59 protein-coding genes, 1 pseudogene and 2 other annotated features (2 of these 62 cut by a window edge) are annotated in these 57,671 nt (G+C 37.2%); of the genes and pseudogenes, 9 read left to right on the top strand and 51 right to left on the bottom strand.

Annotated features, from left to right (window positions below; all coding sequences use genetic code 11):
* A protein-coding gene (locus RTP99_RS11275) for a 4a-hydroxytetrahydrobiopterin dehydratase (protein WP_000979541.1) crosses the window boundary here: on the top strand, nucleotides 1–264 show its 3' portion. Its footprint begins 51 nt before the window's first position; only the last 264 of its 315 coding nucleotides appear in the window; the start codon falls outside the window, past its left edge; its stop codon occupies nucleotides 262–264.
* A gap of 16 nt (nucleotides 265–280) precedes the next feature.
* Here the strand turns inward: RTP99_RS11275 and RTP99_RS11280 are convergent, their stop codons facing one another.
* Both RTP99_RS11280 and RTP99_RS11285 read right to left on the bottom strand, forming a co-directional pair.
* Nucleotides 281–1,138: a VOC family protein gene (locus tag RTP99_RS11280; protein WP_000009825.1), complete on the bottom strand. Its 858-nt coding sequence runs from the start codon at nucleotides 1,136–1,138 to the stop codon at nucleotides 281–283.
* Nucleotides 1,139–1,159: 21 nt separating this feature from the next.
* Nucleotides 1,160–1,564 (bottom strand): DoxX family protein, encoded by a 405-nt coding sequence (locus RTP99_RS11285; RefSeq protein ID WP_001071559.1) that lies wholly within the window; start codon nucleotides 1,562–1,564, stop codon nucleotides 1,160–1,162.
* Between the two features lie 156 nt (nucleotides 1,565–1,720).
* On the opposite strand from RTP99_RS11285, the gene RTP99_RS11290 reads away from it, so the two are divergent.
* On the top strand, nucleotides 1,721–2,266 hold the full coding sequence (locus tag RTP99_RS11290; RefSeq protein WP_001020700.1) for a helix-turn-helix domain-containing protein: 546 nt from the start codon (nucleotides 1,721–1,723) through the stop codon (nucleotides 2,264–2,266).
* Nucleotides 2,267–2,298: 32 nt separating this feature from the next.
* Here the strand turns inward: RTP99_RS11290 and RTP99_RS11295 are convergent, their stop codons facing one another.
* The 13 genes from RTP99_RS11295 to RTP99_RS11355 all read right to left on the bottom strand — a co-directional run bounded on the left by RTP99_RS11295 (nucleotide 2,299) and on the right by RTP99_RS11355 (nucleotide 14,148).
* Complete coding sequence (locus tag RTP99_RS11295; protein ID WP_000025009.1) at nucleotides 2,299–2,676, bottom strand: hotdog family protein; 378 nt, start codon at nucleotides 2,674–2,676, stop codon at nucleotides 2,299–2,301.
* A gap of 126 nt (nucleotides 2,677–2,802) precedes the next feature.
* On the bottom strand, nucleotides 2,803–3,261 hold the full coding sequence (locus tag RTP99_RS11300; protein ID WP_000276115.1) for a GNAT family N-acetyltransferase: 459 nt from the start codon (nucleotides 3,259–3,261) through the stop codon (nucleotides 2,803–2,805).
* A 56-nt stretch (nucleotides 3,262–3,317) separates the two neighbouring features.
* Entirely contained in the window at nucleotides 3,318–3,824 is a 507-nt protein-coding gene (locus tag RTP99_RS11305) for a GNAT family N-acetyltransferase (protein WP_000469130.1), read from the bottom strand.
* Between the two features lie 309 nt (nucleotides 3,825–4,133).
* On the bottom strand, nucleotides 4,134–4,529 hold the full coding sequence (locus RTP99_RS11310; protein ID WP_001258459.1) for an ankyrin repeat domain-containing protein: 396 nt from the start codon (nucleotides 4,527–4,529) through the stop codon (nucleotides 4,134–4,136).
* Nucleotides 4,496–5,314, bottom strand: a complete 819-nt coding sequence (locus RTP99_RS11315) for an ABC transporter ATP-binding protein (RefSeq protein WP_000626536.1) — start codon at nucleotides 5,312–5,314, stop codon at nucleotides 4,496–4,498. Before RTP99_RS11315 ends, RTP99_RS11310 begins: the two co-directional genes overlap by 34 nt.
* Nucleotides 5,301–6,329, bottom strand: a complete 1,029-nt coding sequence (locus tag RTP99_RS11320) for a FecCD family ABC transporter permease (protein ID WP_000445965.1) — start codon at nucleotides 6,327–6,329, stop codon at nucleotides 5,301–5,303. Before RTP99_RS11320 ends, RTP99_RS11315 begins: the two co-directional genes overlap by 14 nt.
* Nucleotides 6,330–6,334: 5 nt before the next feature.
* Nucleotides 6,335–7,282, bottom strand: coding sequence for a helical backbone metal receptor (locus RTP99_RS11325; RefSeq protein ID WP_000748489.1), 948 nt, complete (start codon nucleotides 7,280–7,282; stop codon nucleotides 6,335–6,337).
* A gap of 158 nt (nucleotides 7,283–7,440) precedes the next feature.
* Entirely contained in the window at nucleotides 7,441–7,668 is a 228-nt protein-coding gene (locus RTP99_RS11330; protein ID WP_000661447.1) for a YrhC family protein, read from the bottom strand.
* 126 nt (nucleotides 7,669–7,794) lie between these two features.
* Complete coding sequence (gene adhE / locus RTP99_RS11335; RefSeq protein WP_000260442.1) at nucleotides 7,795–10,398, bottom strand: bifunctional acetaldehyde-CoA/alcohol dehydrogenase; 2,604 nt, start codon at nucleotides 10,396–10,398, stop codon at nucleotides 7,795–7,797.
* A gap of 258 nt (nucleotides 10,399–10,656) precedes the next feature.
* Nucleotides 10,657–11,790, bottom strand: coding sequence for a bifunctional cystathionine gamma-lyase/homocysteine desulfhydrase (locus RTP99_RS11340; protein ID WP_001201910.1), 1,134 nt, complete (start codon nucleotides 11,788–11,790; stop codon nucleotides 10,657–10,659).
* A 3-nt stretch (nucleotides 11,791–11,793) separates the two neighbouring features.
* On the bottom strand, nucleotides 11,794–12,717 hold the full coding sequence (locus RTP99_RS11345; RefSeq protein ID WP_001103854.1) for an O-acetylserine dependent cystathionine beta-synthase: 924 nt from the start codon (nucleotides 12,715–12,717) through the stop codon (nucleotides 11,794–11,796).
* An 82-nt stretch (nucleotides 12,718–12,799) separates the two neighbouring features.
* Entirely contained in the window at nucleotides 12,800–13,495 is a 696-nt protein-coding gene (mtnN, locus tag RTP99_RS11350) for a 5'-methylthioadenosine/S-adenosylhomocysteine nucleosidase (protein WP_001217039.1), read from the bottom strand.
* A gap of 14 nt (nucleotides 13,496–13,509) precedes the next feature.
* On the bottom strand, nucleotides 13,510–14,148 hold the full coding sequence (locus tag RTP99_RS11355; protein WP_000536318.1) for a class I SAM-dependent methyltransferase: 639 nt from the start codon (nucleotides 14,146–14,148) through the stop codon (nucleotides 13,510–13,512).
* Between the two features lie 136 nt (nucleotides 14,149–14,284).
* Here RTP99_RS11355 and RTP99_RS11360 point away from each other — a divergent pair, with 136 nt between their 5' ends.
* The gene (locus tag RTP99_RS11360; protein ID WP_000010984.1) at nucleotides 14,285–14,500 is read left to right on the top strand and encodes a YrzA family protein; all 216 of its coding nucleotides are present in this window, start codon (nucleotides 14,285–14,287) and stop codon (nucleotides 14,498–14,500) included.
* Nucleotides 14,501–14,535: 35 nt separating this feature from the next.
* Here the strand turns inward: RTP99_RS11360 and RTP99_RS11365 are convergent, their stop codons facing one another.
* From RTP99_RS11365 to alaS, 12 genes are all read right to left on the bottom strand, one after another.
* Entirely contained in the window at nucleotides 14,536–15,186 is a 651-nt protein-coding gene (locus RTP99_RS11365; protein WP_000897107.1) for a YrrS family protein, read from the bottom strand.
* A 116-nt stretch (nucleotides 15,187–15,302) separates the two neighbouring features.
* Nucleotides 15,303–17,057, bottom strand: coding sequence for a peptidoglycan D,D-transpeptidase FtsI family protein (locus tag RTP99_RS11370; RefSeq protein ID WP_000695079.1), 1,755 nt, complete (start codon nucleotides 17,055–17,057; stop codon nucleotides 15,303–15,305).
* Between the two features lie 212 nt (nucleotides 17,058–17,269).
* Nucleotides 17,270–17,746: a transcription elongation factor GreA gene (greA, locus tag RTP99_RS11375; RefSeq protein ID WP_000179963.1), complete on the bottom strand. Its 477-nt coding sequence runs from the start codon at nucleotides 17,744–17,746 to the stop codon at nucleotides 17,270–17,272.
* A gap of 278 nt (nucleotides 17,747–18,024) precedes the next feature.
* Entirely contained in the window at nucleotides 18,025–18,663 is a 639-nt protein-coding gene (udk, locus tag RTP99_RS11380; protein ID WP_000537087.1) for a uridine kinase, read from the bottom strand.
* A 17-nt stretch (nucleotides 18,664–18,680) separates the two neighbouring features.
* Nucleotides 18,681–19,961: a peptidase U32 family protein gene (locus RTP99_RS11385; protein WP_000217969.1), complete on the bottom strand. Its 1,281-nt coding sequence runs from the start codon at nucleotides 19,959–19,961 to the stop codon at nucleotides 18,681–18,683.
* 18 nt (nucleotides 19,962–19,979) lie between these two features.
* Nucleotides 19,980–20,909: a peptidase U32 family protein gene (locus RTP99_RS11390; RefSeq protein WP_000742781.1), complete on the bottom strand. Its 930-nt coding sequence runs from the start codon at nucleotides 20,907–20,909 to the stop codon at nucleotides 19,980–19,982.
* 7 nt (nucleotides 20,910–20,916) lie between these two features.
* On the bottom strand, nucleotides 20,917–21,558 hold the full coding sequence (locus tag RTP99_RS11395) for an O-methyltransferase (RefSeq protein WP_000389089.1): 642 nt from the start codon (nucleotides 21,556–21,558) through the stop codon (nucleotides 20,917–20,919).
* Nucleotides 21,559–21,760: 202 nt separating this feature from the next.
* Nucleotides 21,761–22,831 carry an endolytic transglycosylase MltG gene (mltG, locus tag RTP99_RS11400; RefSeq protein WP_000230089.1) on the bottom strand — a complete coding sequence of 357 codons (1,071 nt, stop codon included), beginning with the start codon at nucleotides 22,829–22,831 and terminating at the stop codon, nucleotides 21,761–21,763.
* Nucleotides 22,832–23,046: 215 nt separating this feature from the next.
* The gene (locus RTP99_RS11405) at nucleotides 23,047–23,325 is read right to left on the bottom strand and encodes a DUF1292 domain-containing protein (protein WP_000392247.1); all 279 of its coding nucleotides are present in this window, start codon (nucleotides 23,323–23,325) and stop codon (nucleotides 23,047–23,049) included.
* 12 nt (nucleotides 23,326–23,337) lie between these two features.
* Nucleotides 23,338–23,751, bottom strand: coding sequence for a Holliday junction resolvase RuvX (gene ruvX / locus RTP99_RS11410; protein WP_001221197.1), 414 nt, complete (start codon nucleotides 23,749–23,751; stop codon nucleotides 23,338–23,340).
* Between the two features lie 3 nt (nucleotides 23,752–23,754).
* Nucleotides 23,755–24,021: an IreB family regulatory phosphoprotein gene (locus RTP99_RS11415; RefSeq protein WP_000348590.1), complete on the bottom strand. Its 267-nt coding sequence runs from the start codon at nucleotides 24,019–24,021 to the stop codon at nucleotides 23,755–23,757.
* Nucleotides 24,022–24,097: 76 nt separating this feature from the next.
* Nucleotides 24,098–26,740: an alanine--tRNA ligase gene (alaS, locus tag RTP99_RS11420; protein ID WP_000811832.1), complete on the bottom strand. Its 2,643-nt coding sequence runs from the start codon at nucleotides 26,738–26,740 to the stop codon at nucleotides 24,098–24,100.
* 40 nt (nucleotides 26,741–26,780) lie between these two features.
* Nucleotides 26,781–27,000: a binding site (T-box leader), on the bottom strand.
* Nucleotides 27,001–27,222: 222 nt separating this feature from the next.
* Here alaS and RTP99_RS11425 point away from each other — a divergent pair.
* Complete coding sequence (locus RTP99_RS11425; RefSeq protein ID WP_000209593.1) at nucleotides 27,223–27,567, top strand: PH domain-containing protein; 345 nt, start codon at nucleotides 27,223–27,225, stop codon at nucleotides 27,565–27,567.
* 35 nt (nucleotides 27,568–27,602) lie between these two features.
* Here RTP99_RS11425 and RTP99_RS11430 read toward each other — a convergent pair whose 3' ends face one another.
* Nucleotides 27,603–28,673, bottom strand: a complete 1,071-nt coding sequence (locus RTP99_RS11430; RefSeq protein WP_000793116.1) for an AI-2E family transporter — start codon at nucleotides 28,671–28,673, stop codon at nucleotides 27,603–27,605.
* Nucleotides 28,674–28,848: 175 nt separating this feature from the next.
* On the opposite strand from RTP99_RS11430, the gene RTP99_RS11435 reads away from it, so the two are divergent.
* Nucleotides 28,849–29,061 carry a hypothetical protein gene (locus RTP99_RS11435; RefSeq protein ID WP_000242550.1) on the top strand — a complete coding sequence of 71 codons (213 nt, stop codon included), beginning with the start codon at nucleotides 28,849–28,851 and terminating at the stop codon, nucleotides 29,059–29,061.
* 36 nt (nucleotides 29,062–29,097) lie between these two features.
* Here the strand turns inward: RTP99_RS11435 and RTP99_RS11440 are convergent, their stop codons facing one another.
* From RTP99_RS11440 to cymR, 7 genes are all read right to left on the bottom strand, one after another.
* Nucleotides 29,098–29,226 carry a YrzQ family protein gene (locus RTP99_RS11440; protein ID WP_001053553.1) on the bottom strand — a complete coding sequence of 43 codons (129 nt, stop codon included), beginning with the start codon at nucleotides 29,224–29,226 and terminating at the stop codon, nucleotides 29,098–29,100.
* Between the two features lie 18 nt (nucleotides 29,227–29,244).
* Complete coding sequence (locus RTP99_RS11445; RefSeq protein ID WP_000469281.1) at nucleotides 29,245–29,433, bottom strand: hypothetical protein; 189 nt, start codon at nucleotides 29,431–29,433, stop codon at nucleotides 29,245–29,247.
* A gap of 127 nt (nucleotides 29,434–29,560) precedes the next feature.
* Complete coding sequence (recD2, locus tag RTP99_RS11450; protein WP_000528074.1) at nucleotides 29,561–31,897, bottom strand: SF1B family DNA helicase RecD2; 2,337 nt, start codon at nucleotides 31,895–31,897, stop codon at nucleotides 29,561–29,563.
* 95 nt (nucleotides 31,898–31,992) lie between these two features.
* Nucleotides 31,993–32,652 (bottom strand): tetratricopeptide repeat protein, encoded by a 660-nt coding sequence (locus RTP99_RS11455; protein WP_000066391.1) that lies wholly within the window; start codon nucleotides 32,650–32,652, stop codon nucleotides 31,993–31,995.
* 110 nt (nucleotides 32,653–32,762) lie between these two features.
* Entirely contained in the window at nucleotides 32,763–33,878 is a 1,116-nt protein-coding gene (gene mnmA / locus RTP99_RS11460) for a tRNA 2-thiouridine(34) synthase MnmA (RefSeq protein ID WP_001038008.1), read from the bottom strand.
* Nucleotides 33,879–33,894: 16 nt separating this feature from the next.
* On the bottom strand, nucleotides 33,895–35,040 hold the full coding sequence (locus tag RTP99_RS11465; RefSeq protein ID WP_000439905.1) for a cysteine desulfurase family protein: 1,146 nt from the start codon (nucleotides 35,038–35,040) through the stop codon (nucleotides 33,895–33,897).
* A gap of 35 nt (nucleotides 35,041–35,075) precedes the next feature.
* Nucleotides 35,076–35,492: a cysteine metabolism transcriptional regulator CymR gene (gene cymR, locus RTP99_RS11470; RefSeq protein WP_000704116.1), complete on the bottom strand. Its 417-nt coding sequence runs from the start codon at nucleotides 35,490–35,492 to the stop codon at nucleotides 35,076–35,078.
* Nucleotides 35,493–35,784: 292 nt separating this feature from the next.
* On the opposite strand from cymR, the gene RTP99_RS11475 reads away from it, so the two are divergent.
* Both RTP99_RS11475 and RTP99_RS11480 read left to right on the top strand, forming a co-directional pair.
* A complete protein-coding gene (locus RTP99_RS11475) occupies nucleotides 35,785–37,071 on the top strand; it encodes a replication-associated recombination protein A (RefSeq protein ID WP_000812932.1) in 1,287 nt (428 codons plus the stop codon).
* A gap of 37 nt (nucleotides 37,072–37,108) precedes the next feature.
* Complete coding sequence (locus RTP99_RS11480) at nucleotides 37,109–37,750, top strand: RsfA family transcriptional regulator (protein WP_000857707.1); 642 nt, start codon at nucleotides 37,109–37,111, stop codon at nucleotides 37,748–37,750.
* Nucleotides 37,751–38,202: 452 nt separating this feature from the next.
* On the opposite strand, the gene RTP99_RS11485 is transcribed toward RTP99_RS11480, so the two are convergent.
* From RTP99_RS11485 to RTP99_RS11545, 13 genes and pseudogenes are all read right to left on the bottom strand, one after another.
* On the bottom strand, nucleotides 38,203–38,970 hold the full coding sequence (locus tag RTP99_RS11485) for a tRNA threonylcarbamoyladenosine dehydratase (protein ID WP_000903177.1): 768 nt from the start codon (nucleotides 38,968–38,970) through the stop codon (nucleotides 38,203–38,205).
* A gap of 347 nt (nucleotides 38,971–39,317) precedes the next feature.
* Entirely contained in the window at nucleotides 39,318–41,093 is a 1,776-nt protein-coding gene (gene aspS, locus RTP99_RS11490; RefSeq protein WP_000840911.1) for an aspartate--tRNA ligase, read from the bottom strand.
* 12 nt (nucleotides 41,094–41,105) lie between these two features.
* The gene (gene hisS / locus RTP99_RS11495; protein ID WP_000027087.1) at nucleotides 41,106–42,377 is read right to left on the bottom strand and encodes a histidine--tRNA ligase; all 1,272 of its coding nucleotides are present in this window, start codon (nucleotides 42,375–42,377) and stop codon (nucleotides 41,106–41,108) included.
* 69 nt (nucleotides 42,378–42,446) lie between these two features.
* Nucleotides 42,447–42,677: a binding site (T-box leader), on the bottom strand.
* 54 nt (nucleotides 42,678–42,731) lie between these two features.
* Nucleotides 42,732–42,908, bottom strand: coding sequence for a hypothetical protein (locus RTP99_RS11500; protein WP_001242605.1), 177 nt, complete (start codon nucleotides 42,906–42,908; stop codon nucleotides 42,732–42,734).
* Between the two features lie 82 nt (nucleotides 42,909–42,990).
* Nucleotides 42,991–43,160: pseudogene (locus tag RTP99_RS11505) on the bottom strand (YrdB family protein); the annotation flags it as partial.
* Between the two features lie 14 nt (nucleotides 43,161–43,174).
* Nucleotides 43,175–43,870 carry an alpha/beta fold hydrolase gene (locus RTP99_RS11510; RefSeq protein ID WP_000447393.1) on the bottom strand — a complete coding sequence of 232 codons (696 nt, stop codon included), beginning with the start codon at nucleotides 43,868–43,870 and terminating at the stop codon, nucleotides 43,175–43,177.
* A 130-nt stretch (nucleotides 43,871–44,000) separates the two neighbouring features.
* Entirely contained in the window at nucleotides 44,001–44,441 is a 441-nt protein-coding gene (locus RTP99_RS11515) for a D-tyrosyl-tRNA(Tyr) deacylase (protein ID WP_001266956.1), read from the bottom strand.
* 17 nt (nucleotides 44,442–44,458) lie between these two features.
* Nucleotides 44,459–46,642 (bottom strand): GTP diphosphokinase, encoded by a 2,184-nt coding sequence (relA, locus tag RTP99_RS11520; protein ID WP_001262814.1) that lies wholly within the window; start codon nucleotides 46,640–46,642, stop codon nucleotides 44,459–44,461.
* Nucleotides 46,643–46,852: 210 nt separating this feature from the next.
* Nucleotides 46,853–47,365 (bottom strand): adenine phosphoribosyltransferase, encoded by a 513-nt coding sequence (locus tag RTP99_RS11525; RefSeq protein WP_000346214.1) that lies wholly within the window; start codon nucleotides 47,363–47,365, stop codon nucleotides 46,853–46,855.
* A gap of 47 nt (nucleotides 47,366–47,412) precedes the next feature.
* Nucleotides 47,413–49,752, bottom strand: coding sequence for a single-stranded-DNA-specific exonuclease RecJ (gene recJ, locus RTP99_RS11530; RefSeq protein WP_000941279.1), 2,340 nt, complete (start codon nucleotides 49,750–49,752; stop codon nucleotides 47,413–47,415).
* Nucleotides 49,753–49,853: 101 nt separating this feature from the next.
* Entirely contained in the window at nucleotides 49,854–50,747 is an 894-nt protein-coding gene (locus RTP99_RS11535) for a cation diffusion facilitator family transporter (RefSeq protein ID WP_041184786.1), read from the bottom strand.
* Nucleotides 50,748–51,052: 305 nt separating this feature from the next.
* Nucleotides 51,053–53,317, bottom strand: coding sequence for a protein translocase subunit SecDF (gene secDF / locus RTP99_RS11540; protein WP_001119087.1), 2,265 nt, complete (start codon nucleotides 53,315–53,317; stop codon nucleotides 51,053–51,055).
* Nucleotides 53,318–53,587: 270 nt separating this feature from the next.
* A complete protein-coding gene (locus tag RTP99_RS11545) occupies nucleotides 53,588–53,872 on the bottom strand; it encodes a post-transcriptional regulator (protein ID WP_000886980.1) in 285 nt (94 codons plus the stop codon).
* 172 nt (nucleotides 53,873–54,044) lie between these two features.
* Between RTP99_RS11545 and spoVB the strand changes: the two genes are divergently transcribed.
* On the top strand, nucleotides 54,045–55,604 hold the full coding sequence (gene spoVB / locus RTP99_RS11550; RefSeq protein ID WP_000198281.1) for a stage V sporulation protein B: 1,560 nt from the start codon (nucleotides 54,045–54,047) through the stop codon (nucleotides 55,602–55,604).
* Between the two features lie 29 nt (nucleotides 55,605–55,633).
* Here spoVB and RTP99_RS11555 read toward each other — a convergent pair whose 3' ends face one another.
* Nucleotides 55,634–56,281, bottom strand: a complete 648-nt coding sequence (locus RTP99_RS11555; RefSeq protein WP_000455381.1) for a DUF421 domain-containing protein — start codon at nucleotides 56,279–56,281, stop codon at nucleotides 55,634–55,636.
* 102 nt (nucleotides 56,282–56,383) lie between these two features.
* On the opposite strand from RTP99_RS11555, the gene RTP99_RS11560 reads away from it, so the two are divergent.
* Nucleotides 56,384–56,767, top strand: a complete 384-nt coding sequence (locus tag RTP99_RS11560; protein ID WP_000349146.1) for a TIGR04086 family membrane protein — start codon at nucleotides 56,384–56,386, stop codon at nucleotides 56,765–56,767.
* A 36-nt stretch (nucleotides 56,768–56,803) separates the two neighbouring features.
* Here RTP99_RS11560 and yajC read toward each other — a convergent pair whose 3' ends face one another.
* Together yajC and tgt are read right to left on the bottom strand one after the other, a co-directional pair.
* Nucleotides 56,804–57,064: a preprotein translocase subunit YajC gene (yajC, locus tag RTP99_RS11565; protein ID WP_001068066.1), complete on the bottom strand. Its 261-nt coding sequence runs from the start codon at nucleotides 57,062–57,064 to the stop codon at nucleotides 56,804–56,806.
* Nucleotides 57,065–57,091: 27 nt separating this feature from the next.
* On the bottom strand, nucleotides 57,092–57,671 hold the 3' portion of the coding sequence (gene tgt, locus RTP99_RS11570; RefSeq protein WP_000125362.1) for a tRNA guanosine(34) transglycosylase Tgt. 560 nt of this gene lie beyond the right edge of the window; 580 of the gene's 1,140 nt are visible here — the last part of the coding sequence; its start codon lies off the right edge, out of view; the stop codon is at nucleotides 57,092–57,094.

A 57,671-nucleotide genomic window follows, 5' to 3' on the forward strand; every position in this document is an offset into this window, starting at 1 on the left:
GATAAATGGGTAGTAAAAGATGAAAAATGGATTGAAAGAAAATATATGTTTTCCGACTACTTAAAGGGAGTCGAATTTGTCTCTGAAGCCGCCAAACTATCAGAAGAACATAATCACCACCCATTTATCCTTATCCAGTATAAAGCAGTCATTATTACTTTGTCATCTTGGAATGCAAAAGGTTTAACGAAACTCGATTTTGAGCTTGCGAAGCAATTTGATGAACTATTTGTCCAAAATGAAAAAGCCATTATAAGAAAGTAAAAAGGAGAAGCCTTTATTAGGCTTCTCCTTTTATTTTGAAATGGATACAATGTCCAAATGGATCCTCTACTTGTAATATTCCATCTTTGTACGTAGCAATCTTGCCAATATTTTTTAAGCTTTCACATACTTGCTCTTTTTGTTTTTCATTTGCTAATACAATTGTGAAATATTTCAAGCCAACGGAATTTGGCATTTGCGGTAGTATTCCTTCACCTTGCCACGTATTTAAACCGATATGGTGATGGTAGCCACCTGCCGATACAAAGAGCGCCCCATTACGAGCTGGGATCGTTACTTCAAAACCAAGACCATCCACATAGAAACGTTTCGCTTCTTCCAAATCAGCTACATGGAAATGAATATGTCCCATCACAGTACCAGCTGGAAATCCGTTCCATGTACTTCCTTGCTGCAATAATTCTTCACCAGCTAACGGGTTACTAACAAATGGTAGCTCTCCATTCTCATCACGCCAAACTTCTTTTTGACGATCATGATAAATTTCAATCCCGTTTCCATCTGGATCAGCTAAATAAAGGGCCTCACTAAAGTAATGGTCAGCTCCGCCGTGCAGTGGATATACCATTTCTACAAGATGACGAAGGATATTCGCTAAATCCTGTCTGCTCGGTAATAAAATTGCGTAATGATATAAACCCGTTCTCCCTCTTTGCTTTGGTAAGGCTTCTTTCTTTTCTTCAATGATCAGGAGTGGTTCGTTATTTTCATTCCCAAATGTAACGACCATTTCATCTTCTTTTAGTACTTTCATACTTAGTACTTCTGTATAAAACTCTAGTGATTTCTTTATATTTGATACATATAAATGAACAACATCAAGTGTTGTATCGGGATGAAGTTGAAAACTCATCTTGTTAGCCTCCCATTTAAATTAGTTCTTCTTTGACATTTTCTCTTTTAAGAAATTATCTACAAAACCATCCACTTTCGCAACAAATAAGTAAGCACCCATTGCTAACAATGCAAGCTCTAATTCGAAGCCAGGATTTTTTCCATCTCCTAATAAACCAGCTGACCATTTTACTTTTACAATTGCTCCAACCATAACTAGTGCAAATAATAATCCAATATATCTTACACCTAAACCTAGAATTAATAATAGACCGCCAACTAATTCAACTGTTGCTACACCGTATGCAAGTCCTCCTGGTAAACCAATGCTTGTGAACCACCCTGCAATATTGTCAATCCCTGATTGGAATTTTGTTAAACCGTGCATAAAGAACGTTACCCCTAACACGATACGAATAATTAAGTTACCAATATGTTGATTCATTTCTTTCTCTCCTTTATAGTTTTCTTATACAAAACTTTTATTTACATTACAAAACATACACTAATTTTTTTTATTCGTCAATTCATTTTCACTGGGAAAATATATATTTTTTTTGCTATGATACAAATAGTTGTTTATAAAAAGGAGCTTGATTTTATGAATATTGGTTCTGCAATACGTGAAATTCGTCAGCGTAGAGGCATAACAATCGCGCAAATTTGTGAAGGAACAGGTCTTTCTAAAGGATTTATGAGTCAGGTTGAAAATAATAAAACATCACCATCTATCTCAACTTTAGAAACGATCTCCAATTTTTTAAACGTTCCTCTTCCCTATTTATTGTTAGAACAAAAAGATCGATTGAAAGTTGTCAAAAAGGTAGAACGTAAATATAGTGTATACGGAAAAGATGAACAAAGAATTGAACATGTTGCAGAGCAAGGTGGCCTTCGCCTAAATCTCGTAGAAATTCCTGCTGGGTTTCCGAAAGAAAACACACCAAATGCCCATGAAGGGGAAGAATGTCACCTTGTATTACGTGGAAAACTAGAAGTTCAACATGGAGAAGATATTGCAATTGTAGAAGAAGGAGATTCTTTCTCCTGGAATGCATGTGTTCCTCATATCGTTCGTAATATAGGAGAAGAAACTGCATTATTACTCATCTCTAGTCATGCAGAAAATCGAAAACGTGTTTATTAAACAAAAAAGAAGCCTGTAAATCAGGCTTCTTTTTATCCTCTTATAACTCCATAGCTTGTCCCAACTAGTACAGTCTTTTCGTGTTGATTGCGATAAACTGACTCGATTGAAACCTTTTTGTATCCTTCCATTTGTTCAATATTTGTTAAAGTTAATTCACAAGTGATCGTATCTCCTGTAAAAACTGGTCTAATAAACTCACTTACTAATTCTCTTGCTATGTAATGTAATTCTTCGCCTACTTTCGTTCCAATACTAGCAGTCAATAAACCATGAACCATTAAACGTCCATTTTCATCATATTCCATATGATGCCTGCCTTTATCCCCTGTAATATTTGCAAATTCAAAAACCTCTTCCTCAGTAAATCTTCTTTCATATTTAAATACATCCCCAACTTTTATACTCATTTTTATCCCCCTAATAATAAACAGAATTTTCTTTCATTTTATCATGAAATGAGTCTCAATTCATTTTCTATTATAAAAAGAACGAAAAATACTTATAGCTGTACTATTTCCTTACTTTTCGCTCCTTTACCGATGCCCATCTCTTTTTGCAGCTTGGTATCCATAGTACGCACATGTTCCATTTCTCGATAATTCTCTCACCTCAAAACCACAACTTCTATAAAAATCAAAATTACTCGCAGAAGTATGCGCAAACCAGTCACCATGTGGCAATTTTTGCAAACAAAGAGCAACAAGTTTCTTACCTAATCCCTTCCCTCTATATTCACATTTCACAACTAAATTTACTATGTTGGCGACCATGATTCCATCAGAAATGACTCTAACCATCGCAATCATCTCTTCTTCATCCCAAATTGTGAATGCCCATGTTGAATTTTCAAATGCTATCGTGAATTTTTCAATTTGCCAAGAAGGGATATTATCATTGCTCCAACCGGCATCTTCGAATAAAGTTTTAATTGCATATGCAGGTACACCATTCGTTCCCTCACGAATAATAAGTCCATTATGATAAATGTACATGTAATCCCCCCTTTATTTTTATATACCATTCTTCAAAAGATGCAATTAACCTTTTTTCATCCAATGCGCCTAATGGAATAAACGAGAACATCCATGCCATGAAATGAAGTTGTTTTCTCATAACTAAGCCCCGTTTTTCTAGCAACAAAGATTGAGGCGGGGTGATCCGGATTAATAAGAGAAATTAATTTATTCATTCGTAACGCTTGGAAGCCATAATCTCGAAATGCTGCCGCTGCTTCTTTCGCATACCCTTTTCCCCAATACCGAGGTAATAACCAATAACCAATTTCAATTTCCTCTTTTCCATCTATTTGCTGCTTTACTAATCCTGCATGACCAATTCGTATTCCCGTTTCCTTTTCAATCAATACAAATAAACCGAGACCGTTTTTATAGCTAGGAATCACCCACTCTTCCAAACTTTTTTTACACTGCATATATGTTTTTAACGTCCCATTTCCAATATAGCGCATTACCTTCTCATTTCCCCATAATGAAGCGTAGAACTGTAAATCATCCATTGTATATTTACGAATTTGTAAACGATCTGTATGAAACATTTCTGCACTCCTTCCCACGAATTTGTACTTACCTACACGATCATGTTTTGGATATATACTTAATGTTACTATCTATTATAAAGGAACTAAAGGCAAAATACAGAATATTCAATCTCTAAACAATTTAAAAAAGGCAGTAGACAAATATTGTCTACTGCATCCATATCATAACTAGCATAAAGAAAACTACAATTGAGGGGGGTGTAGGCTTTTCAAATATACTAGATACTTATCCCGTTCTAACGGGCGGTAAACTTTCCAATTATATGAAAGTGAAAAGTTTACCGCACATAAGAACTTTAGCGATCATTAAGAAAGCACCATTAAGTAGTCAAATACACGCTGTGCTTTTTCTCCACCCATTCGTGCATGTTGAAGAAGAGAAATACCATGAGGGCCAGATGCACGTAATGCTTCTGGTTGTGCTACTAAAATAGCTTGTACAACTTCTAATTCTCCAAGCATAGCGGCCGCGAAAATATCCATTCGAGCACCCTTTTCTAATAAATAAAGAGCAATATCTTTACGCCCTACATGTGCCGCTGCTCCTAACGCACTTTCCCAATCTGATCCGCCCCAATTGTAAGAGGCATGAAGTAAACTTGGCGATTCAGCCAACAGTTCTTGTACTTTTTCTAAATCTCCGTGAGCTGCCATAACAAATTCCCTTACTAACTCAGTGGTAATACGTTCTTCTGTTCGCATCTTGCTCCTCCTTTTTTAGAAATTCGCTTCGGTGTAAAAAATGGCTTGTCGCTTCCTTGAAAAATATCTACATCTATGCCAAATACATGTTGAAACATTTCATGACATAACACTTCTTCTGGTATACCGTCATACTGAAGCTTCCCTCGCTTTAATACGAGTAAACGATCACTATATTGAGCCGCTTGGTTAATATCATGTAAAACCATTATAATTGTCATGCCAAATTCCTCGTTTAATCGTTTCACAAGTTCCATTACTTCCAACTGATGAACGATATCTAAAAAAGTTGTTGGCTCATCTAATAATAAGACGTTCGTACGTTGTGCTAGCGTCATTGCAATCCAAGCACGTTGTCTTTCCCCTCCTGATAAAGATTGTAAAAGACGATATTCATACCCTTCAAGATTTGTAACAGACAATGCCCAATCAACAATTTCTTCATCTTCTTTATTTAAGCGATCTCTCCATGATTTATGAGGGCCTCTTCCAAATTCAATTAATTCTTTCACTGTTAAATCTAATTGATGATCATGCATTTGTGGTAACATCGCTAATTGCTTCGCTACATCGGCACTTTTCATCGTATGAATACTTTTTCCATCTAAAACGATATCCCCTTCGCTTTGTTTAAGTAGTCTTGCTATTAAACGAAGCAAAGTAGATTTCCCAGATCCATTCGGTCCAATTAAACTAACGACCTCTCCAGCTTTAATATGTACATTCATATTTTGCATTTGAAATCTTTCAGAATGTGCGTAAAACACTTTATTAACGGAAATCACGCTGTTTCCCCCCTCTATGAATTAAATATAAGAAGAACGGACCGCCTAAGAAGGATAATAAAATACCGACAGGCAATTCAATTGGATCAAACCAACTTCGAGCTATCGCATCCGCGAAAACAAGTAATATCCCTCCACCAAGGCATGATAATGGCAGTAAATATTTATAGTCATTTCCAACTAATAAACGTAACATATGTGGTACAACAAGGCCGACAAATCCAATAAGACCAGAAACACTAACTGCTATTCCAGCTAATAATGTGCTTACTACTATTAAATAAAAACGGCTTCTCTCCACGTTATGACCTAATAATTTCGCCATTTCATCTCCAAGCATTAATACTCGAATATGTTTGATACCGAAGAAGGCCAATATAATAGCGAATATTGCATAATAAATAATCATGTTTAAATGTGCCCAACTTACACCGCCAATACCACCCGCTAACCACGGTAACACGGATTGTACTTTGTCACTATGTAATAACATTAATGCTGACGTCGCTGCACCTATTAATGCATTAATTGACACACCTACTAAGACAATTCTTGAAGGTGGTGCCCCTTTTTGCCATGATAAAGCATAAATGATCATCGCCGTTATGAAAGCTCCTAAAAACGCACCGAGTGGTAAAAACGCCATATGCTGAGGGAATAAAATCATAATTACAATTGCGACAAGGCCTGCTCCAGATGACACCCCGATAATACCAGGGTCTGCAAGAGGATTTCTCATCACCCCTTGCAGCAGTGCACCAGATGCAGCTAAACATGTTCCTACTATAAATCCAACGAGCACTCTCGGTATACGAAGGTCCCATACAATTCGATGAACTGTCGAACCTTCATCTTGTATCCCTGTTACAATATCTCGTAAAGAAAAGGATAGGCTTCCTGCGAAAAGACCGTAAAAAAGACATAAAACCGTTAATACAACTAAAGTAACTGCTATGATCCATCTTTTTTTCGCAAAAGGATGTTCCTTTTCCCTTACTACTTCACTACTTTCCATACTTATCATTTCCTTACATCTTGTATACTTTTATACATAAAGTCCATCGCTTCTGTAACTTTTGTTCCAGGATTTGATCCAAATAAGTCTGGTGGCAAAATAACTACGCGATTTTGTTTTACTGCATCTAAATTTTTCCACGCTTCATTTTTCATCATTTCGCCTTCAAATGCTTTTTTAACGCTATTTGGATCTCCATGTGTAATTAAATAAATTACATCCGGATTCGCTTCAATAATGCGTTCTACACTTAGCTGTGCATATTGCGGATATTCCTTCATTTCTGGAAAATCAGCTGCAATATTTTTCCCACCTGTTTTTTCTAAAATATCACCTGATAAAGAGGTTGGTAATGCTGCTAAATAAGTACCAGGTGCTCCATACACTAGCAATGCTTTCACATCACTCTTTTTCTCATATGTCTTCATTTGATTCGTAATTTTTTGGTTAAGTTCTTTCGCTTTATCTTCTTTCTTCATTATCGTTCCGTATAGTTCAATATTCTTTTGAATATCTTGTACAGAATTCGCAGAAGAAATCATTACTTTCGTTCCTTGCCCTTCAACCGTTGGAACATTCTTTTGGAACCCATTATTAGCAATAAGTACATCGGGCTTTAAGCTAGCAATTTGCTCAAAATTCGGCTGATGTGCATTCCCGATTACTTGTACTTTCTTTATATCCTCTGGAAGAGTTATTTTTGCATCCGGACGACCCACTATTTTTCCGCCTAAAGCATGAATAATATTCATGTCTCCCATACTTAATGTTGCAAAACTCTCTGGCACTTTATCGAATGTTACCTTTCTTCCTGACAGGTCGGTAACTTCTATTTTCTCTTTTCCTTTTTCTGTTTTTGTTGCCGCTGCTTTTTCGTCTCCTTTTGCACTGCAACCTATTAATAAGAAAAAAACAGATAAAATCGCTGTAAATAGCGTAATAGATTTTTTCATTCTCCCACCTCTAATTGATAATGATAATCATTAAGTACTATTCTACTTTAATTGATAAGGATTATCATTGTCAATATAAAACGCATACATTTTCTAGAAAAAAACAAAAAGCGTTACAAAAAAGATTCCTTCTTTTTGTAACGCACTATTTATCAATATTATTCGCATTCGTTTCCCTCTAACTTGTCTCGCATCACTTTCACACGCTGAAAGAAAAAGAAAGATAAACTTAAAAATATAACGATGCTCCCAATCATAACAAAAAATTGTATCGTTTCTTTTGCTCCAGTCGGAATCAATAAGCCAACCATTAACAATGTACTGACAGCGAGAAGAATTTGTCCGAACCGAGTATAATCTTCTATCTTTTCTTGTAATTCCTTCATTATATTCTCACTCCTCCATTTCACTGTATCATATTCTATTAAACTGAAAGACAAGTAAATACAGCCATTCTGGGAGATGTTTTCCAAAAGAAAAAGAGCCGCTTTATTGCGACTCTTTCATAACCATTACTCACCTTTATATGCTTTCATATAAATTTCTTTCAGCTCTGAAATGAGAGGTAATTTTGGATTAGCTGTTGTACATTGATCTTCAAAAGCTCTTTCTGCTAATAATCCAACAACCTCTTCAAATTGGTCTTTAGCAACTCCTTGTCCTGCAATACTCATATTTATATTTAAACTTTTTCCGAGCTCAATAATTGCTTTGACAAGTGATTCCACACCTTCTGCAGTCGAACTTGCTGGAAGCCCGAGCATTCTCGCAATATGTGCATAGCGTTCATCGGCTACAAAGTGCTCATATTTTGGGAACAATGCGTGTTTTCTTGGCTTAATAGCATTATAGCGAACTACGTGCGGCATAAGAATTGCATTCGCACGCCCATGTGGAATATGAAATTCTGGTCCAATTTTATGTGCTAAGCTGTGATTAATACCTAGAAAAGCATTTGCAAATGCCATTCCTGCGATTGCAGAAGCATTGTGCATTTTTTCTCGTGCTTCTTCATCATTTCCATCTTTAAATGCTCTTGGTAAATATTTAAATACGAGATCAATGGCCTTTAATGCTAATCCATCTGTATAGTCATTCGCTAAAACAGACACATACGCCTCGATTGCATGCGTTAATACGTCCATGCCGGTGTCTGCTGTTACATGTGGTGGTACTGTCATTACAAATTGTGGATCAACAATTGCTACATCTGGCGTTAATTCATAATCCGCGAGTGGATACTTTATATTATTTTTCTTATCTGTAATAACCGCAAATGGTGTCACTTCTGATCCTGTTCCAGATGTTGTTGGAATGGCAATAAACTGCGCCTTACTTCCTAATTCCGGATATTTACATGTTCGTTTTCTTATATCTAAAAACTTCTGTTTAATTCCATAGAATGTTGTTTCTGGATGCTCATAGAAAAGCCACATCCCTTTCGCGGCATCCATCGCTGAACCACCACCAAGTGCGATAATTACATCTGGCTGAAAACTTCTCATCATTTCTGCACCTTTAAACACAGTTTCATCTGATGGATCCGGCTCAACCTCAAAGAAAACTTCAACTTTCACATCATTTACATGTTTACGTAAATAATGCGTGACCGTATCTACATATCCGTGCTCAACCATTCCTGGATCCGTTACAATAAATGCACGTGAAATGTTAGGCATATTTGCTAAATATGCTGTCGCATGTTTTTCAAAATAAATTTTTGGTGGTAATTTGAACCATTGCATATTCTTTTTTCTATTTGCCAACCTTTTTATATTTAATAAATGCGTCGCTGTTACGTTTTGAGAAATCGAGTTTTTCCCGTAGGAACCGCAGCCAAGCGTAAGTGATGGAATAAATCCATTATATATGTCACCGATTCCACCTTGTGATGAAGGGGCATTTACAATAAGGCGGCAAGCTTTCATACGTAATCCAAATTGCTTTTGCACTTCTTTATTTACAGAATGGATAACTGCTGAATGTCCTAAACCACCGAGGTTTAACATTTCTTCACAATATGTAAATCCTTCTTCTAATGAATTTGCTTTTACACAAGCTAATACTGGACTTAACTTCTCACGAGATAGTGGATATGCGGCTCCGATGCCTTGTATTTCAGCTACAAGCATTTTTGTATTTTTAGGTACAGTAATTCCAACTAATTTGGCAATATACTGTGCGGATTTCCCTACAATATCACTATTTACTGCACATGTATTTTCATTAATAACAAGCTTTTCTAATTTACTTCTCTCTTCCTCGGTTACAAAATAACAATCATTTGCAATCATTTCTGTTTTCACATCATCATAAATTTCCTTGTCTACAATAATTGCTTGTTCTGATGCACAAATCATACCATTATCAAATGTTTTAGATAAAATCAAATCATTAACCGCTCGTTTTATATGCGCTGATTTCTCTATATAACATGGTACATTACCAGGACCTACACCTAGCGCTGGTTTTCCAGTAGAATAAGCTGATTTCACCATACCAGCCCCTCCAGTTGCCAAAACAAGCGCAACACCTTCATGGTTCATTAATTGTTTCGTTGCTTCGACAGAAGGCTTTTCAATCCACTGAATACAATATTTTGGTGCCCCCGCCTTCACCGCTGCATCGTATACTGTTTTCGCAGCTGCAATAGAACAGTTTTGTGCGGAAGGATGAAATGCGAAAATAATTGGATTTCTCGTTTTTATCGCGATTAATGCTTTAAACATTGTTGTCGATGTTGGATTCGTTACTGGTGTTACCCCAGCTACTACACCGACGGGCTCCGCAATTTCTATTATTTCTTCATGAGGATCTTCGTGAATAATCCCTACTGTTTTATCTTTCTTTATGCTATGCCAAATATATTCAGTAGCAAAAATATTTTTAATACATTTATCTTCGTATACACCACGACCTGTTTCTTCAACAGCCAACTTCGCAAGTGGCATATGTTGATCAACACCTGCTAATGCCATTTCATGAACAATGTTGTCAATTTGCTCTTGTGTAAAACTTTCTAATGCTTGTAAAGCCTTTCGACCGTTATTCACTAACGTATCAATCATCTCTTTTACTTCCTGCATTTCATTTACAATTTTCTCTTTGACTACCATGTAAATTCCTCCTATTCTGCTATCTTGGACTAAATAAGGCCCTATAGGTCATAATTAGTCCCGATTAGCGTAAAAAAATAGAATTGCTTTCCTACATGAACTTCATTGTTTGTGAAATATTTCACAAGTTTGTTCGTGAGTAACACTTCATGAATTCAATATACATGAAATCATTTTATTTGTGTATGTCTATTTTGTGAAATATTTCACAAAATAATGTAGTAAAAATGCACTGCCTATACTAGCAGTGCATCTTTACTACGCTAACGCTTGTGCTAAATCTTCAATTAAATCTTCTCCGTCTTCAATACCGACAGAAATTCGAATTAATGTATCTGTAATTCCTAATTCTTTGCGACGATCTGCTGGGATTGATGCATGCGTCATTTGAGAGGGGATAGAAATTAAACTTTCTACTGCTCCTAAACTTTCAGCCAGCGTAAAGTATTGTAATTTCTTAAGCACTTTATTTAATGTTTCTTCGCTATCTACATCAAATGAGATAATAGCACCAAATCCATTTGCTTGTTCTGTTGCCAGTTCATGGTTTTGATGTGACTCAAGGCCTGGGTAATATACTTTATTTACTTTTGGGTGGTTATTTAAAAACTCAGCAATTGCACGTGAATTCGTTTCATGCTCTTCCATTCGAATTCCTAATGTTTTTAAACCACGAAGTAGTAAGAAACTATCTTGCGGGCCAAGAATGCCGCCTGTTGAGTTTTGTACAAAGTGAAGGTCTTCTGCTAATTGCGGGCTATTTACAACTACTAGACCTGCAACTACGTCACTATGACCTCCTAAATATTTCGTTGCACTATGAAGTACAATGTCTGCTCCTAAAGAAATCGGCGACTGCCAATATGGCGTCATGAATGTGTTATCAATAATTGTTAATAAATCTTTCTCTTTAGCAAGAGTAGATATTTTTTTAATATCAGTAATTTTTAGTAACGGATTCGTTGGTGTTTCTACATAAATCGCTTTCGTATTTGGACGAATCGCTTCTTCAACTTCCTCTAAGTTTGTTGTATCTACAAATGTATGCTCAATACCGAAACGGTTTAATACTTTCGTAATCACGCGGTACGTTCCGCCATACACATCATCTGTTAAAATAACGTGGTCACCTTTTGAGAACAACATAATCGTAGCTGTAATAGCCGCCATTCCTGAACCAAATGCGAAACCAGCATGGCCGTTTTCTAATACCGCAATCATTTCTTCTAAAGCTGCACGTGTTGGGTTGCCTGTACGTGAATATTCATATCCTTGATGCTTACCAACTGCTTCTTGTTTGTACGTACTCGTTTGATAAATCGGTACATTTACAGATCCAGTTGAAGGTTCTCCTATGCGAATACCATGAATTAACTTTGTCTTTGCTCTCATTTTTTATTCCCATCCTTTGTATATGTCTTTACTTAAATAGCGCTCACTACTATCAGGAAAAATCGTTACAATATTTGTACCTGGCGCCGCTTTCTCTGCTTCAAGTAAACTTGCATGAAATGCTGCTCCTGAAGAGCTCCCAACAAGAAGTCCTTCTTTTTGCGCTAATTCTTTCACTCGTAAAAATGCATTTCGATCAGAAATCGTATGAATTTCATCAAAATAAGATGTCTTCAAAAATGGCGGGATAAATTCCAGTCCAATTCCTTCGGTCTCATGTGAACCAGCCTTACCACCATTTAAAATAGATCCTTCTGGCTCTACGATAACTGTTTTAATATCTATATTTTTTTCTTTCAAGTAAGATGCAGTCCCCATAAACGTACCGCCAGTTCCTGCTCCAGCAACAAATATGTTAATCTCTCCATTCAATGCGTCCCACAGTTCAGGTCCTAATGTTTTAAAATATGCACGAGGATTCGCCTCATTTGCGAACTGACTTGGAGAGTATGAATTCGGTATTTCATTTACTAACTCTTTTGCTTTTGCAATTGCACCGGTCATTCCTTGCTCAGTCGGCGTATGCACAACCGTTGCGCCTAGTGCTTTCATTAATTCTTGTTTTTCAATGCTAAATTTCTCTGGTACACAAACGATAACGTGTAAATCATGTTGTAACGCTGCGAGTGCCAGTCCAATACCAGTATTTCCAGCTGTCGGTTCAATAATTGTTCCGCCCTCTGTAACAAGCCCTTTTTCTAGCGCATCTTCGATTAATTCTCTTCCTAATCGGTCCTTAACGCTTCCGCCTGGGTTATAAAATTCCAGCTTTGCAAATAAACGGACCCCTTCTGGAAGTGAAAAACGAGTAATTTCCACAATTGGTGTATGACCAATTAACTCATGAACTCCACGATATACATTCATCGTGTTCTCCCCCTTATTTGCCAATAAAGAAAAGGCAACTGTATGTATTTTCTTTATATGAGACAGTTGCCTTTTTGTTACATTACTTTAACTCTTCTAGTACTTTTACGATAAAGTTTGTAGAATGAAGAGCTGCTTGATCTAAAAATTGATCAAATGAAACATTTGATTCTTTACCAGCAATATCAGAAAGTGCACGAATGATAACAAACGGAACTTCATATTGGTGGCATACTTGTGCAACAGCTGCTGCTTCCATTTCTACTGCATAAAGGTTTTCAAATTTATCACGAATTGCTGCAACTCGGTTCGGATCACTCATAAATGAATCACCTGTTGCAATCATACCTTTTACAACTTGAATATTTTCTTCTGCCTGCATACATTTTTCAGCTAATGCAACTAATGCTTCATCAGCTTTAAATCCAGGCGGCATTCCTGGTACTTGCCCATACTCATAGTTAAATGCTGTTACATCTACATCATGGTGACGAACTTCTGTTGAAATAACGACATCCCCAACATTTAGAGAATGATGGAATCCACCAGCTGAACCAGTATTAATGACTTTTTCAGGCTTATATCTTTCTAATAAAATTGTCGTTGACATCGCTGCATTTACTTTACCAATACCAGACTTTAACAAGATTACTTCATGTCCTGCTAATTGTCCTTTCGTAAATTCACAACCCGCAACCGTTTCTGTTTCTGCTTGTTCTAATTTATCACGTAAAATACGTACTTCTTCTTCCATTGCTCCAATTACAGCAATTCTCAATCTAATCCCTCTTTCTATTGCTTAGTTGCCTCCATTACCCAAACGAAATGATTTAATCTCGTAAACGTTACATGGAAGCCATTGTTTTCAAAAATAGTCTGCATAATTGGAATACGTGTATAGTATTCCGTTTGCAAATCGTTTGCTAACTCATGAAAACCTCTTTGTTTTGCTGCTTCAACAGTTTTATCATATGCATCTTGATCTGCAAATATCGTATCAGCAAACACTATTTTACCACCTTTGTTTAGCAATTGACTATACTTCGCAATCGCTACATTTTTTTCATCATCTGTTAAATGATGAAATGCATAGGTGCTTACTATGGTATCAATGGAATTCGGGACTTCAAACGAAAGAAAATCACCTTCTGTAATGGAAAACTCTTTTGGCAATTTCTCTTTTGCAATCATGCGCATTTCACGTGACGGTTCTATACCGTAAACTGTGCGGCCAGCAAGTAATAATTTATTTGTTAAATTACCTGTACCGACACCAAATTCTAATACGTTACCAAATGACTTGTTAACTACATCCTCTAAAATGTCCTCATAATGGGCGAAAACTTCTTTATATTGTATATCTTCGCCTTGTACAAATGAGTCGTACGTATGAGCCCACTCATCAAATAAACCATTAAATTCTGTACCCATAAAAATTCCCCTTTTTCTTATCGGTTTTATCAGTATGATATTCCCTCTTTCTAAAAATGTCAATTGAAATGTACATGGTATTTCCTTCTTTTCTTTGTTACACTATAGTTGATTACATAGGAGAGGGGCCGTCTTCATGTCATTTACCTTTGAAATGTTAGAAGATAAAGTAGAATTTTTTGAAGCGGGAGACTTAGCTTCTTTAGAACGAAAAATCAGTGAACAAATCGATAATAATAAAGCACTTATGCTTGAAGTTCATCACATCTCGCATCAAATGGTTATGGATCCTGAAAGTAAAAGACCATATTATAGCGCGGTTGTTCATTTTAAATTAAAGAAATTACGCTAACTAAAAAAGAGAAGCTCCTTAGGAGCTTCTCTTTTTTAGTTTAGAGTTTGAACAAGTACTGGTTTCCAGCCTTCATTGTCTACCCAATCAATATTTACATAATATCTTTTACCTGTTTGTTTATCTTGTACGTTACCGTAAGCTTTATTCTTACCGTTATTTCCGATTCGATGAATAATTAATTGCTCTACTGGAACGTCAATTGCAGCTGAAATCGCTTGATTCATCTCATTCCAATCTGCTGTACCTTTTTTAAACGTCATCGCAGGTGTTGCACCTTGCTCTGTGCCTACTGGCTTCCAAGAAGGTTTCGTATAAGCGTCAGTTGCCTTTGGCTGTGTTTTTTCAGCTGGTACTTTCTCGTTAGCTTTCGCTTCTTCTTCAGCTTTTTTCTGTTCTTCTTCAGCCTTTAGCTTCTCTTCTTCTTCTTTCTTCTTAGCCTCTGTTTTCTCTTGTTCATTCTTCTTCGTCTCTTCTTTGCCTTTAGCTTTCTCAGACTTATTCTCTTTCGTTGTTTGCTGAGCTACCTTTTTATCGCTAGAAGACGCTTGCTCTTTCGTGTCAGGAACAAACAATTGATATGCTACAATAGCTACTGCTACTAGTACAATAGCGATTGCAATATTTAAAACACCGTTTTGACGACGTTTTTGTTGTTTCTGTTGGAATCTAGATCCTCCTGCCATTCTTCAAACCTCCATGCAGTTTTTCATACTTGCTATTGTAACATTAAATCTAGAAAGGTTGAACATTTACAATAATATTTTCATGAAATGAAAACATTTTACTATAAATTGCAAGATTACTTTTCATTCTCTAATCGATAGATTGATTCTACGATAGATTTGAAAATAGGTGTAACTTTATTTACATCGCTATTCGTTTCTATATCCACGACAACTAAAGCATACCTTGGATTTTCATATGGAAAATAACCTGCAAACCATCGATTCTCTTTCGTTCCTTTTCCTGTTTGTGCTGTCCCAGATTTTCCAGCGACACTTAGTGGTAACGACTTGAATGCTGATCCTGTGCCTTTTTCCGTTGTTACAACGCTCCTTAATAACTGTTGTAATGTTTTCACTGTTTCATATGAAAGCTGTTTTCCACCTAATGTATGGTCTTCAAATGTATAAAAATCCGTTCCATTTTTATACATTATTTTTTCAACAGCTTTCACTTCCATCTTTTCTCCCCCTCTAGCAATCGTCGCCATCATATTTGCAATCGCTAGAGGTGACATACGTACATCTTTCTGTCCAATTGCTGTTTGCGCTACCGCTTTTTTACTATTCTTATTTCCTTCACTCCCCCAAATCGTAACACTCTTCTCCTCTGGCATTTGCTCAAAATGCGTTGTATGAAATACAGAACCTCTCCATCCAACCTTCTCAGCGCCTCCTAAAGCCGCTACATAAGTTTCTAACACCATCTTATCCTTTTCTATTAACTCATTGCCTAACTCTGAAAATGTCCTGTTACAGCTTCTAGCAAAGCTCTCTTTAAAACTAAGTGTCCCCATCTTAACTTGTGGGTGATCTTCACCATATAAATCTTTATTACAATTAAATACACGATTAAAAACATTTTCATTTTGATCAATTGCTGCCGCCGCAATTATTGTTTTAAAAACAGAACCGGGAAAATGTGGTGTTAACATTTGATTTTCAAGTGTAGTTTTATATAAACTCTCATCTTTCACCTGTACAGATGGTTTGCTAACCATCGCTAAAATTTCATTTTTCTTTACATCAAGTAGCACTACTCCTCCCTTCTTAATTTCACTTGCTTCAACTACTTCTTCTGCTTTTTTCTGTAACTCGTTATGTAAAGTAGTTTGAATCGTCACTGGATAAAACGGATTTCCAGGCGATGTATATTTCGCTTGTTTTCCAAAAATCGGTTCTCCTTGCCGATCCACTTGATACAATACTTTTGCCTCTCCATCGGTCAAAAGAAATTCATCAAATGATTGCTGCAATCCTGAAATGCCAATCGGTGTTTGTTTTGAAATTTTTCTTACCTCTCCGTATCGTTTTTGAAATTCTCGTTCATTCTCACCCACATCACCAATTAAATGATTCATCACGCTAGTTTGCCGCAAACGAACTTCAGCTGCTACAATGCCTAATACATTTAATTGATTCACCTTCTCCATCTGCTCTCGTTCCAAGCGAAGTGGTTCATTTCCTCTTTGCAGGATAAATGCACTTTTCTTATGTTTCATTTGACTTTCAATCTCTTGTCTCGACATACCAATGATATGCGCAATTTTCTCCAACATGTCATTTTTTAATTGTAGAAATGGAAAAACAATTAAAACAGGATACTTTTTCTCACCTATCTCCTTACCATTACGATCTATAAAATGGCCGCGTCCATCATCTACCGTAATGGATTGCGTCCGTTGTGTAACACTTTTTTCAATTAAGTTAATCTTACGATCCGTAAATGATTCCGTATCTATAATTTGTATTTGAATTAAACGACAAAGTAACATAAACATGACACATATAAAACAAATTAAAACAATTGTAATTCTCTGTTTTATTTTCATAAAAAAACACCTCGTCTACTATAGTTTGGACGGAGTGTTTCATTTTTTATACAAATAAAGTGAAACTTTAATCAGCCCTCACCAATCGGGCTTTTACGAGCAGCCCGACCTCCACCTAACTTCTTTGCTTTCGCTGATTTTTGAGGTGGGGGTCTTACTGCCCGTTAATGCGGGATAAAAAAATCACTCGCTTTTACACGAGTGATTTTTAATTATTTTACAGAGATAATCTCTACTTGCATTTCTCCACCTGGAGTTTGGATTGCTACCTTTTCGCCAATTTGCTTACCTAATAAGCTTTTTGCGATTGGAGAATCGTTAGAAATTCTTCCTTCAAATGGATCTGCTTCTGCGCTACCTACGATTGTGTAAGCTTCTTCATCTCCATCTGGTAGTTCTTTAAATGTTACTGTTTTACCTAATGTAACAACTGTAGATTCTTCACCGTTATCTGTGATGATAACTGCGTTACGAATCATGTTTTCTAATTGTGTAATACGTCCTTCTACGAACGCTTGCTCATCTTTCGCTGCATCATACTCAGAGTTCTCAGAAAGATCTCCGAAGCTACGTGCAATCTTAATGCGCTCTACAACTTCTTTACGTTTTACCGTTTTTAAATCCTCAAGTTCGTTCTCTAGCTTTTGCTTACCCTCTTGCGTCATAGGGTATGTTTTTTCTGTTGCCATATTTTCCACTCCTTTTATATACCAATCCCCCGAAAAAAAGAGGAGTTCCATATGAAAACTCCCCCGCTTATATGTAAAGCGGAGGTTTCTAGCACGCCTGTACTAGCGGAGTTGTCACATACAACCCCGTATTCCCAATTCTTCTTTATATAAAGAAGATATGTATGGAAAGTTGATATAAATATGCCCTCACCTATATATAGATGAGGTTGCATGTTTCATTGTATTCGATAGGAAGGGAAAAAATCCCTTCCTATCGTATATCTTTTACTATGCTATTACAAATTTACTTTTTGTTCAAGAATTGTTGCAATTTTTGTAACCATAATATCAATTGCAACGTGGTTTTGTCCACCTTCAGGGATAATAATATCCGCAAATTTCTTAGAAGGCTCAATAAATTGATTGTGCATTGGACGTACAACATTTACATATTGATCAATAACTGAATCCATCGTACGACCACGTTCTTTAATATCACGCTGCATGCGGCGTAAAATACGAAGGTCAGCATCTGTATCAACGAATAACTTAATGTCCATTAACTCACAAAGACGTGGGTCTTCTAAAATAAGAATTCCTTCTAAAATGATTACATCTTTCGGCTCAACTGGAATAATTTCATCTGAACGCGTATGCAATGTATAGTCATATACAGGTTTCTCTACTTGTTTATATGCAAGCAACTGCTGCAAATGTTCAATTAACAAATCATTATCAAACGCTAATGGATGATCATAATTTGTTTTTAAACGCTCTTCCATTGGTAAATGGCTTTGATCTTTGTAATAATAATCTTGCTCTAAGATTAAAATGGAATGACCTTTAAAATGGTCAAAAATCGCTTTCGTTACACTTGTCTTACCTGACCCTGAACCACCAGCAATTCCAATTACAACAGGCTTATTCGTCCCCATTCGACTATCACTCTTTCTTATTGAAGTATGCTTTTGCGCATCATATTATTCACATACACTGGTTGATCCACTTTGAATTTCACGATTTGCAACGGATGTCTCGCTGCATCTAATTCGTTTCCATCCTCATCCCAAATTTTCTCCACCGTTTGCGTAAAGTTTTCTATTTCTGGCCCAAAGAACTCCACTTCATGTCCTGGTTTGAAATGATTACGTTGCTCAATCGTTACGATGCCCGTTTCTTCATTATAATCTAACACTAAACCAGCGAAATCATACGTTGTTTTCTTACTATGATTTCCAAACATTTGCTCTTGATGTCCTGGAACCCCTTCAAAGAATGCAGGAGCTGTATCACGATTTGCACATTTATCAAGCTCATCTAACCATTCTTGTTTAAACTCAAAGTTATCAGGATCCGCACAATATGCATCAATTACTTTGCGGTATACTGTCGCTACAGTCGCTACGTAATGGATTGATTTCATACGTCCTTCAACTTTTAAGCTATCAATTCCAATTTCAATCATTTTCGGAATTGATAAAATTAAATTTAAGTCTTTTGGACTCATTGCAAAGTGAGCATCTTCTTCTTGGAATAGAGGAAGCTCTTTTGCATCTTTATGTTGTGATACTGTTTGAACTAAATCATAGTCCCAGCGACAAGATTGACAACAACCACCACGGTTAGAGTCACGCGCTGTCATATGGTTACTTAGCGTACATCTTCCTGAATATGCGATACACATTGCACCATGGACGAATGCTTCAATTTCAATATCCACTTTTTCTTTAATCTCTTTCATTTCTTCATAGCTTGCTTCACGAGCTAATACAAGACGATGTAAACCTTCTTCTTTCCAATACTGTGCTGCTTTCCAGTTGGATAGTGATTGCTGTGTGCTTAAATGCACCTCAACAGAAGGCGCTACACGTTTACAAGTCTCAATGATAAGCGGATCAGCAACGATAATTCCCGTTACGCCAGCTTTTTCAATCCCTTTTAAATATTCCTCTAGCCCGTCCATATTTTCATTATGTGCAAAGATATTTGTTGTTACATATATTTTTGCTCCATATTTCTTTGCAAATTCCACACCTTCTGCCATTTCTTCCAGTGTAAAGTTACCTGCATTCGAACGAAGACCAAATTCTTGTCCACCTAAATATACAGCATCTGCCCCGTAATGGATAGCTACTTTTAATTTTTCTAAGTTACCCGCAGGGATTAACAGTTCAGGTTTCTTCACAATAACGCGTTTGCCATCGATCACTCGTGAAATTTCTTGTACAGTCATTTCCTACACCCTCCTCGTTTAGTAAACCGTCTCTTTAAAGAAGAATCCTGTATCTAACGGACGATTCACCGGTTGCATTTCTTCTATCTCTTTATATAAGTCGTCTTTCACGTCGTAATACGCATCACGATCTTCTACACATAAATCAATTGCTTTACGATATTTCTTCGTTACCTCAATAATGTATGCAGAGCTTTTTAGTACACCATCAACTTTTAAGCTATCAATTTCAGCATCAATTAGCTCTTCTAACTCATCGATGAAACAAATATCATTTGGACTCATAATGTGAGTACCATTTTCATCTTCATAAATTGGATATTTATTGTTACGCTCTGGGTCATATAAGAACATATTCTCTTCATATTTTTTCTTTTCGATATCAAGATGACGTCCTTGATACTCAAAGTAGTTTCCTACTAACGAACGCTTCGATTGGAACATACAAGTCATACCGTGAATTTGCACTTCAAGTTCTACTTCAGCATTTTCTTTTAATTCAACAATTTCATCTAAGCTAAGCTCGCGAGCTAATACAGCACGTTTTGCTCCTCTTTGTCCCCAGTAGTTACAAGTAAACCAGTTTGTTGCTGTTGTTTCTGTATTCCAGTGCAATTGCATATTTGGCGCTACTTCGCGAACCGCCATTAATACTGCTGGATCTCCGAAAACAATTGCATCTACATGTACTTCGTTTAAAAATGCAACATAGTCTGTTAATTCTTCTACTTTATCGTTGTGGAACATAGCGTTCATTGCTACGTATACTTTTACACCATTTTCATGTGCAATCTTCACAGCTTGTTTCACATCTTCACGTGAAAATTCCCCTGCTAAACGTAAACCAAACTTTTGCTCACCGATCATTACCGCATCTGCTCCTGCTTTCGCAAGAGGTTCGATATCCGCCACTGCTTTTGGTGTTACTAACAATTCTGGTTTCTTCATACCTTGGTCACCCTTTCTTTTTACTAACAGCTACTCCATCACCAATTGGGAAAATCGTTGTATCATATCCTTCATGGTTCATAAGCCATTCATTGTACGTCTTAATACGACGGATTAAACCACGTGTACGTCTGTTTTCAATTTTCTCTTTCGTCGTTACAAGGCCATGGTACATAACATTATCTGAAATAATTACGCCACCAGGATTTAATAACGGTTCATATAAGTCAAAAAAGCGACGATATTGTCCTTTTGCTGCGTCAATAAAAATAACGTCAAATGTTCCATGTTCTTCTACTTGCTCGCCTGTTTCTAACGCATCACCGTAAATAACGGAAATACGCTCTTTAACTGGTGAACGTTCTATATATTCAAGTGCTTTTTCATATCGATCGCGATTGCGCTCAACTGTCACAATGCGAGAATTTGGAATAGCTTGCATCATACGAATACTAGAATAGCCAATTGCTGTACCTAGCTCTAAAATGCTCTTCGGTCCAATTAAACGTAAAAATTGCAACATAAATTCCATTCCAAGTCGATCCATAATTGGCACATGATTTTCTTTCGCATAGTCTTCCATTTCAAGAATTAATTTATCTTTCGGATCAATAAATGATAATAGGTACTCGTTAACTGCATCCTCCATAATGGTCCTCCTTATTTACATGGAGAAGTGCCTCTATGACGTCTTTTCACACATAGAATGCAATAAAAATACAAGCCAGCTTTACCCTTAGCTTGTACGTCCCGTTTTGATATTAAAAACGATTCTTCTGCCAGTTTTTAACCCGATATATTTTACCACAAAAAAGAGGGATGTGCGACCTTTTTCGCTATCCCTCCCCATTTCACTGTTTTTTCGTAATATATTTTTGCTTTAGTGCATTATGCTCTTCCAATGTTTTCGCATAGTACACTTCACCAGTTGGTGCAGCTAAGAAATAATAATAATCTGTTTGCGCAGGCTCTAGCGCTGCTTCCACTGAATGTTTACCAGAGTTTGCAATCGGGCCCACCGGCAATCCTTTCACAACGTACGTATTGTACGGTGAGTTTATCTTTAAATCTTCGTATAATACACGTTGTTTATGCTTTCCAAGTGCATATAATACCGTTGGATCCGTTTGAAGCGGCATACCTTTTGCTAAACGATTATAAAAGACACTAGAGATCTTTTGACGATCTGTAAAGCCTGTTGCCTCTTCTTCAATAAGTGAAGACAATGTTAAAAGCTGATGAACATCCCAGTTTTTCGCTTTCATTTTTGCTTCGTTTTGAACAATGATTGCATTCGTTTTCTCAAGCATTGGAATGACAATTTCTTCTAACGTCGTATCTTTTTTATAGAAAGAGTACGTCGCAGGATATAAATAACCTTCTAATGGATATTTAATATTGCTATCAAAGATTTTATCCGTCAACAGCTTGGGATACTTTTGCTGCATTTTTTGAATAAATGCTTTATCGTTTAATTGACGTACAACATCATCTTTATTCCACTTTAATTCGTTTGCAACCGTTTCTGCAATTTCAGTTACTTGTGCCCCTTCTTTTACCGTCACTTTATAAAGAGCTGGACGATGTACATTACCAGATGACATTTGCTCAATAACATCTTTTGCACTCATTGAAGGATTTAATAAATATGTACCCGCTTGTAAATTTTTAGATTTAGCCTTTGTATAAAAACTAAAAACTGTACCGTTTTTCACAGCACCTTTTCCTTCTAAAATCTCACCAATTTTACTAGTAGATGATCCCTTTGGAATTTCTACTTCAATCTCTTTTTTATTCCCGCTATCAACCGGTCCTAATGCGGATGAAATATACGCATAGACTGAACCACAAACTAAAAGCAGTGCAATTATCGAGAATAAAAAAATGCGTCTACGCTTCTTTTTCACTTGATTCTCTACCAAAACTCTTCCTCCTTATTCAATTGTAGGCCATATGTACATCTTTCTATACAACACGATAAAAAATCACAATACATTTACCTATCATTTTTGACAGATACTTTATTTTCTACAATCCGTCTCATTATACTACAAAGGATTACGCAGTTTCGACAAAAAATCTTTCATTTTACATATAAAAAAGGCGGACGATATACCGTCCACCTTTTCAGTACTTATTATTCAGCTTCTTGCTCATCAGCTAGAGTGTTGAACATTTCTTGTACCATTTCCCACTCTTCTTCAGATTCGATTGGAAGTAAAGTTCCGCCCTCTTCTTCATTTTGCTCATAAGCCATTGCATCATAAATTTGGTCTCCATCTTCGTCTACTTCACCGATTGGAGAGAAGACTACGTATGATTTTTTGCCAAATTTTTCAGCGTCAAAAGTGAAAATAATTTCACATAAATGTTCGTTACCTTTTTCGTCTACAATTGTAATTTGATTTTCTTCCATTTTGGTCACCTCTTATTTACTATCTAAAAATCCTTGTAAGATTACGACTGCAGCCATCTTATCAATTACTTGCTTTCGCTTCTTACGGCTTACATCGGCCGAAATGAGTAGACGTTCCGCTGCCATCGTTGACAAACGCTCGTCCCACATTACAACGTCTAATTGTAACAGCTCTCGTAGGTTTTCTGCAAATTGTTGGCATGCTTCACCACGTGGGCCAATTGTACCATTCATATTTTTAGGTAAACCTACTACTATCTTGTCCACATCATACTGTTTTACTAACTCAGAAATGCGGTCAAAACCAAATTGACCTCGTTCTTCGTTAATCTTGATTGTTTCAAGCCCTTGCGCTGTCCAGCCCATTTCGTCACTAATTGCAACTCCGACTGTTTTTGTACCTACATCTAAACCTAATATCCGCATAAATTACTCCTCACGATGATGTTTCAAGTAAGACTTCACAAGCTCTTCAATTAATTCATCACGTTCAAGCTTGCGAATGATGCTTCGCGCATCTTTATGGCGAGGTATGTATGCTGGGTCTCCACTTAATAAATAACCGACGATTTGGTTAATCGGATTATAGCCTTTTTCTTGAAGTGCATCATACACAGTTAAAAGTACATCATTTACATGGACACTCTGTTTTTCATCTTGAATGCTAAACTTCATTGTTTTATCAAAACCGTCCATTTCAAGCACCTCACTTATATAGTAAGTATAGGGAGAAGAACTTCTCCTCTCCCTACCATTGTACACTACTATCTCTTTATTTTGAAACAGATTTAACGTACTCTTGTACAAACGCTAAAGCTTCCTCAACTTGCGCTGGGTTTTTACCGCCCGCTTGTGCCATATCAGGACGGCCACCACCGCCACCGCCACAACGAGAAGCTACTTCTTTCACAAGTTTACCAGCATGGTATCCTTGGCTAATTAAATCTTTCGTTACGCCAGCTAAGATATTTACTTTATCATCATTTACAGACGCTAATACGACAACTGCAGATTGTAATTTATTTTTTAGGTCATCCATCATCGTACGTAAGTTGTTCATGTCTGCAACATTTACTTTTGCCGCTAATACGTTCACGCCATCAACTGTCATTACTGAATCAGTTAAGTTTCCAGCTTCAATATTGCTTAATTTTGCTGCAAGAGATTCGTTTTCTTTTTGAAGTTGTTTTACTTCAGCAAATAAACCATCTACTCTTGTTAAAATGTCTTTTGGATTTGTTTTCATTTTTCCAGCTGCTTCTTTTAATAAACCTACTTGATCGTTCATTAATTCATAAGCAGACTTACCAGTTACTGCTTCAATACGACGAGTTCCTGCACCAATACCAGACTCAGCAACGATTTTGAAAATACCGATAGAAGCTGTGTTATCAACGTGACAACCACCGCAAAGCTCTAAGCTATAGTCGCCAACTTGTACAACGCGTACAACATCACCGTATTTTTCACCGAATAATGCCATTGCGCCCATTTCTTTCGCTTCTTCGATTGCTTTTTGAGAAATCTCAACATCAATACTTTCCCAAATTTTCTCGTTTACGATACGCTCAATTTTTTCTAATTCGTCAGCTTGTACTTGACCAAAGTGAGAGAAGTCAAAGCGTAAACGTTCAGAAGTTACAAGAGAACCCGCTTGGTTAACGTGCGTTCCAAGTACGTCTTTTAACGCTTGGTGTAGTAAGTGAGTTGCTGTATGGTTCTTCACAACACTACTACGGTTTTTCGTATCGATAATAGCTTTTACAGCCGCATCTTTCGTTAATGTACCTTCTTCAACTACAACTTTGTGCAAGTTTTGGCCGTTTGGTGCTTTTTGTACGTCTTTTACAAGAACTTTCACACCATCAGCAAGAAGGTAACCACGGTCTGCAATTTGTCCGCCGCTCTCAGCATAGAATGGTGTTACATCAAGCATTAATTGTCCTTCTTCACCTGCTTGCAAGCTGTCTGCGTATTCACCGTTTTTCACAAGTGCAACAACGTTACTTTCTGTTGCAACCGTACCGTAACCAACGAACTCGCTCGCTACTTTCACTTCTCCAAGGACACCGCCTTGAACTTGCATAGAATCAACGTCTTGACGAGCAGCACGTGCGCGCTCACGTTGTTTTTCCATTTCATTTTCAAAGCCTTCATGATCAACTGTCATACCAGCTTCTTCTGCATATTCTTCTGTTAATTCAATTGGGAAACCGTATGTGTCATATAGACGGAACGCATCTACTCCAGAAATAACAGTTGTTTTTTCTTCTTTCGCTTTTGCAATAACTTCAGCTAAAATTGCTTCACCATCATGAAGTGTTTCGTGGAAACGCTCTTCTTCATTTTTCACAACTTTTGCAATGAAATCTTTCTTTTCAAGTACTTCTGGATAGAAGTCTTTCATTACTTCTCCAACAACCGGTACTAATTCAAACATGAACGGACGGTTAATGTTTAATTTCTTAGAGTAACGAACAGCACGGCGTAATAAACGACGTAATACATAACCACGGCCTTCGTTAGATGGAAGAGCGCCGTCACCAACAGCGAATGTTACTGTACGGATATGGTCAGCGATTACTTTAAACGCCATATCTTTTTCTAAGTCACCATTACGATATTTCTCGCCAGAGATTGTTTCTGTTGCACCAATCATCGGCATGAATAAGTCCGTGTCAAAGTTTGTAGGTACATCTTGAACGATAGATGTCATACGCTCTAGACCCATCCCTGTATCGATGTTTTTCTTAGGAAGTGGTGTATATGAACCATCTGGATTATGGTTAAATTGAGAGAATACAAGGTTCCATACTTCTAAGTAACGCTCGTTTTCTCCTCCTGGATATAATTCTGGGTCACTAAAGTCATTACCGTAAGCTTCTCCGCGGTCATAGAAAATCTCTGTATTCGGTCCACTTGGTCCTTCACCGATGTCCCAGAAGTTTTCTTCTAAGCGGATGATACGCTCTTTTGGAACACCCATTTTCTCATTCCAAATTGTGAATGCTTCTTCATCTTCTGGATGGATTGTAACGGATAATAATTCTTTATCGAATCCGATCCATTTGTCGCTCGTTAAGAATTCCCAAGCCCAAGTAATTGCCTCTTCTTTGAAGTAATCGCCGATTGAGAAGTTCCCTAACATTTCAAAGAATGTATGGTGACGAGCTGTTTTCCCTACGTTTTCAATATCGTTTGTACGAATTGATTTTTGAGCATTTGTAATACGTGGATTTTGCGGGATTACACGTCCATCAAAATATTTTTTTAATGTTGCTACACCACTGTTAATCCATAAAAGAGATGGATCCTCATGTGGAACTAGTGATGCACTAGGTTCTACTGCATGTCCTTTTTCTTGGAAAAAGTCTAAAAACATTTGACGAATTTGTGCGCCTGTTAGTTGTTTCATTGTATTTTCCTCCTTAAATATAAAAAACTCCCGCCCCTATAAAAGGGACGAGAGTTAACTCGCGATACCACCCTAATTATGAATTGATTACTATATGAATCAATTCATCACCTCATGGTGCCGTAACGTGGCAAAACGGCAGTGATTAGCTGCTCTCAGGATTAGCTTTCTGTTACCCTTCATTTAAAGCTTCTTTCAGCCATATGGAAGCTTCTCTCTATAAATGGACTGTAACGTACTTGTTCCGTCATTGATTTAATGTATTATATGACTAAATATAATAGAATTCTCTTAAGTTTGTCAATGTAGATAATCATTTATATTATATCAATTACTTATTAATCATAGCTATTCTACTATTCATTCTTAACAGCCTTTTCATATATTATGCATGTATTACTAAATTGTACTACTCCCGCGTACTTTTCCGAATATTTCATTTTTGTTATAATTAAATTATTAATAATAAAGGAGCGATTATAGTGACAACCTTATTGAGCAAAGCTAAAAATATGTTAAAGACTGATGAAACAATATTGTTTTACGTAGCCTGTTCACTAGACATATTTATTTATCGTTCCGTCGCAAGGCCGGGATTGTTAATTTTAACGAACAAACGCCTCTTCTTTTATGGACCAGATGTAAGTAAGAACCCATTATTTGAAGAGTACGCTTTCGCGAAAATTTCTAATTTAAAAGAAAAACAGCGACTTTTCAGCAATCAAATTGTATTTATGTATGATAATGAATGGAAAAAAATAAAACATATTCAAACAAATGATGTAAGCTCTCTCGTTCAAAAAATAAACGAACAACTCTCTAAATAATGATAGCCCTCTACTCTTATAAGTAGAGGGCCTTCCTATTGCATATCTTCTTTTTTCCAAAGAGGCCTTACATGAACGATTACTGTACGAATAACCGCTAAAATAGGAACTGATATTAATAACCCTACAATTCCTCCCACTTCTCCCCCAACTAGTAGTGCAAGCATAATAATGACAGGATGCATGCGAAGGGACTTACCAACGATATAAGGGGATAAAATGTTACTTTCTACGAATTGCAAAATAGCAATCGCAATCCCCGCTTTAATGAGTAAACTTGTTGATACCGTTGCCGCAATCATTAATGTCGGAATCGCCCCTAAAATAGGGCCAAAGTACGGTATTATATCCGTCACCCCAATAATAATACCGAGTAACAATGGATATTTCATACCGATAAACCAAAAGGAAAGAGCAGATACGCCCCCTAATACTAAACAAACAAATAACTGTCCTCGAATATAACTTCCAAGTGATTTATCAATTTCTTTCGCCAGCATTTGCCCCGTACTACGCCACTTACTCGGAACTAGTTTCCAAAAAATATGATAAAACTCGCCGTAATCTTTTAATATGTAAAATACAATGAACGGAATTAAGAAAATAATGAGTAACGAATCCAGTACACCGCGAGCTGTGCTCATCACTTTATTTAAAAGTGCTTGTATCTTCGTCTCTACTCCAACAAAAATTTGTTTCACCTTTTCATGAATAAATGACGGGAAGTTCGCTGTTTGTTCTGTAACACCATCCATCCAAGAATCATACATTTTTGTAAACTGCGGGAATTGTTCATTGATTTCTTGTAATTGCTTAATCACAACCGGCGTTCCTTTATAAATTCCATAACCAATTCCGCCAAAGAAAAGGATGTAAATGAGCAAAATAGCGAGTGTGCGCGGCATCCCTTCTTTATGAATTTTTTCAATTAAAGGATGCAATAAATACGCAATAAAACACGCGATAAGAAACGGTGTAATGGCCACTTTACATACAAAAATAATCGGTGCCCATAGCGGCTTAATTTTTAAAAAGACGAGCAAACAAAGAAAGACAAGTAACAATAATCCTAAACGGTATATCCAAATGATTTTAAGATTCTTCACACGAAAAACCTCCTCCACCTTTATTGTGAAAATAAATAGGGTAGGTTATGTGCAAAAGTTTTAAAATCTTTTTGTGCAGACCATACTGTTTTGTAAAGACGCACATATATATACATAACAAGGACAACCACCCCTGAGAACGCAGCGTGAAACAATTTAATCAGGAGGGCTCATAATGGTTTTATTTATGCTCGTATTATCAGCACTTTTTATGATTCTTGAATGGATTTGTATCGGGTTTGGTATTTGGAAAGGTTTCTTTATTCGTTCCTCACGAAAAGAAAGAGCGAAGCATTTATTTCATTACGGAATGCTTGGCGTTGGATGTTACGGCCTATCTTATCTCTTCTCTGAAATTGGACTTTTATATTTGCATACAAATGCATAAAAAAACTCCCTTGTTGATGAAGGGAGTTTTTTACGCTTATAAATAAGATTTAATCATCTTACGTGCTTTTTTCATATTGCGTTTTGAAAAGACATCTTGTTTGCGAGCATATTGATATGCTGCCGCTCCAACACCTAATGCGATTAATGAATTGCGTAGATTCAAAGTAAATCCCCCTTTTCGTTATCCGATCGTTCTTTCATTCTCATCAAATAAATCATCAAGAGAACTTAACGAACCATCTTCTTCTACTTGATGCGTATGGATTTTCCCCTTTGAAACCGATAATTCGATATAACAATTCCAGCAATAAAATTGGTTGACACCTATTTTCCCAATGTCTTTTCCTTTGCAATTTGGACAAATAAACATATGGCGTTCATCTCCTTACAGTCTCCCGGATTCTATTCGCCATTATTTCCAAACTGCATTCATTTATACATTGCTGGAGCCTTTCAACGTTATACGTTTGAAAGTTTCACTATATAATTTCACCTTTTTACATGAAATCATACGGTGAAATGTTTTCCACGTCCATTTCTTCGCCATTCACTGTTACCATCTGTACTTCTCCTTGCGATTCCTGCAATCGACTCGCTAAAGTCGTTTGACGCATTGCATCATCAAGGCGGTTTACACCAGACTGGAAAGCAGCTTCCTCCCCGCAAATAATAAGGAACTTCTTACTTCTTGTAATACCAGTATAAATTAAATTACGACGTAACATACGATTATAACTTTTTACTATCGGCATAATTACAATCGGAAACTCACTACCTTGCGATTTATGAATGGAACAGCAATAGGCATGTGTAATTTGATTTAAATCTGGTTTTGTATATGTTACCTCAATTCCATCAAATGAAACGATAATCATATCTTGTTGCTCAACGTTCTCTTTTGCATAAAACACCGAAACAATTTCTCCGATATCACCATTAAACACTTGACTCTCCGGCTGATTAACGAGTTGCAAGACTTTATCGCCTCTTCGATATACAACATCACCATAAGCAATTTCTTTACTCTTTTCCCTTTTCGGATTAAATACTTCTTGCAACGCTTCGTTTAGTACATTAATACCGGCCGGTCCACGATACATCGGGGCCAATACTTGTACATCTCTTGCACTAAAACCTTTTGTCTTAGCATTTTCACAAACCTTCTTAACAACCTCAACAATTTGAGCTCCTGTGCAGCCGATAAATGAACGATCTTTTTGATTTTGCGCTAAATCTGGTGGGAGTGTTCCATTTTTTATCGCATGAGCAAGTTGAATTACTGATGAACCTTCCGCTTGACGATAAATTTCAGTAAGCTTTACAGTTGGAACTGCACCTGCATTCAATAAATCTTTCAATACTTGTCCAGGTCCTACAGATGGTAATTGATCTTCATCACCTACAACGATAACTTGAATGTTCGTCGGCAATGACTTAAACAGCTGATTTGCAAGCCAAATATCAACCATTGAAAATTCATCAATAATAAGCAACTTCCCTTGTACCGGATCTGTTTCATTACGCTGGAAAGACCCTTCTGGCGTCCAGCCAAGTAAACGGTGAATTGTACAAGCTGGAAGTCCTGTCGATTCACTCATTCGCTTCGCTGCCCTTCCTGTTGGAGCCGTTAATAATATCGGAAATGGATTATCATCACTGTATTCATTCGGATTTAACGATAGCCCGTGAAGTGACGCATACATTTCAACAATTCCTTTAATAACTGTTGTTTTTCCTGTTCCTGGTCCACCTGTCAATAACATCATCGGTTTATGAAGTGCCGTTTGAATTGCTTCTTGCTGAAGTGGTGCATACTGTACGCTCAGTTGTTCTTCAATTTCACCTAACGTCTTTAACACTTCTGCTTCAGGGAATGAAGGTGTTTCCTCCTGATTCATGAGCCTGCGAATAGACTTTACAACACCTTTTTCAGAGTAGAATAACGATGCCAAATACACTCGTTCTTCTTCAATAATGACTTTCCCTTCACTTTGCATCATTTCAATACAACCTATAATGTCTTCCTCCGTCACTCTTCCTTCTTGATTATTTAAAAGTGACATCGTTTCTCTTACAAGTTGATCTTTTCTCATATAAACGTGACCAAGTTGTAATGATACATTCTCTAACGTATAAAAACATCCCGCACGTACACGATCATCATGATTACCCGATATCCCTAACGCACGTCCTATATCATCCGCTCTTCCAAATCCAATTCCATCCACTTCTTCAATAAGCTGATATGGATTATTACGAATCACTTCTAATGTCATCTCTTTATATTGTTGGTAAATCTTAATAGAAAGCTTCGTTCCAAAACCGTAACCATTTAAAAAACTCATTACTTTCTCTAATCCTTGATGTTCAACAATTGTCTCATATATTTCTTGCGCTTTTTGCTTGTTTACAACACCATTTAAAGCCTCAGGATCATCCATAATTTTAGAAATAGCATATTCCCCTAGATGGTCCACAATTTTTTCAGCTGTACGCTTTCCTATCCCTTTAAATAAATCACTCGCTAAATATTGCACCATACCTGCTTTTGTTTGCGGCAATTCTTTCTTAAACGTTTCAACTAAATATTGTTTCCCATACTTCGGATGGTCTTTAAAATGCCCTGTCAACGTAAACACTTCATCTTCATGCATGCGGGGAAAATGACCGTTTATCATCACTTTTTTTTCATCGTACGTTTCATTCGTTTCAATGACTTTCATACTGACAACGGAATAGAGGTTTTCTTCGTTGTGGAAAATGGTATGAAGAACTTGCGCTTTTATAAACTTTTTCTCTTCCTCAAACAAATCCATTGCATGTTGATTTCCCATCTTTCCTCTCCTTTCCGGTTTCGCTTCACTTTAATGAGCAGTACATCCCCCACCTATTTAGATGAGGGATAACTACCCATTAAACTACATTTTTCTTATTCAGCTTCTTGCTCTAATAAACGAACACCATTACCCGCTAAAAAGTGATCTGGCTGAATTTCAGTTGCTTTCTTAAATAAAGCGAGAGCCTTCTCATTTTTTTCCTCAAATACGTAGGCAACACCTAAATTATAATACGCATCTGCATGCTCTTCATCCATTTCTAATACCTTTTCAAAATAAGGTTTCGCCTCTTGAATATGTTCTAGTCGCGCAAAGCAAAGTCCGCACTGGAACAAAGCTTCTACATCGTTTTCATCTAATTCTGTTGCTCTTTGTAAAAACGGCAGTGCAAGACGATCATTTCCAAGTTGCACATGTGTAATACCTAACATAAACGTTACATCAGCTGATTGTAATCCAGCTTGCATCGCTTGTTCAAATACAGCTTTAGCCTCTGCAAATTGCTCTTGACCGTAATATACGTTTCCTAATCCATAATAAGCAGCCGCAGATTTATCATCTAACTCTAATGCACGTTTATAAAATAAAATTGCTCTCTCACTATCACCTAGTACATCTAATAAGTTTGCAAAATTAATATATCCAAGCGCATCTTTCGGATTTTCTTCGATTGCTTCTGTGAAATTTTTAGCAGCTTCTTCCCAGTTTCCTTCTTGCATATATTGAATACCTGTTTCAAGTTTGTTTGACATGTCCTTCACCTCTACAACAAATTATAACAAAGAATGTATTTTCCAAGCGAACGAAAATTCGCCTTATGTAAAAGAAACCTCTAACCGCGAATCGGTAGAGGCTTCTCATTTTATCCTAAATAATCCAATTTCTTACCGCTACGGTACACTTCATCAATTGTAGCACCGCCTAAACACTCATCTCCATCATAGAAAACAACTGCTTGTCCTGGTGTAATTGCACGAATTGGCTCGTCACAAAGAATACGAACTGTATTTTCATCAACGATTTGAACCGTTACTTTATTATCTTCTTGACGATAACGGAATTTCGCTGTGCACTTAAATTCTTTCTCTTTCGCTTTATTACTTACCCAGCCAACATTTGTAGCAATAACTTCGTCGCCATATAGAAGTTCGTTATGGAATCCTTGATCAACATATAAAATGTTTTCTTTCAAGTTTTTCCCAACAGCAAACCACGGATCACCGTTACCACCAATACCAAGGCCATGACGTTGTCCAATTGTGTAGTACATTAAACCGTCATGCTTTCCTTTCACTTCACCAGATAATGTTTGCATCACACCTGGTTGTGCTGGTAAATAGTTACTTAAGAAATCTTTAAAGTTACGCTCACCAATGAAGCAAATACCAGTACTATCTTTCTTCGCCGCTGTCGCTAAACCAGCTTCTTTCGCCATTTCACGAATTTGTGGTTTCTTCAGTTCACCAAGCGGGAACATTGTTTTTGATAATTGCTCTTGGCTTAATTGATTTAGGAAATACGTTTGATCTTTATTGTCATCAACGCCGCGAAGCATTTTATATTCGCCGTCCATATAAGCAACGCGTGCATAATGACCTGTTGCTACATAATCAGCACCGAGCGCAATGGCATGCTCTAAAAATGCTTTAAATTTAATTTCTTTATTACACATTACATCTGGGTTTGGTGTACGACCAGCTCGGTATTCATCTAAGAAGTACGTAAATACTTTATCCCAGTATTGTTTTTCAAAGTTTACTGCATAATACGGAATACCAATTTGGTTACACACTTCAATTACATCATTGTAATCTTCTGTTGCTGTGCAAACACCATTCTCATCTGTATCATCCCAGTTTTTCATAAAAATTCCGATTACATCATAACCTTGCTCTTTTAATAAAAGAGCCGCTACAGATGAATCAACGCCACCGGACATCCCGATGACAACGCGTGTTTCGTGAGGTAGTTTGTTCATCATGTCACCTCCCATGCTAATTTTGTGTTAATCGCTTCACGATTTTCACTGTTTCGTACGCCGCTTTCTCAACTTGCTCTTTCGTATTTCCAAGTCCGAAACTAAAACGTACGGATGAACGTATTTGATCGGAGTCTTTTCCGAACATCGCCACTAATACATGTGATGGATCAATCGAACCAGCTGTACAAGCCGAACCACTTGATACTGCAATGCCAGCTAAGTCTAAGTTCACAAGAAACGGTTCAATGTTCATTCCTGTAAAACTAATATTAAGCACATGTGGTAATCGATATTCTAAGTTTCCGTTTACCTCGAAAGTAATGTCTTCATTTTTGAAGACAGATACCATTATATCTTTAAACTCTTCATATTGGGCATTTTTTTGCTCACGAGTTTTTTCAGCTAGCAAAATTGCATGTTGCAACCCAACGATGCTCGGCACATTTTCAGTACCAGCACGGCGTTTTCTTTCTTGCTCCCCACCTATTAATAACGGTTCAAATTTCACGTCTGCACTAGCGTATAGGAACCCGACACCTTTTGGCCCGTTAATTTTATGAGCTGAAATTGATAATAAATCAATACCAAACTCTTTCACATCAATTTCTACTAAACCGTAAGCTTGTACCGCATCTGTATGGAAATAAGCTTGATGCTCTTTTAGCAGCTTACCTATTTCCGCAATTGGTTGCATCGTCCCAACTTCATTATTCCCAAACATAATAGATACAAGAATTGTCTCTTCTGTTAATGCCTTTTGTATGTCAGAAACTTGAACACGTCCTGTTTCATCAACAGGTAAATATGTCACTTCAAACCCTTCACGCTCTAACAATTCACACGTATGCAAAATTGCATGATGTTCAATTTGCGTCGTTATAATATGGTTACCTTTATGACGGTTCGCACGCGCTACACCGATAAGTGCTAAATTATCAGCTTCCGTACCACCGCTCGTAAATATAATTTCATTCGGATTCGCATGAATGCTACGTGCACATGCGCGTCTCGCCTCATCTACAGCATGGCGCGTTTGACGTCCATAAAAGTGAATACTAGACGGATTTCCGAATGTTTCTGTCATATATGGAATCATCTTTTCGACCACTTCCGGGTGAGTCGGAGATGTCGCAGCATGATCTAAATAAATGCGTTCCATTAAATCTCCTTCTTTCCAAATCGTTTCACAAGGAATTAAATGTAAAACATATAGCCCCCGTGATTTTCTTCCTCATAACGTACTAAATCTTCTAACGTTGTACTATCTAACACTTCTTGCACCGCATCACGAACACGCATCCATAATTGGCGTTGTGCTGGTTCTTCTTCTTCTATCATTTCTACAACACTAATCGGACCCTCTAATACACGGATTACATCCCCAGCTGTAATGTTAGCTGGCTGATCTGATAATACATACCCGCCATATGCTCCGCGTGTACTCTTTACTAGACGCGCGTTACGAAGTGGTGAAATTAATTGCTCTAAGTAATGTTCCGATAAATCATGTGCCTGCGCAATTGATTTTAAGGAAATTGGACCTTCACCAAACTTTTTTGCAAGATCGATCATAATTGTTAAGCCGTAACGGCCTTTCGTTGAAATCTTCATCTATTTTGCACCTCTTTTCAAATTTTCACTTCTATTGGTTATATCTTATTTATAAAAGAACACAATTTAAAATCCTATGAAATTATAGCATAATATAGTATTATAAGAAATTTCAACTTGTGTATCAAAATGATAACATAAAATCACATTGAAAAACTCGGAAATTATTACAATTGAAAGAAAAATGAAAATATTCATATTCATTTTTCCCACAAAACAGCATCCTATTTCAAATTCCACTAAAAAAAATGATACGATAGAAAGAGATTATACATTAAGGGAGACGGTAAAAATGAAACAACCACTCGCACATCGAATGCGCCCTACAAATATTCAAGAAATTATCGGACAACAACATTTAGTTGGTGAAGGAAAAATTTTATGGCGAATGGTCCAAGCAAATCATTTTCAATCTATGATTTTATATGGCCCTCCAGGCACTGGAAAAACATCCATCGCGAGCGCAATTGCAGGAAGTACCGGAACCCCTTTTCGCCTATTAAACGCTGTTACTCACAATAAAAAAGATATGGAAGTTGTCGTACAAGAGGCAAAGATGCATCGACACCTCGTTTTAATTTTAGATGAAGTACACCGTCTAGATAAAGCAAAACAGGATTTTCTATTACCTCATTTAGAAAGTGGACTCCTTACCTTAATTGGTGCGACGACGAGTAATCCGTTCCATGCTATTAATTCCGCTATTCGAAGTCGGTGTCAAATCTTCGAATTACACGCATTAACAGAAGATGATCTTTTAATTGGCTTAAAACGAGCACTTGAAGATAAAGAAAAAGGTCTTGGGGAATATGATGTAACTGTTACGCCTGAAGCATTACATCACTTCGCAAATGCATCAGGTGGAGATATGCGTTCCGCTTATAATGCACTGGAGCTAGCTGTTTTATCTAGCTTTACAACTGATGACAAAGCTGCGGAAATTACGCTGGAAATCGCCGAAGAATGCTTACAAAAAAAGAGCTTCGTTCACGATAAAGGCGGAGATGCTCATTATGACGTATTATCAGCATTTCAAAAATCAGTGCGCGGAAGTGATGTAAACGCAGCACTTCACTATTTAGCACGTCTTATTGAAGCTGGTGATCTGCAAAGCATCGGTAGACGTCTTCTTATTATGGCATATGAAGATATTGGACTTGCTAGCCCGCAAGCTGGACCGCGTACGCTAGCAGCTATAGAATCAGCTGAACGCGTTGGATTCCCAGAGGCGCGCATACCACTTGCAAATGCCGTTATTGAGCTTTGCCTATCACCAAAATCAAACTCAGCTTATAAAGCACTTGACGCTGCCTTACACGATTTACGGAACGGGCAAACAGGCGACATCCCAAGTCATTTAAAAGATAGTCATTACAAAGGCGCAGAGGCACTTGGAAGAGGCATTGGCTACTTATATCCACACGACCATCCAAATGGTTGGGTACAGCAGCAATACTTACCTGATAAAATAAAAAACAAACAATATTATAAACCGAAAATGACAGGGAAATTTGAACAAGCACTTTCTACTGTATATGAAAGATTACAAAGTTCGAATAAAACGAAAAATAAAGGGTAACATAAGCGAAAACGTCACCATTATGGAGGCTTCGCTTATGAAAACACGTCAAGATGCATGGACAAAAGAAGACGATCTCCTTTTAGCAGAAACTGTTTTACGACATATTCGCAGCGGCAGTACACAAATAAAAGCATTCGATGAAGTCGGCGATGCTTTAAACCGCACTTCCGCAGCTTGCGGTTTTAGATGGAACGCTGAAGTAAGACCGAATTATGAAGATGCGGTACAGCTTGCGAAAAAACAACGTAAAGAATTAAAGCGCTCTGAAGCTAAAATAGAAAAAAATCAGTTCACAAAAACGAAACAACTCGTAATCGATGCTGAGTTTTCAGAAGATATTGTACCAAGTAAACAAGAACTTACAATGCAAAATGTCATCTCGTTTTTGCAAAACTTGGAGCACAATAATCCTTCAATCGCAAAGTTACAAACTGAAAATGAAGTATTACAAACTCAGCTCACTTCCTTGCAAAAAACGAATGATGAGCTCGAAACTAAATTAGCTGTACTCACAAAAAAACAACAAGCAATCGAAGAAGATTATGCAATGCTCGTTAGAATTATGGATCGTGCTCGAAAACTCGTTTCAGTTGAAGAACAAGAAGAGCAGATCGCTCCCATTTTCAAGACAGATCAAAATGGAAATTTAGATATTATTTATTCTGCAGAGAATTAAAAAAGATGTCACCTAGCCCAATTTCCCGGCTAAGTGACATCCTTTTTTTGTCTCTTCGGTGGATAGCATATTGGTAAATGAAATTATATCGACTATTCGACAAGGAATATCGATTTACCGACAAATATTTACAAAATAAGTAAACCTGCTATACAAAGAACTCCCTGAATTGACTGGATATTTTTTACTTAAATGTTACTATAAACATATACGATTGAAAGGAGCTGATTGCCATTTCATTAGTAGCCTTCAAAATAACACTCGGTATTCTCGTTCTAACGTTAGGCCTTTTTACGATTCATAGTTTAAAAAAGACCTCAGGTTATAAATCAGACAAATATGATTATTACTTACTGGCCTTGCTTACATTTGAACTAGTAGCAATACAAATCCCCCTATTTCTTTAGCACATATAAAAAAGCATATATCCGAAATGGATATATGCTTTTCTTTTATTCTTGCCCTACACGTTTCACTTCTACGTTTTTAATGCGTTCACGTACAACGTGACTTGCCATAATTAAGCCTGCCACAGATGGTACGAATGCGTTTGATGAAGGTGGTAATTTCGCTTTACGAATTTTTGCATTTTCGTCTGGTACGATTTCTTTACGTACTTCTTCACGAATTACGATTGGATTTTCATCAGAGAAGACAACTTTTACACCTTTTTTAATACCCTCTTTACGAAGCTTCGTACGAATGACTTTCGCAATTGGATCTGTATGTGTTTTAGATATGTCCGCAATACGGAAACGAGTTGGGTCCATTTTATTTGCTGCACCCATACTTGAGATAATTTTAATTTTACGACGTAAACATTGTTTAATTAAATGAATTTTGAACGTAATCGTATCAGATGCATCCACTACAAAGTCTAAACCGTGTTTAAAGAACTCTTCATATGTTTCATCTGTATAAAACATTTCTAGTCCAATTACTTCACACTCTGGGTTAATGTCTGCAATACGCTCTTTCATTAATTCTACTTTTGAACGTCCTACAGTAGATACTAAAGCGTGAATTTGACGGTTTACGTTTGTAATATCTACAACATCTTTATCTACTAATACGAGACGCCCAACTCCAGAACGTGCTAACGCTTCAGCTGCAAAAGAACCTACGCCGCCAATTCCTAAAATACCGACTGTACTATTTTTTAATATTTCAAGTCCTTCTTTACCGAAGGCTAATTCATTACGTGAAAATTGATGTAACATTCAGCTCTACACTCCTATTACAAAAATGGTCTACCATGTATTCTAGCGTTTTTCCGACTATTTGTATAGAAAAAGTTATAGAATTCCTAAAAATACATATTTCGAAAATAAAAACATAGTGTAAACCGGGATTTTGTTTCTTCCTAAATACACGTTTAAAAAGGAGGATTCAGAGAGCCGAACAGATCGAGGCGCTGAAGCCAGGAGGAGCGCAGTGTAGCGTTACTACTCGAGCACCGGGCTAGCATACGTAACGACGAGATGCGACAGCCATCTGAACCGGACTTTTTAAACAACCTCTCAAAAAAAGTCTAGATGGTATTAGTATAACCATCTAGACCCTATTCTTACTTCTCTTCTTTTAAGCTTAATTTTAAGTTTAACTCTTCAAGCTGTGCTTCTGCAACTGGGCTTGGAGCTTCTGTTAATAAGCAGCTTGCGCTTGCTGTTTTTGGGAATGCAATTGTATCACGAAGGTTTGTACGACCTGCAAGTAACATAACAAGACGGTCTAAACCTAATGCAATACCACCGTGTGGTGGAGTACCGTATTCGAATGCTTCTAATAAGAATCCGAATTGCTCTTGCGCTTCTTCTTGTGAGAATCCAAGTGCTTTGAACATTTTTTCTTGTACGTCACGCTCGTAAATACGAAGTGATCCACCACCAAGCTCGTAACCGTTTAATACAAGGTCATATGCTTGTGCACGTGCTTTTTCTGGTGCTGTTTCTAATAGCTCAACATCTTCACGGAATGGCATTGTGAATGGGTGGTGAGCTGCGAAGTAACGATCTGCATCTTCATCATACTCAAGAAGCGGCCAATCCGTTACCCATAGGAAGTTATATTTACTTTCGTCAATTAACTCAAGCTCTTTACCTAGACGTAAACGAAGTGCACCTAAGCTATCTGCAACAACGCTCTTCTTATCTGCTACGAATAGTAATAAATCACCAGCAGTAGCTTCTAATGTAGTCATTAACACGTTTGCATCTTCTTCACCGAAGAATTTCGCGATCGGTCCTTTTAAGCCGTCTTCTTCCACTTTAAGCCAAGCTAAACCTTTTGCACCGTATACTTTTACAAATTCAGTTAATGCATCGATGTCTTTACGAGAGTACTTGCTCGCAGCACCTTTTGCATTAATTGCTTTTACTTGTCCGCCGCTTTCTACAGCACTTGTAAACACTTTAAATCCACAACCTGCTGCAAACTCAGATAAGTCTGTTAGTTCCATTTCAAAGCGTGTATCTGGCTTATCAGAACCGTAACGAGCCATTGCATCAGCGTAAGTCATACGAGGGAATGGTGCACTAATCTCTACACCTTTCGCATCCTTCATAACTTTCGTCATCATGCGCTCCATCATATCTAAAATTTCTTCTTGTGTTAAGAATGAAGCTTCAATATCGATTTGCGTAAATTCTGGCTGACGGTCCGCACGTAAATCTTCGTCACGGAAACAGCGTGCTACTTGATAGTAACGCTCAAATCCGCCGACCATAAGAAGCTGTTTAAATAGCTGTGGAGACTGTGGTAACGCATAGAATTCACCGTCATGTACACGGCTTGGTACTAAATAGTCACGAGCCCCTTCTGGCGTGCTCTTCGTTAAAATTGGTGTTTCTACTTCTAAGAACTCTTCTGTATCTAAGAAATTACGAATTGTTTTTGTTACGTCATGACGCATTTTGAATGTATTGAACATTACAGGACGACGTAAGTCTAAATAACGATATTTTAAACGCACATCTTCTGATGCATCTGTATCATCAGCAATAATGATTGGCGTTGTTTTCGCTGCGTTTAATACGTTTACCTTTGTTGCTTGTACTTCAATACGACCAGTTGCCATATTGTCATTAATTGCGCCTTCACCACGCTCAACAACTGTACCTTCTACGTGTAATACGTATTCGCTACGAATTGTTTCTGCTACTTCTAGCGCTTCTTTTGATGTTTCTGGGTTAAATACAACTTGTACGATACCTGTACGGTCACGTAAGTCGATAAAGATTAACCCACCTAAATCACGGCGTTTTTGTACCCAACCTTTTAATTGAACTGTTTGTCCAACTGCTTCTACTGTTACTTTTCCACATGCATGTGTTCTTTCAGCCACTGTAAGTTCCCCCTATATTAATTTCTCTGCTACGTATGAAGCAAATACATCTAACGCCACTTCTTCTTGTTCGCCTGTTGCCATATCTTTTAAGTTAATGATGCCTTTATCTAGCTCATCTTCCCCTAATACAGCTACAAATTTCGCTTTTAGACGATCTGCTGATTTAAATTGTGCTTTCATTTTGCGGTCTAAATAATCTTTTTCAACTGATAATCCAGCTTTACGAAGATCAAACGCAACTTTTGCAGCATGGTCTTTCGCTTTTTCACCAAGCGCTACAACGTAACAATCAATGCTATGTTCAATTGGTAATTCAATGTTTTCAGCTTTTAGCGCCATAATTAAACGTTCAATACTCATCGCAAAACCGATACCTGGCATTTCTGGTCCACCGATTTCTTGTACAAGTCCGTTGTAACGTCCACCACCGCTTAATGTAGTAATAGCACCGAAACCTTCTGCTTCACTCATAATTTCAAAAACAGTGTGCTGGTAGTAGTCTAAACCACGTACTAAGTTCGGATCTTTTTCAAATGGAACATCCATCATCGTTAATAGTTCTTGAACTTTTTCGTAGTATACTGCTGAATCTTCATTTAAGTATTCTGTAATAGATGGTGCTGTTCCCATTAATTCATGGTTACGGTCCTTCTTACAATCTAAAATTCGAAGAGGGTTCTTTTCTAAACGAGATTGACAGTCAGAACAGAACTCACCGATACGTGGCTCAAAGTGTGCGATTAACGCATCACGGTGCGCTTGACGGCTCGCCGCATCACCTAAGCTGTTTAATACAACTTTAATATTTTTTAAGCCCATGCCGCGGTAAAACTCTACAGCAAGTGCAATTACTTCTGCATCAATTGCAGGGTCGTTACTACCGATTGCTTCAATACCAAATTGTACGAATTGACGATAGCGACCTGCTTGCGGTCTTTCGTAACGGAACATTTGACCGATATAATATAATTTCGTTGGTTGTGTTGCGTCACCGAACATTTTATTTTCAACGTAAGAACGTACAACAGGTGCAGTACCTTCTGGACGTAATGTTAAACTACGCTCTCCACGATCTTGGAATGAGTACATTTCTTTTTGTACGATATCTGTCGTATCACCAACACCACGTAAAAATAGCTCCGTGTGTTCAAAAATTGGTGTACGAATTTCTTTATAATTGTAACGACGGCAAATTTCGCGTGCTTGCCCTTCGATATACTGCCATAACTCAACAGTGCCTGGAAGAATATCTTGCGTTCCGCGTGGGATTTGAATAGACATATTCAGTTCCTCCTCAAATTGTTTTAATCTTAATAAAAATAAAAAAACTCCCGCCTCTACTGTTTGAACAGTAGGGACGAGAGTATTATACCCGTGGTGCCACCCTAATTGAAGCACGTATGCTTCCACTTTTTTAATAACGCTTAAATGTGCGTTCATCCCTACTAAGCGTATATGCCGTTCAAGTTGAAACCTCTAGAGTGTCATTCAATCAGTCATCATGTAGAAATGTTTTCAGCCTAAGACATTTCTTCTCTTTCCATGTGTGTCTCATTTACTCTTCTCTATCAACGGTTATATTCATATGTAAATATAAAATTACTATACGTTTGTTCAGTAGGATTGTCAAGTGCTCTAAGAGCGTTCAATCTGCTTCTTTAGACGCTTTACATCTTGAAGAGAAATGCCAAACTCAGAAGCAAGCTCCATCGAAGTATTGTTTTGCTCTTTTGAAATAAAATCATGAAAATTTACGTTAAACAGTTGATTTGCACCATTTGTAACAGAATGCCCTTTTTCATTCATACGCATACGTATATCCCTCACATTCAATATGGATGTTTTACTTTTTATTGTTCCATATTGATTAGAGAGTTATACATAAACGAAAAAGCTATTGACTCAAAATAAACATTAGTATTATTGTATTTATAATAATTGGCCAGTCCACTCGCTAGCATATGATGCTTCAAATGAATATAACAACACTGCAATACCTAGCCCAAATACGATCATTTCTAACATTACATGTAATATACCTTGCACTTCCCTTTCTTCCACAGGAAATAAAGCATACATTAAACTACTTCTACACACTGATTCAATATACGAACCAACGCCTCTGGATTAGTTTCCATTACCCAATGCCCACCAACTTCAATAGAAAAAACTTCCCATTTTCTATCCCTTGCTTTTTTTGCTGATTCTAAAAAGATAGGCGTCATTGGCCAATGTTCTGGATTATCCTTTACTTCTACGTATATATGGGGTATAAGTTGCGCTTTAGAGTTTTTTATTTCAACCGATTGTGTAAAAGCCAACAATGACATCGCTGATTTTTTTTCATCTATTGTATTTCTAGGAAGAACACGCCATCCTTCCCCGTATACTTTTACTTCTTCTATAAAATGTGCGGCCATTTCCGGCCCAGAAATATCCATAACAGAATCACCATTTTCCGGAAGCATTGCATCCACGTATACTAGCTCTTTAATAAACTCAGGAATCTCTTCTGCTACACCTGTAATTACCATACCAGAATAACTATGCCCTACTAAAATTACATCTCTTAGACTCTCATATTTAATAGTATTAACAATGTCTTGAATAAATGTTTTCAGCCCTATATTAGGTTGCATAAGATGTGTTCGTTCCCCAAGTCCAGTTAATGTAGGAGTATATACACTATGACCCTCTTCCCTTAAAAGTTTAGCTAGTTTTTTCCAAACATAACCGCCATCCCATGCTCCATGAACGAGTACAAATGTTTCCATAAGATTTACCTCCCATAATCCCCCGATTATATCGTTTATTTTCTTAACTATCATAACAATAACTAGAAAAATATACCATTAAAAACCACAAAAGAAGAGAGGGGCTCATCCCCTCTCTTCTTCAGCAGCACTATTTACTTTCCACAATTAAGGTCACCGGACCATCATTGATTAAAGAAACATCCATCATTGCTCCGAACTTCCCTGTTTCTACATGCAATCCTTGCTTACGAACTTCCTCATTAAAGAAATCATATAAACGCTCTGCATAGTCAGGTTTGGCAGCATCCATAAAGTTTGGACGTCTTCCCTTGCGGCAATCTCCGTATAATGTGAATTGCGAAATGGATAGAACTTGTCCTTCTACATCAAGTACAGAATGGTTCATCTTTCCGCTCTCATCTTCAAAAATACGTAAGTTCGCAATTTTTTCTGCAATGTAAGTTGCATCTTTTTCTGTATCTTCATGCGTAATGCCAACTAGTAATGTTAAACCGAACGGAATTTGTCCTACGATCTCACCGTCTACTGTGACAGACGCTTCCTTTGATCGTTGTAAAACAACTCTCATCTTTTCTACACTCCCTATTAATGCATCATGCGTCGTACTGCATAAATTTCTGGAACACGTTTAATGCGTTCTACTACTTTTTTCAAGTGCTGTAAGTTACGAATAGAGATTGACATATTAATTGTCGCCATCTTATTACGGTCACTTCTACCAGAAACTGCCGAAATGTACGTTTTCGTCTCTGTAACAGCTTGTAATACTTCATTTAATAAACCACGGCGATCGTAACCTGAAATTTCAATATCAACGTTATACTCAATTTCTTTTTCAGGGCTACCTTCCCACTCTACTTCTAATAAACGTTCTATAGCTTCTTCTGTATGAACATTTACACAGTCACGGCGGTGAATCGATACGCCTCGGCCTTTCGTAATATACCCAACGATATCATCACCAGGTACTGGGTTACAGCATTTTGATAAACGAATTAATAAATTATCTGCACCACTTACTTTAACGCCAGAATCCCATTTTCGAATTTTCATCGGTTTACGAACTTCTTTAACTTCAACAATCTCTTCTTCTTCACGTTGCTTACGGAACTTGTCCGTTAGTCGCGTAACAATTTGCGATGCAGTGATGCCATTATATCCAACTGCCGCAAACATATCTTCTTCATTTGCAAAGTTGAATTTTTCAGCAACTCGTTTTAAATTATCAGGAGCTAACACTTCTTTCATCTCATACTCTAGGCTACGCACTTCTTTCTCAACAAGTTCACGGCCTTTTTCAATATTTTCATCTCTACGTTGTTTCTTAAAGAACTGACGTATTTTGTTTTTTGCATGAGATGTTTGAGCAAGTTTCACCCAATCTTGACTTGGTCCATACGAATGTTTCGATGTTAAAATCTCAATGATGTCACCTGTTTTTAATTTATAATCAAGTGTCACCATTTTCCCGTTTACTTTTGCACCAATTGTTTTATTTCCAATTTCTGAATGCACACGATATGCAAAGTCAATTGGAACAGATCCAAGTGGTAATTCCATTACATCGCCTTTCGGTGTAAAGACGAATACCATGTCAGAGAATAAATCAATTTTTAATGACTCCATAAACTCTTCTGCATTAGAAGCTTCATTTTGCCATTCTAATATTTGACGGAACCATGTAAGTTTCTTCTCTAATGTACCTGCTGTTTCTGCTGTTTTTCCTTCTTTATACGCCCAGTGTGCCGCGATCCCGAATTCTGCGATCTCATGCATTTCTTTCGTACGAATTTGCACTTCAAGCGGATCACCTTTCGGCCCAATTACAGTCGTATGAAGAGATTGATATAGATTTGCTTTCGGCATTGCAATATAATCTTTAAAACGACCTGGCATCGGCTTCCAGCACGTATGAATAATTCCAAGTACTGCATAACAATCTTTAATACTATTTACAACGACACGTACAGCTAATAAATCATAAATTTCATTGAACTGTTTATTTTGCAGTGCCATTTTACGATAAATGCTGTAAATATGTTTTGGTCTTCCAGAAATTTCAGGTTGAATTGCAACTTCATCTAATTTCTCACGAATACCAGTCATTACTTCCTCTAAATACTCTTCACGTTCTGCACGTTTACGCTTCATTAAATTTACAATACGATAATATTGCTGTGGATTTAAGTAGCGAAGTGACGTATCCTCTAGCTCCCATTTAATAGTACTAATTCCGAGTCTATGTGCTAAAGGTGCAAAGATTTCTAACGTTTCATTCGCAATGCGACGCTGCTTCTCTTGAGGCAAATGTTTCAATGTACGCATGTTATGAAGACGATCGGCTAGTTTAATTAAAATAACTCGAATATCTTGAGCCATTGCAATAAACATTTTGCGATGGTTTTCTGCTTGTTGTTGCTCATGAGATTTATATTTAATCTTTCCGAGCTTTGTCACACCATCGACAAGCATAGCAATTTCTTTATTAAATTCCCGTTCAATATCTTCTAATGTAATCTCTGTATCTTCTACTACATCATGTAAGAAACCTGCTGATACTGTAGCTGGATCCATGTGTAAATCAACTAAAATACCTGCAACTTGAATTGGATGAATAATGTATGGTTCACCCGATTTTCTGTATTGTTCGCTATGCGCATCGCGTGCATATTCATAGGCACGTGCTACTAGCTCAATATCTTCATCCACTAAATATTGACTTGCTTTCTCGAGTACCTGTTCAGCTGTTAGTACCTGCTCATTTGCCATCGAATCACCTTTTATTGAAAATTGACTTTATCTTTATTGAATAGAATAAATTATATTCTATCATTATAACCCAATGATTGTGAATTGTGAAAAGGAAAAGATTTTACTGACATTTCACTATAATTTTTTGTTCAATTATACAAAAGTACCCGCTCCTCTCCAAGAGATTCACGGGTACTTTTTATCACCGTAGTTTTACCTATATAGTGATTAGTATTTTTCTAATACTAATACATCGTAACCATCTAACATTTTACGACCATCTAAGTAAGTAAGTTCTACTAAGAATGCAATTCCTGCTACAACTCCGCCTAGCTCTTCAACTAACTTAATTGTCGCTTCAATTGTTCCACCTGTAGCTAATAAGTCATCTGTAATTAATACGCGTTGACCTGGTTTAATTGCATCTTTATGGATCGTTAAAACGTCTTTACCATATTCTTTACCGTAGTCAACTGTAATTACTTCACGTGGTAATTTTCCTAATTTACGAACTGGCGCAAATCCTACTTCTAATGCATAAGAAACTGGGCAACCGATAATGAAACCACGAGCTTCTGGTCCTACTACAAGATCGATGTCTCTCTCTTTTGCATACTCAACGATTGCATCTGTTGCTGCTTTGTATGCTTTACCGTCGTTCATTAACGGTGTAATGTCTTTAAACACAATACCTTCTTTTGGATAATCCGGTACAATTGCGATATGTTGCTTGAAATCCATATTTCTGAATCCTCCTCAGATCTAAAAGGTTTGTAAATACAAATCCTTTACCCTAACTGTTCTACTTCTTTATGATTACGAATCGTTTCAAACCATGTATATAGTTGCTGATATGTGCTATAAACCAATTCTTTTTCTAATTGTAAGTGGTTCATTTTCTCACGATATGTGCTCGATTCAATTAAATCACGCTTTTGTTTTTTGTCTGCCATAAAAATGACGCCATCTTTTATTGTAACAAATTCTAACTCAAAAAACACCTGTGTCATGAAATTTACTGTATCTTTTGACCAACCTTTATGCTGACATAGTTGCGCTCCATATTGTCTTAAAGAAAATGGTGATTTTTGGCTCAAGAACGAATAGTACCATTTAAAATGTTCTCTCGTTGGAACAGTACTAAATAAATGATTATTCTCTTGATAAAATAGTGTATAAATTCGCGACGGGAATCCTACTTTAAATAGCTCTCTTAATTCATCTGTCCCTTTTGGTAAATCAAGGAATACGATGTATTGATCATCTAACTCGGTCACTTCTGATGCATGCATCATATGCTCTTTATAGTCTTCTAAAGAAAATTTATTCAATACCTCTTCAGAAAAATACACCATCGTGATTTTCCCTTTCGGAAGTTCTGCTAAATTTGCTTCTACGTTACGCATACTACGCCAATCGAATAATTGCCATGCTTCTACAGCAATATCTTGTACCATTAATTGCGGCTTCTTAAAATTATTCCATTCATTGATAGACGCTTCTCCTATTACAGATACTTTTGCAACTGGAGAAATTTCTTTCGCATATGCGCCAAAACCGAATCCAATTGTATCCAATGTTGCTTGTCCATCACGAAGAGACATCTTTAAATGAGAACCATCTGATCCGATTGCACGAATACTTTCTAACTCCGCATCTTTCACCGCAATACGTGGCTTTGGATTTCCAACACCAAATGGCGCTAACTTTTGCATATCTTCAATTGCTGCAAGTGTTACGTCCTCCACTTTGCAAAAAGCATCGACAGCTGTAATTGGAATAAAATCTTCTTCTGTTAAAATTGTATCTGCCTGTTCATTTAAACGGCGGCGTAATTCATCTACATCATTCATATGTAGCGTCATTCCCGCTGCCATCGGATGTCCTCCGAAGTGTGGCAATAACTCTCTACAATCTGACAAGTTTGCAAACAAATCAAATCCTGCAATACTACGCGCTGAACCTTTTGCAGTTTCTTTTACAGGATCAATGCATAATACAATCGTTGGACGATAAAAACGTTCAACTAATTTAGAAGCGACAATTCCAATTACACCTGGATTCCACCCTTCTTTTGCAAGCACTAATACTTTATTGTCTTCAGGAGGGAAATTCGTTTCCACTTCAGCGATAGCTTCTTCTGTAATTTGCTTTACAATATCTTTTCGCAGTTTGTTCAGCTCATCAATTTCTTCAGCCAGCTCTTTCGCTTCTTCGGGATCCTCTGATAATAAAAGATGTACAGCCGGCGTAGCATCTTCTAAACGTCCAACTGCATTAATACGAGGTGCGATTGAGAAGCCAATACTCTCTTCTGTAATTTCACTTTGCGAAACGTTAGCAACTTTAAATAGCGCCTTTAGTCCGATATTTTTCGTCATGCGCATATGTTTTAAACCGCGCTTCACTAGCAATCTATTCTCACCGTGAAGTGATACTAAATCGGCTACCGTACCAATTACTGCAATTTCTAATAAATGTTCTGGTACACGGCCCAGTAGTGCATGTGCAACTTTAAACGCAACACCTACACCAGCTAAATAGTGAAACGGATACACACCGCCATCTAATTTCGGGTGAATAATCGCAAGTGCTTCTGGCAATTCTGGTGGTGGCTCATGGTGATCTGTAATAATTAGATCTATCCCAAGTTCCTTCGCTACCTTCGCTTCATGTACAGCTGCGATACCAGTATCGACAGTAATAATGAGTGAAAATCCTGCGCTATGCGCCCAACGAAATGCTTCTTCATTCGGTCCATAACCTTCTGTAAAACGGTTTGGGATATAAAATTCTACGTCTGCACCTAATTCTTGTAAGGCAATATATAAAACAGTTGTACTACTTACTCCGTCCGCATCGTAGTCACCAAATATTAATATTTGCTCTCCATTTTGAATCGCCTTATTTACACGTTCTACCGTTCTATCCATTCCTTCTAATAAAAACGGATCATGAAATTCTTGATTTTCTGTATTTAAAAAATCTAAAATCTTATCTTCTGTATCTAGTCCTCTACCGAGGAATAACGAAACGACAAGTGGTGATAATTGTAATTTACTTGCTAATTCACTCACTCGCTCGCTATTATATTCTTTTTCTTTCCAACGCGTCTTCGGTTGTAACACGAAATCACCCCTTAACCTGTTCATTATACAAGACAGATTAAGGGGTGACAATATCATGCAAACTACGATGTAATATCTGTATACTAAAATGTTACTAATGTTTAATTTGGAGAATACGGATTTATATGTACAAATACATTTTGTACGTTATCTTGCAGCATAAGCGTTTCTTTCACACGCTTTCCAATGCGATGTCCTTCTTCTACAGTAATATATGGATCTACAGAAACTTTAATATCTACAATAACGTAATGACCATGCTCCCTCGCATATAACGAACCGATTTTTTTCACACCATCTATTTGAAGTACTGCTTCTCTAAGCGGAATAACATCTTCCTCATGAAGAACATGATCAAGCGTTGCATGAATTGCTTCTGTCCCAATACTCCATGCCATTTTTGCAACAAGAAGTGAAACAAATAATCCTGCAATTGGATCGGCATACACAAGCCAATCTAACCCGAACTTACCACCAATAATCGCTGCACAAATACCGATTAAAGCTGCAATTGAAGAAAATACATCCGAACGGTGCTCATATGCATTTGCAATAATTGCATCGCTATTTACCCTTTTCCCTAATCGAAATTTATATTGAAACATTCCTTCTTTCACAATAATCGAAAGAACAACAGCAAAAATCGTAATTCCCTTCGGCGGTTCTAATTCCTGCGAAAAAGCTTTTATGGACGAAATCGCTATCTCGATTCCCACAATAAATAATAATACTGCAACAATAATCGCTGAAATCGATTCCGCTTTACCGTGACCATACGGATGATCTTCATCGGGCGGCTGCTTTGCTGCTCGTAATCCAAACAGTACAGCTAGCGAACCAATTACATCTGATGCAGAATGCACAGCATCCGCTAATAGCGCTTTACTGTTCCCAATATAACCAATTACCGCTTTTATGATTGCTAATATAATATTACCAACGATCCCGACAATAGCACCAAACTCGGCCTGTTTAAAACGTTCATCTTTTTCCATCATTAAAATCCCTTCTTTTCTTAACCTATCTTTTTATCCCACTTTAATGGGCAGTAAGACCCCTACCTCAAAATTCAGTGAAAGCAAAAAATTTAGGTGGGGGATCAACTGCCCATAAAAGTCCGATTGGTTCAACTAATAATCAGTGGGGGGATGAAGAACCCCCCCACTGATTAAAGTTTCACTTTATTGTAACAAAAACAGCGATAACATCACCACTTTCTTCCATTTTCCATTTCAAAGTCGCTATCTTATTGTATCCACAAACGAAAAAAGAGATGCCTCATAAAGAGACATCATCTTTTTTATACTTGCGGTTCAGATTCTACTTTCTCAACCTTTTTCTTGTTTTTGCCCTTTTTCAAACGACGGTTTTCAAGCATTAACCAAATTTGAGAAGCAACGAAAACAGAAGAATACGTACCTACAACTAATCCAACAAGTAACGCAAACGAGAAGTTACGTAGTGACTCACTACCGAAGATAAGCAATGCAAGTACTGGGAATAGCACTGTTAGTACAGTATTAATCGAACGACCAAGCGTTTGACGAATACTTGCATTTACGATTTCTTCTAAGTCTTTTATATCACGTACTCGTTTTTTCTGTTTGTATAATTCACGGTTTCTATCAAATGTAACGATCGAGTCATTAATAGAATAACCAATGATTGTTAATACCGCAGCGATAAACGTTAAGTCTACCTCTAACTGGAAAATACTAAATATAACAATCATAACGAATGCATCATGTAATAATGCAAGTACTGCAGATAATGCATACGTAAATCGGAAACGAATACTTACGTATAAAATGATAACCGCAGAAGCAATTAATACTGCGATAAATGCATTTCGTGCAATCTCTTTCCCGATTGTTGGTGAAACTGTACTTACGTTTGGATCTGTACCATATTTATCGTGGAAGAATGTTTTTGTTTTCGCAATTTCATCTTTTGATAGAACACCTAATGTACGAACTGCGAATCCTTTATTGTCATCTCCAGTCGGTACAATATTTTCTTCCTTCACGTCAATGTTCAATTCTTTAAAATCTTTATGAACATCAGACACAGTAACTGCTTGTTTTGATTGCAAGTCGATACGTGTACCACTCGCAAAGTCAATACCAAGATTCAATTTGAAAATTGGTAAAATAATTGCACCTGCAATTACAACTACCAGCGAGAAGATAAGGAATTTATGACCGACATTTACGAAGTTAATACGATCAAATCTTGTCGGTGGATGTACTACACCTTTTGTTAATGGAATAATATCCTTTTGTTTCACACCAAAGTATCCTGGTTTTTTATCGAAGTAACGGCTCTTTACAAGTAAACTTAGTAAGAAACGAGTACCGAATACGTTCGTAATAAAACCGACTAAAATACTTACGATTAAACTTGTTGCGAACCCTTTTACAGAGCTATTACCATAAACGAATAATACACCAGCTGCTGCAAGTGTTGTAATATTCGCATCTAAAATGGTTGCTAATGAACGATGGTTACCAGCACGGAATGCCGACATCATTGACTTACCAATTTTCAGCTCTTCTTTCAGTCTCTCGTACGTAATAATATTCGCATCAACCGCGATACCTACCCCGAGCACTAACGCCGCAATACCTGGCAACGTAAGAACTGCATGCATCCAGTTAAAGACAAGTAATGTAACGAAAATGTATAAACCTAACATAATAACCGCTACAAGTCCTGGTAAACGGTAGAATACAAGCATAAATAAGAAAATAAGAGCGATACCAATCGCACTAGCGAAAATTGTTTGCTCTAACGCTTGTTGACCAAACTTCGCTCCAACAGATGTTGAATACATTTCTTTTAAATCAACAGGAAGTGCACCTGCATTTAATAAAGATGAAAGTTGTTTCGCGCTTTCAACTGTAAAGTTTCCACCCACGATAGATACTTCAGCTTGGTTAAACACTTGGTTTACTGTTGCTGCTGATAAGAACTTCGGATTCGGTTTTGCAGATTCTGCTTTGTACGAATCTTTTCCTTCTTCAAAATCAAGCCAAATTACCATTAAATTCGTTGGTGGTGGCATTTTTGAAATTTTTTCAGTTACTTCACGGAATTTTTCAGCGCTTTTTAGTGTAAGACCTACACTCGCACGACCTTGCTCATCAAATGTTTGCTTCGCTCCGCCGCCTTTTAAATCCGTTCCATCCATAAGAAGGTTGTCATCTACATCACGGAATGTTAATTTCGCTTGTGTTGATAACATTTCACGTGCTTTTTGCTGATCTTGTACACCAGCAAGCTGTACACGAATTCGGTCTTGCCCTTCAATTTGAATGTTCGGTTCACTTACACCAAGTACATTGACACGATTTTCAAGAGCACCTACTGTACTTACAAGTGCCTCTCGGTCAATTTTATCACCTTTTTTGGCTGGTTTTACTTCATACAGAATTTCAAAACCACCGCGAAGGTCTAGTCCTAGACTAATTCCTTTTGCTATGTCTTTTCCTGCCGCACCAATTACTCCACCGATTAATAAAACGATGAGGAAAAAGGCGGCAATTCTCGTACCACGCTTTGCCATATGTACCCTCTTTCCGCTACTAACACTTCAAATAAATCTTTTACGATTCACCTTCACACGTGTGCATACGCCTAGTTAGTAGACTTCCTTTCTATAATTTTGCTAGTTCCTCACCAGCTGTGTCGGTAAGTTTTTCACATTACCGACACTTTCATTATTTGTTTTCTCTCTTCACTACCTCCTTTATATATGATCTTAGACATAATTATTTCCTCATTATCAATACCTATCATTATACTGCAAAAGGAAGAACAAACCAATTGCAGTCGGTTATTTATTTTCATATTCATCAAATGACCAAAGCGGGGCTTGATATGCTTCAACAGTTAAATACGTCATATATTCATTAGCTGTTACTGTTAATACGTCATTAACTAATTCATACAATCTAACGTCACTGTCTATCTTCTTCCACTTTTTCACTTTAAGAAACTTCCAAATGTCATCATCTGTTACTCGGTCGTAGCCGAACATTTGGAACTCTTCTACTTTACTTTCTAAAACGACTTGTAACTGTCCGCGGTATGATTCTACCAAAGCCTCTCTATCTAACATATATAACATCTCCTTCTTATTTCAGCACGAAAAGTCGCTTTTAATCCCGCTCTAATGGACAGCAATAACTACTTTCAAGAGTACTCTCTTAAATGCTTGTCATTCTTGTCTCGTACGTGCATATAAATTATTGTAAATCATTCCACTGATTTTGAGAAGGTAGGAGAAGACCATGACGAGACAAAGCTTTTTAAAAGGCGCATTTATTTTAATGATAGCCGGCTTTATTACCAAAATTCTAGGATTTATTAATCGTATTGTAATGGCACGTATTTTAGGAGAAGAAGGCGTTGGCCTTTATATGATGGCCGTCCCTACATTTATTCTAGCAATTACATTAACACAAATCGGTCTTCCTGTCGCAATCGCAAAATTTGTAGCAGAAGCAGAAGCTGTGAATGATAAACAAAAAGTTAAAAAAATATTAACAGTATCATTAGCTGTTACATCTGTTATTAGTATCATTTTAACAATTGGAATTATGCTCCTCACACCTATTTTAGCAAAAACATTATTAACTGATGAACGAACGTACTATCCATTAATGGCCATTTTGCCTGTCGTTCCTGTTATTGCTGTTTCTTCTGTTTTACGTGGCTATTTCCAAGGGAAACAAAATATGAAACCTAGCGCTTACGCCCAAGTGATAGAACAAATTGTCCGCATTACAATTATCGCTATATGTATTCAATTATTTTTACCTTACGGCGTAGAATATGCTGCAGCTGGTGCTATGTTATCAGCCGTTCTCGGTGAAGTGGCATCGTTATTATTTTTACTCACTTTATTCCAGCGCGAAAAACATTTATCTATACGCTCGGGATTTTTCACTACTGTAAAGGAAAGCAAGGGGACATTTTATTCTCTTATGGATATTGCACTTCCAACTACAGGAAGTCGTTTAATCGGTTCCGTTTCCTATTTTTTTGAACCTATCGTCGTTATGCAAAGCTTAGCGATTGCCGGCGTTGCTGCCTCCGTCGCAACTCAGCAATACGGTATATTAAACGGGTATGCATTCCCGCTTCTTTCACTGCCAGCCTTTATTACATACGCTCTTTCTACTGCACTCGTTCCATCTATTAGCGAGGCAATGGCAAAAAGACAGCATAAATTAGTAGAACACCGCTTACAACAAGCTCTTCGGATCTCACTCATTACTGGCGGGTGGTCAGTCGTTATATTATACGTATTTGCTTCTCCTGTTTTAACTCTTATGTATGGATCGGATAGTGCAACAGCGTTCATCCAGCTTCTTGCACCTTGCTTTTTATTTCATTATTTTCAAAGTCCACTTACCTCTGTTTTACAAGCTTTAAACTTAGCACGTGCGGCCATGATGAATACGTTTATTGGTGCAATCGTGAAATTAATCGTTATTTTCGTACTAGCCTCAAGGCCAGAGTTTCAAATGATGGGGGTTGCCCTTGCAATTGCAGCAAATATCGTAACGGTAACATTTCTTCATTACGCTACTGTTTTAAAGAAAATTACATTTACCATTTACGCAAAAGACTATATTTTTGGCGGACTTGCCATCGGTATCGCAGGCTCCTTCGGTTTTTACCTTCATAAGTATATAGTTTTCTCTCATTCACTTGGCATACAAACATTATGGGAAATCACTTTAACAACACTCGTTTATATTGTGCTCCTCTTCATTTTCAAGCTCATTCGAAAAGAAGAGTTAAGTCGTCTCCCTATCATTCGAAAACTTTCATTTTTGAAGTAAACGGGCTTACTATGTCATATAGTAAGCCTCTAGTTTTCTTTCAAATCAACAAAAAATTGTCCATTTTGAAAGCTACAGTATAAAATTTTTGTTACATCGTTATAGCCTAAGTTTTTTAATTTTTCAACAAGCCACTCATCTGTATGTTCAATCATTTGTAAATGATTAGATTGAATTTCTCCATCGATAATAAGGGGAAGCGTAAACTGCAATGCATCCTGCCCACCTTTTTGTTTTTGAAAGACAGATAACTTCCCAGATGGTTCTAAAATAGCGTATTCTACATCCCGGATATCTCCAACTCCTTGTTCCCTTAATTGCATCATTAAATCATCTATATTATAACGTTGCTTTCTCATCTTCTTTTCATCAATCTTTCCTGCATTTACAAGAATGGCTGGCTCACCTTCTATTAAATGCCGAAAGCGTTGATACTTTAACGAAATAACTGACAAAATAATTTGTATACACATAAGAAACGTCATCGGAACTAATTGGTGCCAAAGTGATTTATCGGTATTTTCAATTGCGACTACTGCCATTTCACCAAGCATAATGAATACGACTAAATCTAATACACTTAGCTCTCCAATTTCACGTTTACCCATAAGACGAAAAATAATTAAGATGATGATATACAACAGCATCGTCCGGCCAATGATTGATACCCATTCCATTTCTACATCTCCTTTTTACGTATAGACTCCCCTATAAAAAAGAAAATAGTCTAACTTAGGCAAAAGGAAAATATGCTTGTATTAAAAAGGGGGAATGTATAAATGGATGGAACGAAAAAATTATCAACTGCAATCGGCTTCGGTATCGTTATCCTATTAATTCTCGCAACAGTTACTAGCATGATTATGGCTCTTTTATTAAAATTTACAGATTTGAATGAAGGAACATTAGCTGTTACTATTTTTATACTAGCACTTTTATCTATGCTTATATCCGGGTTTACTGCCGGCAAAAAAGCACAAGGGAAAGGTTGGCTAGTAGGCTTCACAACAGGACTTACATTCACTATACTTGTTTTTCTAGTTAACTATTTAGGTTTCTCTCAAACTTTATCGAACTCACAGTTACTTTATCAATTAGCATTAATGGGCGCGAGTACACTCGGTGGCATTTTCGGTGTAAATATGTCCAAACAAAATAACTAAAAAAAGCCCTGCACATTTCATGCAGGGCCTTCCTCATTAGTTTTTCACAACTTCACGAATCGCATTACGATCGAAAGTTAAGTGTGAGCCACCAGATTTAATAACAATTTTCGTTTCATCTACTGATTCGATTGTACCGTGTAAACCACCGATTGTTACGATAGCATCACCTTTTTTTAACTCACTTTGCATTTGAGCAACTGCTTTTTGACGTTTTTGTTGCGGGCGAATTAATAAGAAATAGAAAATCGCAAACATCGCAACGATCATAACGATATTCATCATACCTGGATTCATCTTTTGTTCCTCCTTTTAAATTATGTATTAGAAGTTTTTAGCATTCGGTTTATTAAAGCCATACTGTTCAAAGAATTCTTCGCGGAAATCGCCAAGACGGTCTTCACGAATAGCTTGTCTCACCTGCTCCATTAAGTTTAACAGAAAATGAAGGTTGTGATAAGACGTTAAACGAATTCCGAACGTTTCATCACATTTCATTAAGTGACGAATGTACGCACGAGAGTAATTTTTACATGTGTAGCAATCACAGTTTGGATCAAGCGGACCGAAGTCTCTTGCGAATTTCGCATTTTTGACAACTAGACGGCCTTCACTTGTCATACATGTACCATTTCGAGCGATACGAGTTGGAAGTACGCAGTCAAACATATCGATACCACGAATTGCACCATCGATTAATGAGTCAGGAGAACCTACTCCCATTAAGTAACGTGGCTTATTATCTGGAAGAAGTGGTGTTGTAAACTCAAGTACACGGTTCATAATATCTTTCGGCTCACCTACAGATAAACCACCTACCGCGTAACCAGGGAAGTCCATTGAAACAAGGTCTTTTGCACTTTGACGGCGAAGCTCCTCGAACTCTCCGCCCTGTACAATACCA

The organism is Bacillus sp. (in: firmicutes), from assembly GCF_031983925.1.
GTDB classification, from domain to species: domain Bacteria; phylum Bacillota; class Bacilli; order Bacillales; family Bacillaceae_G; genus Bacillus_A; species Bacillus_A pacificus.

What these genes read in the sequence shown, in the direction of transcription:
- RTP99_RS11280 (WP_000009825.1), bottom strand. Translation starts at nt 1,138, where the DNA reads ATGAGTTTTCAACTTCATCCCGATACAACACTTGATGTTGTTCATTTA.
- RTP99_RS11285 (WP_001071559.1), bottom strand. Translation starts at nt 1,564, where the DNA reads ATGAATCAACATATTGGTAACTTAATTATTCGTATCGTGTTAGGGGTA.
- RTP99_RS11290 (WP_001020700.1), top strand. Translation starts at nt 1,721, where the DNA reads ATGAATATTGGTTCTGCAATACGTGAAATTCGTCAGCGTAGAGGCATA.
- RTP99_RS11295 (WP_000025009.1), bottom strand. Translation starts at nt 2,676, where the DNA reads ATGAGTATAAAAGTTGGGGATGTATTTAAATATGAAAGAAGATTTACT.
- RTP99_RS11300 (WP_000276115.1), bottom strand. Translation starts at nt 3,261, where the DNA reads ATGTACATTTATCATAATGGACTTATTATTCGTGAGGGAACGAATGGT.
- RTP99_RS11305 (WP_000469130.1), bottom strand. Translation starts at nt 3,824, where the DNA reads ATGTTTCATACAGATCGTTTACAAATTCGTAAATATACAATGGATGAT.
- RTP99_RS11310 (WP_001258459.1), bottom strand. Translation starts at nt 4,529, where the DNA reads ATGCGAACAGAAGAACGTATTACCACTGAGTTAGTAAGGGAATTTGTT.
- RTP99_RS11320 (WP_000445965.1), bottom strand. Translation starts at nt 6,329, where the DNA reads ATGGAAAGTAGTGAAGTAGTAAGGGAAAAGGAACATCCTTTTGCGAAA.
- RTP99_RS11325 (WP_000748489.1), bottom strand. Translation starts at nt 7,282, where the DNA reads ATGAAAAAATCTATTACGCTATTTACAGCGATTTTATCTGTTTTTTTC.
- RTP99_RS11330 (WP_000661447.1), bottom strand. Translation starts at nt 7,668, where the DNA reads ATGAAGGAATTACAAGAAAAGATAGAAGATTATACTCGGTTCGGACAA.
- adhE (WP_000260442.1), bottom strand. Translation starts at nt 10,398, where the DNA reads ATGGTAGTCAAAGAGAAAATTGTAAATGAAATGCAGGAAGTAAAAGAG.
- RTP99_RS11340 (WP_001201910.1), bottom strand. Translation starts at nt 11,790, where the DNA reads ATGAGAGCAAAGACAAAGTTAATTCATGGTATTCGCATAGGAGAACCT.
- RTP99_RS11345 (WP_001103854.1), bottom strand. Translation starts at nt 12,717, where the DNA reads ATGAATGTATATCGTGGAGTTCATGAGTTAATTGGTCATACACCAATT.
- RTP99_RS11355 (WP_000536318.1), bottom strand. Translation starts at nt 14,148, where the DNA reads ATGGGTACAGAATTTAATGGTTTATTTGATGAGTGGGCTCATACGTAC.
- RTP99_RS11360 (WP_000010984.1), top strand. Translation starts at nt 14,285, where the DNA reads ATGTCATTTACCTTTGAAATGTTAGAAGATAAAGTAGAATTTTTTGAA.
- RTP99_RS11365 (WP_000897107.1), bottom strand. Translation starts at nt 15,186, where the DNA reads ATGGCAGGAGGATCTAGATTCCAACAGAAACAACAAAAACGTCGTCAA.
- RTP99_RS11370 (WP_000695079.1), bottom strand. Translation starts at nt 17,057, where the DNA reads ATGAAAATAAAACAGAGAATTACAATTGTTTTAATTTGTTTTATATGT.
- greA (WP_000179963.1), bottom strand. Translation starts at nt 17,746, where the DNA reads ATGGCAACAGAAAAAACATACCCTATGACGCAAGAGGGTAAGCAAAAG.
- udk (WP_000537087.1), bottom strand. Translation starts at nt 18,663, where the DNA reads ATGGGGACGAATAAGCCTGTTGTAATTGGAATTGCTGGTGGTTCAGGG.
- RTP99_RS11385 (WP_000217969.1), bottom strand. Translation starts at nt 19,961, where the DNA reads ATGACTGTACAAGAAATTTCACGAGTGATCGATGGCAAACGCGTTATT.
- RTP99_RS11390 (WP_000742781.1), bottom strand. Translation starts at nt 20,909, where the DNA reads ATGAAGAAACCAGAATTGTTAGTAACACCAAAAGCAGTGGCGGATATC.
- RTP99_RS11395 (WP_000389089.1), bottom strand. Translation starts at nt 21,558, where the DNA reads ATGGAGGATGCAGTTAACGAGTACCTATTATCATTTATTGATCCGAAA.
- RTP99_RS11405 (WP_000392247.1), bottom strand. Translation starts at nt 23,325, where the DNA reads ATGGAAGAAAATCAAATTACAATTGTAGACGAAAAAGGTAACGAACAT.
- ruvX (WP_001221197.1), bottom strand. Translation starts at nt 23,751, where the DNA reads ATGCGGATATTAGGTTTAGATGTAGGTACAAAAACAGTCGGAGTTGCA.
- RTP99_RS11415 (WP_000348590.1), bottom strand. Translation starts at nt 24,021, where the DNA reads ATGGACGGTTTTGATAAAACAATGAAGTTTAGCATTCAAGATGAAAAA.
- alaS (WP_000811832.1), bottom strand. Translation starts at nt 26,740, where the DNA reads ATGAAACAACTAACAGGCGCACAAATTCGTCAAATGTTTTTAGACTTT.
- RTP99_RS11435 (WP_000242550.1), top strand. Translation starts at nt 28,849, where the DNA reads ATGGTTTTATTTATGCTCGTATTATCAGCACTTTTTATGATTCTTGAA.
- RTP99_RS11445 (WP_000469281.1), bottom strand. Translation starts at nt 29,433, where the DNA reads ATGTTTATTTGTCCAAATTGCAAAGGAAAAGACATTGGGAAAATAGGT.
- recD2 (WP_000528074.1), bottom strand. Translation starts at nt 31,897, where the DNA reads ATGGGAAATCAACATGCAATGGATTTGTTTGAGGAAGAGAAAAAGTTT.
- RTP99_RS11455 (WP_000066391.1), bottom strand. Translation starts at nt 32,652, where the DNA reads ATGTCAAACAAACTTGAAACAGGTATTCAATATATGCAAGAAGGAAAC.
- mnmA (WP_001038008.1), bottom strand. Translation starts at nt 33,878, where the DNA reads ATGAACAAACTACCTCACGAAACACGCGTTGTCATCGGGATGTCCGGT.
- RTP99_RS11465 (WP_000439905.1), bottom strand. Translation starts at nt 35,040, where the DNA reads ATGGAACGCATTTATTTAGATCATGCTGCGACATCTCCGACTCACCCG.
- cymR (WP_000704116.1), bottom strand. Translation starts at nt 35,492, where the DNA reads ATGAAGATTTCAACGAAAGGCCGTTACGGCTTAACAATTATGATCGAT.
- RTP99_RS11475 (WP_000812932.1), top strand. Translation starts at nt 35,785, where the DNA reads ATGAAACAACCACTCGCACATCGAATGCGCCCTACAAATATTCAAGAA.
- RTP99_RS11480 (WP_000857707.1), top strand. Translation starts at nt 37,109, where the DNA reads ATGAAAACACGTCAAGATGCATGGACAAAAGAAGACGATCTCCTTTTA.
- RTP99_RS11485 (WP_000903177.1), bottom strand. Translation starts at nt 38,970, where the DNA reads ATGTTACATCAATTTTCACGTAATGAATTAGCCTTCGGTAAAGAAGGA.
- hisS (WP_000027087.1), bottom strand. Translation starts at nt 42,377, where the DNA reads ATGTCTATTCAAATCCCACGCGGAACGCAAGATATTCTTCCAGGCACT.
- RTP99_RS11500 (WP_001242605.1), bottom strand. Translation starts at nt 42,908, where the DNA reads ATGCGTATGAATGAAAAAGGGCATTCTGTTACAAATGGTGCAAATCAA.
- RTP99_RS11510 (WP_000447393.1), bottom strand. Translation starts at nt 43,870, where the DNA reads ATGGAAACATTTGTACTCGTTCATGGAGCATGGGATGGCGGTTATGTT.
- RTP99_RS11515 (WP_001266956.1), bottom strand. Translation starts at nt 44,441, where the DNA reads ATGAGAGTTGTTTTACAACGATCAAAGGAAGCGTCTGTCACAGTAGAC.
- relA (WP_001262814.1), bottom strand. Translation starts at nt 46,642, where the DNA reads ATGGCAAATGAGCAGGTACTAACAGCTGAACAGGTACTCGAGAAAGCA.
- RTP99_RS11525 (WP_000346214.1), bottom strand. Translation starts at nt 47,365, where the DNA reads ATGGATTTCAAGCAACATATCGCAATTGTACCGGATTATCCAAAAGAA.
- RTP99_RS11535 (WP_041184786.1), bottom strand. Translation starts at nt 50,747, where the DNA reads ATGGAAAAAGATGAACGTTTTAAACAGGCCGAGTTTGGTGCTATTGTC.
- secDF (WP_001119087.1), bottom strand. Translation starts at nt 53,317, where the DNA reads ATGGCAAAGCGTGGTACGAGAATTGCCGCCTTTTTCCTCATCGTTTTA.
- RTP99_RS11545 (WP_000886980.1), bottom strand. Translation starts at nt 53,872, where the DNA reads ATGTTAGATAGAGAGGCTTTGGTAGAATCATACCGCGGACAGTTACAA.
- spoVB (WP_000198281.1), top strand. Translation starts at nt 54,045, where the DNA reads ATGACGAGACAAAGCTTTTTAAAAGGCGCATTTATTTTAATGATAGCC.
- RTP99_RS11555 (WP_000455381.1), bottom strand. Translation starts at nt 56,281, where the DNA reads ATGGAATGGGTATCAATCATTGGCCGGACGATGCTGTTGTATATCATC.
- RTP99_RS11560 (WP_000349146.1), top strand. Translation starts at nt 56,384, where the DNA reads ATGGATGGAACGAAAAAATTATCAACTGCAATCGGCTTCGGTATCGTT.
- yajC (WP_001068066.1), bottom strand. Translation starts at nt 57,064, where the DNA reads ATGAATCCAGGTATGATGAATATCGTTATGATCGTTGCGATGTTTGCG.